Genomic DNA, 57,671 nt, shown 5'->3' on the forward strand with positions numbered 1-57,671 from the left:
AAGAGCTTTCGAGAATTAAAGGGTTAAGGATGTCCGGTGAAACGGAAGAGCGCTTTGGACAATGGCGGGAAGAGTGGGATAATATTGTAACGATCCAACTTCCGGATATGGAAGAAAAGCTGTTTGATATTGAAGAGTTGGCTAACAAGTACAGATTTTTTAAAGCAAAGCAATATGTTAGATTTGTAGATACTGAACTTGATGCTGTCCAGCAGCAAATGAAAGAAATGGTTCAGGAAGTAGATCAATTAATACATAGTGAAGAGCAAAACCGTAAAGATATAGATGGAGTGAAGGACCTATTTCACGAAACAAAGAAGAAATTGTGGGTACAAAAAGGAACCTTGGGTCAAGCGGCATCAACTTTTGACCAAAAGTTGAAAGAAATCCAACTAATGTTTGAAAGCTTTGACGAGGAAACAGAAAAAGGTAATTATTTTCAAGCGCGTGAACTACTTTTGAAAATGTCTGAGCTTTTAAAGGAATACCAAGATGTGATGATGGAAGTCCCTCAATATCTAGTAAGAATAGAGAAAGAAATTCCCAAGCAATTAGAGGACTTGGAAAAAGGTTTTACCGAGATGGAGAAGGAAGGTTACTCCCTTCATCATTTTTCATATCAACTACAAGTAAAAGAGATGAAACGGCGATTGATTGTTCTTTTACCTTTAGTGGAGAGTTTAAATCTTGAAGAAGTAAAAGAGCCGATAGAAACTACAGATAGTGAAATAAACGATATCTACGAAAAACTTGAACACGAGGTGTTATCTAAAAACTTTGTTGAAAAAGAATTACAAGTATTAAGAGAACATCTTTCAAAGCTACCACAATCCTATCAATCACTAAGCGCTGAAATAGAAACATTGAAATTAAACTATCAATTAACAGAAGATGATGACAAACAGCAAATTAAAATAGAGAAAAATATTAAAGAACTTTTTAATCAACTCTCTGTAATTGAAGATGCTATGGAGGAAAAGAAACAGTCCTTCACAACATTGAGAAGTATGACACAGGATTTTAAGATTGAACTTGATAATGTCGAAAGTGAAGTGAAAGAAATGCATGATAACTTTCAACACTTGCGAAGTGATGAACGAAAAGCAGAAGAAACAATTCGTCAAATGCAAACGGATTTGACTCAAGGGCAGAAACGATTGAAGCAAAGTAATATTCCTGGAGTTCCAGAGTTACTGCTGATGCAATTGGATGAAGCGGAAGAAATATTAAATAAAGCATTAGAGAGTTTAGACCAGATTCCAATTTCCATTCAGAATGTTAATAAACATGTGGAAGAAGCTAAAAAACATATTGATTCATGTCTAGAAAACTTAGATCAGACCATTAAGAAAGCAAAGAAGGCTGAACTTGTCATTCAGTATGGGAACAGATATCGCAGTGAGTATGATCACGTCAATATTAAGCTATTACAGGCGGAAGACCGCTTTCGGCATTATTTGTACGAGGAGTCGCTTGAATTTGCTTTAGAAGGTGTGGAATTAGTCGATCCGAAGGTTTTAGAGAAAGTCAAAGAACTGGAAAAGCTACAGGTGTCTTATTATTAGGTGGGCTTTTATGAAAAAAGGATACATGAAACGAGTAACTCTAATCATAAACGTTCTGAGAAACAACTTGCTTTTACTCCAAATACTTCAGAAATAAATATCAAAGACTCGGAAAAATGGCTGACCGAAGCTATACCTATTAATGAAAGAGGAATTTTACCAGGAGATTTTAACGATTTGATTTCTAACGGTGTCATATCCGTAGATGTTATACTAGACGCATTAGAAGAAGAAAGAAAGAAAGAAAGAAAGAGTGAAGGACAAAAGCCGGTACATTGAGGAAGTTCTCAATATACCGGCTTTTTGCAAGGTTAAAAAGGATAAGTTGACATCTACCTTTACGCCTGGTAAATCAAGGGGCGGCGAAAGCTCATGCCGTATTTAATAAAAGACGGCTAGGCCGTTTTCTTACAGACTTAGTTTATTTTCTTAGATGGCGCTGGTTGAAAGATTCCGGAGTAAATAAAACCAATAGCTGCACCTAGAATAGCAGGTAGAATCCAAGCCAATCCCTGTTCTGTAAAGGGAAAAAAGGATAAAAAATTTATCTTGTCCTCTGTCATTACTCCACCGGCAATCAGACCATCCGAAATGCTGATAATTGCTGTTCCGAAAACTGCTCCTGCATAAACCTCTTTTCTGCCATGAAAAAAAGTATCTAATAGTGTTAGGATAATTAATACAATAGCGATGGGATAAATGATTATTAATATAGGCAGAGAAAATTGAATAAGTTGTGTCAGTCCCATATTAGCCATAATTAGACTAAAGAGGGCAACGCAACCTGTTGAGACGACATATGGAATGGAAGGTATGGTTTTAGAGATATACTCTCCGAATGCTGAGATTAATCCTACAGCAGTAGTTAAACAAGCAATCGTAATAATTAAGGATAAGAGAACTAACCCAGTAGAACCAAGTAACGACCGTGAAATACTGGTTAGAGCAAGCCCTCCATTTTCTTGGTAACCGAGGATCGAGACACTTGTCGAACCAAGATAAGCTAAAGAAATATAAACGAAAACTAGACCAACCCCAGCGATAAGGGCTACTTGCACGGAATGGTGAATTAACCTTTTTCTATCTGATAATCCACGTTCTTTCATACGGGTGATGACAATTGTACCGAAGACTAGTGCACCAATTGCATCCATGGTAAAATACCCTTCTTGAAAGCCGGTGAAAAAAGCAACATTCATATATTCATTAATAGGATCTAGTGCAAATCCAATCGGTGAAACAATTCCTGCTACAGTTAACGTCAGTAAAGTTATCACTAAAATGGGAGTCAAGACTTTACCGATTCGTGGTACAAGCTTTGAGGGATTCAAACTCAGCCAATAGCTTATCCCTAAAAAAGTAATAGTGAAAATAAACAGGGGGAAAGTTGTCATCCCCTCATCTAAATAAGGTAATATTCCAATTTCAAAGGCAACAGAGCCTGTTCTGGGAATACCAAAAAGAGGTCCGATAGCTAAATAGACGATAAAAGGGAAAATAAGTCCAAATATTTTGCCGACTCGGCCAGAGATTTGTTGCAAGTCACCACCCGATTTTGCAATTGCAATGATAGCAAGGATGGGAAGGCCAACGCCCGTAACAAGAAAACCAGCGACCGCCGACCAAACCGAAGTGCCTGCTTCTTGTCCCAATAATGGTGGGAAAATCAAATTGCCAGCACCCAGGAAAAGTGCAAACATCATTAACCCAATGATCATGGTGTCTTTATATGTGTAAGGTTGAGTTTTAATCATGTCATGTACCTCCAGTAAAAATTCAAGATTGTAGTGAGTTAAATAATAACAAGGGAAATTTTATCACAAATAGAAGTAGGTAGAACAAATAATTTCTTCTTCGTTTTAAAAAGTTTTAAAATGTTGAAATATTCGTTGTTCATTATGCTTAAAGTATGCTATGATACTTTGTTGAGCAGAAGCAAACCGGAAAAACAAAAGGAGTCCACCAAATGATATATTTTGATAACAGTGCAACGACTCGGCCGTATCCAGAAGTTGTAGACACTTTTTCTACTGTAGCACGTACTTATTTTGCCAATCCCTCTTCTCTTCATCCATTAGGAAAAGAGGTTGAACAATTACTCCATTCAGCGCGACAAAAGGTCGCAGAGAGCCTTGAAGTAGAGCCTCAGGAAATAGTCTTTACTTCTGGAGGAACAGAAGGAAATAATATCTCAATAAAGGGTATCGCCTCACAATATCGTGATAGAGGAAATCATATTATCACTTCTACAATTGAGCATTCAGCTACGTATGATGCATGCAAAAAATTAGAAAAAGAAGGATTTCGCGTTACGTATTTGTTGCCAAATGAACATGGGGTAATTTTAAAGTCACAAGTGGAGGAAGCTATTACTGATCATACGATTCTAGTCTCACTGATACATGTCAATAACGAAATTGGGTCGATTCAACCTATCGAAGAAATTGGTCAGTTATTAAAGACATATCCGCGAATAAATTTTCATGTAGATAACGTGCAAGGAATTGCAAAGGTTACGCTCCCTTTAAAAGGTACCGTTGATTTATGCACAATGTCAGCTCATAAATTTCATGGCCTAAATGGCAATGGAATTTTATATGTTCGCAAAGGTTTGAAGATAGACTCGCTCTTTACTGGTGGGAGTCAAGAACAAGGCATTAGACCAGGAACAGAAAATGTTGCTGGGGTAGTGGCTATGACGAAAGCATTAAGACTGGCGCTGGACCAACAAAAAACAAAAATTTTTATGATAGAGGAAATTTCCCGTTGGATAGAACAGGAGTGTGAAAAAATAGAAGGAGTTTTTGTTAACTCCCCTAAAAAAAGGGCGCCGCATATTTTAAATATCTCCGTTCCTCATCTAAAACCAGAAGTGATTGTGCAAGCCTTGGCGGAAAAAGAAGTGTATATTTCCACTAAATCTGCCTGTTCTTCCAAGAAAAATGAGCCTAGTCGAGTGTTAATTTCGAGTGGTTATAACAAAGAGCGTTCTTCATCAGCAATTAGATTGTCTTTCTCTTTTGAAAATACGATGGAAGAAGCAATTGAATTTATGGATATTTTCAAAGAAGTTGTGATTTCGATGAAAAAGGTTGTGAAAAAATAATGAATTATGAACATATTTTAATTCGATACGCTGAGCTTTCCTTAAAGGGAAAGAATCGAAAGAAATTCGAATCGAAATTAGAACAAAACATTAAACAAGCATTGATTACCTTTCCGAACGTAAAAACAAATCGGTCTTTTGGAAGAATGTTTGTAGAATTGCATGGAGAAGATGAAAAAGCTGTATCGGAAAAACTGAAAGGTGTTTTTGGCGTTTATTCATTTAGTCCAGCACTAAAGTTATCGTTGACTGAAACGAATATTGTTGATGGAGCACTTTGGGCAATGAAGGATGCACTTCCATCTGGGAGTGGTTCTTTTAAAGTGACAGTGAGACGTGTAAATAAAGATTTCCCAATCGGATCTCAGGACATGAATAAGGTTGTAGGAGGATATGTTTTACGTAATATGCAAGATCTTACCGTAGATGTTCATCAGCCTGAAGTAGAACTAAAAGTGGAAATTAGACAAGAGGCAGCATACGTTACCTGTAAATCTGTTCGTGGGGCTGGAGGATTACCTGTAGGCACAAGCGGAAAAGTTATGCTAATGTTGTCTGGAGGGATCGATAGCCCGGTGGCGGGGTATTTGGCCCTCAAACGAGGAGTCACTATTGAAGCGATTCATTTTCATAGTCCACCGTATACAAATGATCGAGCCCGGCAAAAGGTGGAAGACATTGCAAAAGTATTAACGCAATATGGTGGGGATATCAAGCTCCATATTGTACCGTTTACTGATATTCAGACGAAAATTCATAAGCAGATTCCAGATAACTATGAAATGACAGTAACGAGAAGATTTATGTTACGAATTGCGGCTGTACTTGCTGAAGAAAGAAAAGCAAAAGGGATCGTGAATGGAGAAAGTTTGGGTCAGGTTGCCAGTCAAACTTTAGAGAGCATGTATACAATCAATGAGGTAACCAATTTGCCGATTTTACGCCCATTAATTACGATGGATAAACTAGAAGTAATTGATTATGCCAAGGCTATTGGTACCTATGATTTATCCATTCTCCCTTATGAAGACTGTTGTACGATATTTCTTCCTGCCGAATCGAAAACGAGACCGACTAGAGAAAAGTCAGAACGGTATGAACACTGGCTTGCAATTGATGACATGGTCCAACAAGCAATTGATGGAATAACAACTGTTGATCTTAAATTAGGAGAAGCTTCACAGCCGGATTTTGAGCAGTTGTTTTAGTGGAATTTTAATAACATTCAATCCATCACAAATCAGTTAAATGATTATCCTATTTTTGGAGAAATCCCCATAGTTTTTCTTGAATCACTTTTCACCTTGTAGCGCATTCTATGTGTACAAGGGAGGTGAGAGAACATGGCGAACAATAATAGTTCCAATCAACTAGTAGTCCCTGGTGTCCAACAAGCTTTAGATCAAATGAAATATGAAATCGCTCAGGAATTCGGCGTTAACCTTGGAGGGGATGCAACTTCCCGTGCAAACGGTTCTGTGGGTGGAGAAATCACAAAAAGGTTAGTTCAAATGGCTGAACAACAAATGGGTGGATCTCGCTAAAATTAATTTTATAAAACTTGGCTAAGGGTATCCTAAAGGGATGCCCTTTCTTTTGATTTTTCTTCCATTTTTCTGTATGATGATTCATAGGAGTGAACTAAATATTGCAAGACAGATTGAAAGGAAGACGCACCTATGGGAACATTATGGCATGGTGGTAAGATTCGTACACTAATAAACGAAACGGATGTCGAAGAAGCAGTTTATGTTAGAAATGGGAAGGTGATAAATGTTGGAGACTACGATGTTTTAAGGCGTGACTTCCAAGAAACTATTTCCGAGGAAATAAACCTTCAAGGGGCTACGATGTATCCTGGTTTTGTTGATAGTCATTTACATATGATAGGACATGGTGAAAAGTTACTGAAATTGGATGTATCAGAAGTATCTAGCATTCAGGAATTAAAAAGCGTATTAGGTTCCGCACTTGAATCAGTCAGCGAGGGAGAATGGTTGTTAGCTGAAGGCTTTAATGAAAACCTTTATCAGGAACATACAGTGCCGGATCGTTATATACTCGATGAGGTTTCAATAAATCATCCTATTATGATTACAAGAGTGTGTCGACACGCTCTTGTAACTAATTCCTTAGGTCTTCAGCTTGCGGAGGTAAATGGACAAACGATTGATCCGCCTGGTGGACTCATTGAGCGAGACGACAAGGGTATACCCACAGGTTATATGCATGATCAGGCTCAAGAACTAATAAAGATTTTAATTCCTGAAGAAGGTTTTAATTATATAGAAAAGGCTCTAAGAACATCTTTGAACGATTTATTTCGTAATGGGTATACAGGTGGACACTCGGAAGATTTAAACTATTACGGAGATGCAAGACAGACGTTGGAAACTTTTTATCGAGTGATCGATGGCGAAAAAACTAAATTCCGTGCGAATTTGTTAGTCCACCATGAAGTGGCAGATGAAATTATTGAACTAACAGACGATCGACCTTCTCACCCATATGTAGAATTAGGTTCTATTAAGATTTTTACGGACGGTGCTTTAGGTGGGAGAACTGCATTGCTGAGTGAAGCCTATAGTGATGATCCTTCTACAAATGGAATGGCGATTCATACAAAAGAGGGATTAGAGCTCATTGTAAAACATGCCAGAGAACTAAAGATGCCAGTGGCAATTCATACAATTGGGGATTTATCATTGGAGTATGCGATCGATGCTTTGGAAAAATATCCGGTTTTACCTGGGAAAAGAGATCGATTAATTCATTTGCAAGTAACAAGAAAAGAACTTTTAACTCGTCTCCAAGAGCTACCAGTCGTTCTTGATATTCAACCGCGATTTGTGGCATCGGATTTCCCTTGGGTAGAGGAGAGGTTAGGTCAGAAAAGATTAGAGGATGCGTTTGCATGGAAAACATTACTCAATCATCATTTAATTTGTGCCGGTGGATCTGATGCTCCGATAGAACCAATAAATCCTTTATTAGGATTACACGCTGCAGTAACTAGGCGAAAACCATATGAAAATCATAAAGGATATAGTGAAAAAGAGAAGTTGTCATTGTTTGAAGCACTGCAATTGTTTACGAAAGGAAGTGCTCAAGCAATTGGTAGGGAAAAAGAAAGGGGAATTATAGCCCCTGGATACACAGCTGATTTCACGGTACTCACGAAAGATTTATTTGAGTTGAGTCCTGATGAATGGCTGAACGTGACAGTAGAGAAAACGATAGTGGATAATAGTGTGATGTATGAGAAATAGGTGTCTCAATAGATCAAAAAAATCTTTGAGACGCCGGAGTGTTTTGAATCGTTACTTTATTTAATTAAAGATCGCTTTGAGAGGGCTTCTCAAAGCGGAGGGCAGCGCGAATGATCGCATCCTATATTTATGAAGAAACTAGCTGACTTTTTTACTTGGTTTGCTGTATTATAGAAAGCTTCTTTTTAATTTATGGAAAAATAAATTGTCTTTCATACGTAATGTTTTGATTGGTGTTTCAGATACTTTTATGCGAATTTCTTTTGAATGTTGAATGCTTAGTGCTTCATTGTCAGCTCCGATAATCGGGTGATCGTTGCCATCTTGGATTATTTTCAATACTAATTCACGCTCATGACTTAGAATAAGTGGTGAACCTAATGTCCTGTATTGATTATTGTTCAGGGAAGCAATCTCGGTTAGTTGCATTGATTTCAGCTTAGGATCGACGATTGCGCCACGAAGAGATTTATTATAAGCAGTACTACCGGTAGGGGTAGACACTACCAATCCATCACCGCGGAAAGTTTCTAAATATATCCCATCAATAAATACATCGAGTGCAAATGTCTTGATAATTTGAGAACGAATGGACAACTCATTTAAGCAACGGAAGGTTTGCCTTCCATCAACGGTGACTTCTAAAGTTGGATATTTAAGTACTTCAATCATATCTGATTGCAGACCTAATTCAATTTTTTCCAAATCATCCGTGCTAAAGTCTGTGTAAAAACCTAGTTTCCCATCATTTACGCCAATGTAGAGACAATCATCACGGAAGTTAGTTTTACGGATTGATTGAAGGAAGGTTCCATCACCACCAAAACTAATAATTATATTTGCATCTTTTGGATCCTCCACCAAGTGAAATCCGTACTTGCGACCGATATCACGGATAACTTCAACTTTTGATTCAAGTTCTTGAGTAGGTGTGTAATATAAATAAGCATTTTTACGTTCTGGCATAGTTTTAAACTCTCCTTTTCAGTAAATATGTTTATCTTATCATAAATGAAAGCGGATAATAAAGCTTGCAAAACAGTTTTGCGGCGGGAAATTACATAATGCTGCAAAGCTTTTATAAAGAGATAAGAAAGTATTTAACAAAAGACGCTACGCGTTTTTCTTAAGTAAGTAGAATAATGGAGTTTGCTTTAAACATCAAGGATTACAACGAAACGAAAAAAGAGGTTAGTGGAATAGAGGAGGATTTAAAATGTACGGAAAAAGATGGATCGCATTAGGAGTGGCAGCGGCATTATTTTTAGTATCGATCGCTGCAGGTATAATAGGTAATGGATCTGAGGAAAATGAAATGGCATCAGGAGTCGGTAGTTTCTTGGGTGTAAGCGGAGAAAAGTTTCATGAAAATATATTAGAAGAAGGTGATGGTACAGGGAAAATTGCTGTTATTCATTTAAGTGGTGTCATTCAAAGTGAACCATCTGGTGGGCTGTTAGCAGCCGGCTACGATCATCAGTTGTTATTGGAGCAATTTGACCATGCTGCTGAAGACTCTGATGTACATGGTATTATTTTACGTGTAAATACACCCGGTGGTGGAGTTGTTGAAAGCGATGAAATTCATGATAAAGTACTGGAAGTCCAAGAGGAGTTTGGAAAACCTGTCTATGTATCCATGGCTGGAACGGCTGCAAGTGGTGGTTATTACGTTGCCGCCCCTGCAGAAAAGATAATGGCAAATGCACAAACTCTCACTGGATCGTTAGGGGTTATCATGCAATCGATAAATTATGGGGAATTGGCGGAAGAGTGGGGAGTAAAAACGGAAGTGATCAAAAGTGGGGAATTTAAAGATATTATGTCTTCCACTCGTGATATGACGGATGCCGAACGTGATATTCTTCAAGCACTTGTTGATGAGGCTTATGAGCAATTTGTAGATGTGATTGAAAATGGGAGAGACCTTGACAGAGATGAAGTCTATGAATTAGCGGATGGGCGTGTTTACACGGGATCTCAAGCGTTGGATCTAGGCTTAATTGACGGAGTTGGTCATTTAGATGACACGATTGAAGAGTTAATAGCAGATATTGGGCGCGGTCAGTTAAGTGTTGTAGAGTACGAGGCAGACCTTGGATTTCCTTCCTTTCTAGGGGTGGCGATTCAAGAAATGATTTCGAATCAACAGCTATCAGAGGTTAAAGGGTTTCTTCAACAAAACCAAGGACCTCAATTAAAATTCTTATATACAGATTGAGGTGAAGGAACATGAGTAAAGAAGAAAGTAATGAAGTAAGAGGGACGAACAGAAACGACCAAGAAGTGGGATTGACAACAAGTGATACTCTTTCAGAAGATACTGGTGTACTCAACACAATTGAAATACCAATAGCTGGATTTTGGATCCGTGCTTGGGCTTATCTTTTTGATCTTTTAGTTGTTGTTAGTTTAAATGGAATTGTAATCGCCCCTTTTTATTTACTTGGTGATGTCGCTGAATTCTCGATAGGTACTTTCACTATTGTTGGAATTGTTAGCACGCTCATCAGTTTTGGATATTTTACAGTAATGACAAAATTGCTCGGTCAAACTTTAGGCAAAATGGTATTTGGTTTAAAAGTTTATTCTTACGATCATCTAGAAATGACTTGGTTAGACGTCGTTTTTCGAGAAGTTGTAGGAAGATATATTCATCAGTCATTACTAGTTACAAATGTTCTTTACCTAATCGTAGCTTTCTCTCCAGAGAAAAGAGGCCTTCATGACAGGGTTGGAAGAACGTTTGTGGGGATGGAATCTCGAAAGACTAAATCAATTATCCAAAAGAAAAGTGAAAAAAATAATGAATTAAAACCTGACATGGCATAATGTCAGGTTTTTTTTTCGTGTTTTGGTCATAATAAGTTGGAAGATGTTGGACCGTGAAGGAGGAAAACCATGTATGTAACTTTAACCGTACTTGGGATTGTATTTTTGCTACTGATTCTTGTATGTATTATGAAGCTTACTATTGAAACAAAGATAAAGACTGAGAATAAAGACTTTGATGGCGAAATAAGGTTTTTTCTTTATTTCAGATGGCTAGGTTACAAGATGAAAATACCCGCAATCGATTTAGACAAGGAAAGCCCCTCTATTGTTTTTAAAGAATCAGACGAAGCATTAGAAGAGGATGGACAAGATAAGAAAAAGAAGTTTTCAATTTTTGAGTTGATTTATGATTTAGAGTTACTTAGTGAGTTTTTACGAAATACGGTTGGCTTTTATAAGATTTTGCAAAAGTTTTTAAAAAAGATTTCAATAACGAACCTAAGTTGGGATACTAAATTTGGTTTAGAAGAAGCGGATAAAACCGGTGCAGCTTGTGGAGTAGTATGGTCTTTGAAAGGGGGGATACTAGGCATACTGGCGAAATATATGAAGCTAAAGTCTTCTCCGAACATGCAAGTGCAACCGCTTTTTAATCAGTTGTATTTGTCATCTTCATTTCAATGCATGGTTTCCTTTAGGATGGGTTATGCTATTCTTACGGTTATAAAGGTACTTTTGCACAGAAGAAAGGTTAAAGGTAAACGAAAGGTTAAATTTAAACATTCGAAAGGGAGGAACATACATGTCTGAGCATCCAATTCAAGGATTAATGAAAACAGCAATGGAAAATCTTAAGGATATGGTGGACGTCAATACAATTATTGGAGATCCGGTAGAAACGCCGGATGGAAGTGTTATCCTGCCAGTATCTAAAGTTGGCTTTGGTTTTGCAGCTGGTGGTAGTGAATTTGTGATACAAGACCATACTGCGGGATCCGAAACCGAACATAAACATCCATTTGGCGGAGGTAGTGGTGGTGGTGTTTCTATTACTCCAATCGCATTTTTAGTCGTAAGCGGAAAAGGTGTTAAAATGATTCATTTAAATCACCAAGCCCATTTCTATGAAAAATTAATGGAATTTACACCACAAGTAATTGATAAAATTCAACAGATGGTGCAACCTTCTTCATCTTCATCTGGTCAGCAATCTGGAATGAGTGCTCCACCGCCACCACCTCCAACAACTCCACCTGAAGAACCATATGGCGGTTAATACAGTTTCTGAATCGTAGCTCTGTTTACGTGCTGGGTATTTGTGGTATTCTTACTATGTGATAAGAAATTATTATAGGAGGAGATCTACAAATGGCAGCAGTAACATTTAAAGAGAAACCAGTAACACTTACAGGAAAGCAACTTTCTGTAGGCGATAAAGCTCCAGAATTCACAGTACTTGCTACAGATCTTTCAGAGGTGAAATTATCTGATTCCAAAGGGAAAGTACGCCTTATCAGTGTTGTCCCATCTATTGATACAGGAGTGTGTGAAGCACAAACCCGTAAATTCAATGAAGAGGCAGCAGAGCTTGGAAACGTAGAAGTATTAACGATAAGTGTTGACTTACCATTCGCACAAAGAAGATGGTGTGCAGCTGAAGGAATTGAAAATGTGCAAACATTGTCAGATCACCGCGATCTAGATTTCGGTAAGAAGTTTGGTGTTGCTATCGAAGAACTTCGTCTTCTTTCTCGTTCTATTTTTGTGGTAGATAGTTCAGATACTGTGACTTATGTGGAATATGTTCCCGAAGTGACAAACCATGTTAATTATGATGCTGCCCTTGCAGCCGCTAAACAAGCTAAATAAAACTCCGAAAAGCACCTTCTCCCACAGATGGTGCTTTTCTTATGGTAAAAAATGGGGGGTCTGACCCCATAAAGTATAAAATCACACGATTGTCATCCTATGTTTTGCCAATTAGTATTTGATTCGGTACAATACTTAGATATGCAACGGAACAGATAAAAAGGAAGTGACAATAGTGGAAGCAACTACCAATACAGAAAAAATATATAATGTCCTTGATGAAGGGGCAGAATTACTAAAGAAGGAATTAGATTTGTTGTACATTGATGCACTTGGCCATATGGGTGAAAATATGTTCCAAGGTCAATCTGTGCAAAAGCTTTCAGATAGTAACAGTAAAGAAATGGAATTGCTTTTAAAAAGTTTACCCAATAGCCAGGATGTGGCTCCTGAAGAGTACCGACGGGCTGTTCAACTAGCTGCTTTAAAAGGGATGAAAGAGGCAACTCAGCCTCATCATGCGATGACTCCGGATGCTGTTGGACTGTTCATTGGCTACTTAGTCAATAAATTATTGAGCTATGACACAGAGGCAATTAAACCAGTATTAATGGACCCGGCTGTTGGTTCTGGTAATCTTATGACTTCGGTAATGAACCAGGTTGAAAAGCAAACACACTTCATCGGAGCTGAGCCTGATGAGACACTGCTACGGATTGCTTACGTAAACGCAAATTTACAAAAGCATTCTGTTGATTTGTTTCATCATGATAGTGTTGATGCGGATACTGTCAAGGATGTAGATTTAATTGTTTCCGATTTACCACTTGGTTATTACCCTAATGACCAGGTAGCCAGTAAATTTGAAACAGTTGCAGATAAAGGACATTCTTACGTTCATCATTTATTAATTGAACAAGCTATGACACGCGTAAAAAAAGGTGGTTTTTTAGTATTCATCGTCCCTAATCAGATTTTTCAAACGGACCAATCTAAAAAGCTTCATTCGTTCATTAAAAAAGAAGCTGTCATTTACTCCTTTATGCAATTACCAGATACGATGTTCAAAAGCAAAGAGGCAGGTAAAAGTATTTTAATACTGAGAAAAAATAAACAAGGAATGGCCGAACCGAAACAAGCACTCTTGGTTGAACTACCCTCATTTTCGAAGGAAGCAGCACTTGCCGATATGATGAAAAGAATTTCTGCTTGGCTGGATGATCATCTTAAAATTGAAAAGAATCATTCATAAAAATTTCACATTTCATTTATCTGTACTATGTACTACTCAAATAAAATGCTGTTTAGGTACAGCTCGATGTTAAGAGACTCCTTGGTAATTGACCATAGCAGTATTTTATGTTCCATATTGTGTTATAGTTCTGTTTTTCATAATGGGTGAAACAGAGGTTGCAATCTATCTTTTTGCATGGTTTAATTGTCTATGGTGTACGTATAATTATAAATAATTAATTAGGGAAAATACTACGTGTTACATGTAATTTAGAATAAAGGAGCGAAATCCATGACAAAAATAATTGCGATTAATGCTGGAAGCTCATCATTAAAGTTTCAATTGCTGGAAATGCCTAGTGAAGAAATTATTACAAAAGGTCTTGTAGAACGAATCGGACTTGATGATGCTGTATTTATGATAGAGGTAAACGGGGATAAGCGAGAGCAAACGTTAGAAATCAAGGATCATTCAAAAGCAGTAGAGATTTTATTGGACAAGCTAATTAGCTATAAAATTATCGGTTCCCTTGACGAAATCGGTGGAATTGGTCATCGAGTAGTGCATGGGGGAGAAAAGTTTAATCATTCGGTTCTAATCACTGAGGAAGTTATTAAAGGCATTGAAGATGTTTCAGAGCTAGCACCACTGCATAATCCCGCCAATCTTGTAGGGATACGAGCATTCAAAAAAATATTGCCTAATATACCGTCAGTGGCTGTCTTTGATACAGCATTTCACCAGACGATGCCAGAAGGATCATACTTATACAGCCTTCCTTATGAGTATTACGAGAAATATGGGATTCGTAAATATGGTTTCCACGGGACTTCTCACAAATATGTCTCAGAAAGAGCGGCTGATATGCTCGGCAGACCACTGGAAAACTTACGACTGATCTCTTGTCACCTAGGTAATGGAGCAAGTATTGCAGCAATTGAGGGCGGTAAATCTATTGATACATCCATGGGATTCACCCCACTTGCTGGTGTTACTATGGGAACACGTTCTGGTAATATCGATCCGGCGCTGATTCCGTATATTATGGAAAAAGCAAATCTATCAGCGGAAGAAGTGATGGATGTTCTTAACAAAAAAAGTGGAATGCTGGCTTTGTCTGGTTTTTCGAGCGATCTTCGAGATATCGAGCTTCGCGCAATTGAAGGAGACGATCGTGCAACATTAGCTCTAGAAGTGTTTACGTCCCGTATTCACAAATATATTGGCTCATATGCTGCAAGAATGCACGGGTTGGATGCTGTTATTTTCACAGCTGGAATTGGTGAGAATAGCGAAACGATTCGAGCTAAAGTTATGGAAGGTCTAGAGTTTATGGGCATTTATTGGGATCCGAAATTAAATAAAATCAGAGGGAAAGAGGCATTTTTAAATTATCCTCACTCTCCAGTTAAGGTAATGGTTATTCCGACGAATGAGGAAGTTATGATCGCTAGAGATACAATGGAATTAAGCTAGTCATTACTAGATGAATAAACATTAAAAAGGCACTAAAAAGTTATTTAAACTTTTTAGTGTCTTTTCCCATTCCGGTATTAGAAGTGTGAGACCTGTACTTCATCTCCAGTTCGATACCATATCCATAAGTCATTAATAATAGAAGCCAATTCTGCAATATCGCTGTTTAATTCGCAACTGCGGGTAAAATTAGATTCACGATATAGTTGATCTTGTAAATCATTAATCTGCATTTCGATATCTTTTATACGATCTGGAATATTACCGCGATACTGCTCCCACTTTGCCAAGATATCTCCTTGTGCAGTAATATCAAGATCTTCCCATTTTTTGTTTAAGTCCGGAAGATTTATACCGAGGCGAGTGTTAAAGGTGAATTCTACATTCATACTTGACCTCCAACTATTGAGAATCAGTTCTAACTATTAGAACATCGCATTTAGCATGGCGTGTAATATGCTCGGATACGCTGCCTATCAGGAATCGTTCCACTGCATTTAAGCCTGTCGCTCCTGTGACAATTAGGTCGACTTCATATTTAGATGCTACATCTTTAGCAATCTTTACTTTAGGAGAACCATAGTCAAGCACAATAGTAACATCAGTTACACCATTAGATATCGCTTCTTTTTTAAAGTCTTCGAGCATGTCTTTTGCATATTTTTCGGCTTCTGAGAGAACTGTTTGGTCATAATGTTCGATGGAAGCGAAAGATCTGGTATCAACAATGTGAGTTAGAAACAGTTTTGCATGATGATCTTTTGCCAACAATGAAGCTTTCTTAAAAGCACGCTTAGCTTCTGAAGAACCGTCCACAGCGACTAAAATTTTATTGTATTTTACTGACATAGAAATACCTCCTTCTATAATCGTAAAGATGAACTAGTACATCTTAATTATAACAAATCTTGAGTAAAACAACGAATATAGAAAAGACTTATTCATTAATAGTTGACGTTTTTATAGAAGGGCATTTATATTTTTGAGTCTATTTATTTTTCCTTTACATATTTAAATCAGTATAATATAAAAGAGAAGTCAGATGAAAAATAATAACTTTGAAAATTTTCTGCAGAAATGAGGTTGAACGAATGCGTCATGCATTAATCACCGCAGGAACGAAAGGTCTTGGAAAAAAAGTAACAGAAGAGTTTTTACTGAATGGGTATTCTGTAACAGTGAATTACCGAAATGATAATGGAACAATCGAAAAACTAAAGCAGGAATGGAAAGAGTATAGTGACTACGTCCAATTTGTAAAGGGTGATGTGACAAAAAAAGAAGATTTAAAGAGACTTGTCACCGAAGCTTTTCAACGATTTGAAAGAATAGATGTGTTAATACTTAATGCAGGTCCTTATATTTTTGAAAGAAAAAAACTTGTTGATTATAACGACGAAGAATGGGAACAAATGATGAATGGGAATCTTAATTCAGCTTTTCATTTATTGAAAGCTGTGATACCTATTATGAGAAAACAACAGTTTGGAAGAATCATTACCTATGGTTTTCAGGAAGCAGGTAATGCACCGGGATGGCTTTACAGGTCTGGTTTTGCTGCTTCAAAAGTTGGATTAGTTTCTTTAACGAAAACGATTTCTATTGAAGAGGCTGAAAATGGCATTACAGCAAACATGGTTTCTCCGGGAAAGATTTCAGGGGAGATGAAAGAAGCTACAATTGAACAATCTACTGCTGTTTTGGATGAAGAAACACCAGTGGGAAGGTCTGGTACAGGCGAAGATATTGCAAGAGCTGTTTTATTTTTATGTGATCCAAAATCAGGGATGATTACAGGAACAATCATGGAAGTTACTGGAGGAGTTGACGTTCTTCATCAATTCAGATAATCTACGAATGGTTATCCATCTATTTCCACATACTATTCCAGAGGTGTTGTAAAATGTGGATGAAGGTTATTCTTCTTATCTTTTTGAGTATGGGATTGAGTTCCGTTGTTTACGCGGATTATCCTTGGCTCCAAGATGAAACGTTAAAAGTGACAATTGTGACGGACGATATATTGTATGAATGGGAATATGAAAACCCTGATCAATTTGAGTACGAAGAAGGAAATACGATTTACCGAGGCGATAAGGCCAAAAAGTCATTCGAAGAAATTCTTCAATATATAGATTTGTCTGAACCAGAGTTAAAGGAACGATTGATTCAACAACTTTCGGACAGGTATGCTGGCTTGAATCGAATTACGGTAAAGAAAAAAGATATGAACCAATGTCTCCAAACATGGTTGTGGGATAAAAAACAAATATAACAGCTGACTGTAAGAGTTAAATAGAGGTTTCTATCATGTATAAAGAAGGGGACAGGAAAAGTTTAAGTTAACTTTTCCTGTCCCCTTCTTTTGGTTCGAAGATAACAATTTATAAATTGGCAGCCACCTTCACACCGTACGTATCAAGGGAAACCCACCTCCTTTCGAGTAGCACCTACACGCAGTTCGTAGGTGCTACTCGTAGCGGCGGAAGCTGACGCTGTATTTAATAAAAGACGGCTATGCCGTTTTTCTTAAATTCTACAATGGAACAATGGTTAAATCTTTTGGGAATTGGGTCAGTATTTCAAAACCATCCTCAGTAATGATAATATCATCTTCAATTCTCACGCCTGCTTGATTAGGGATGTATATACCTGGTTCAATGGTGAATACCATCCCTGATTTTAGTGAATCTGTATTCTGATCACTTAAAGAAGGAAATTCATGAACTTCAATTCCAAGTCCATGTCCGATTCGATGGGGGAAATAGTCTCCATATCCCTGTTTTGAAATAAAGGACCGTGCTTCTGAATCTAACTTGGAAATAGGATTGCCGGGTGCACAAGCTAGCAGCGATCTTCTTTGTGCTTCCAGTACTGTATTATAAATTTCTTCATCCTCTTTTTTTATGTGGTCAAAAAACACCGTTCGGGTAATGTCTGAGGCATAACCTTTCCACATTACGCCGAGATCGAATAAAACTGCATCCCCTTTTTTTAGTTGGCGGTCTCCTGGATTTCCGTGAGGATCTCCAGCATTCTCCCCGAATAAAACCATGGTAGAGAATGACATTTCTCTAATCCCGATTCGTTTAAGAGAATATTCAACAGCTGCTAGTACTTCCATTTCCGTAACACCTTCACGAAGAGCATTAATACCGGCCAATACCCCTTCGTCGGCAAAGTGTGCAGCTTCTTTAAGGATAGCTATCTCTTTGGAGTCTTTGACTAATCTAAGCGCATGCAGAAGGGAATCAGCTTCCTGGAATTTCACATCTTCGATAACTGACTCCAAGGCATTCATACGTGCCCATGACATGCTCGTTTCAATAGCAAATTGAGTTGGTTGAAGGTTTTGATCAATGAAGTATTCTAAAATTTTCTGCCAGGGATTTTCTGTATCACTGTAGCTGATAATATCTCCATCGGTGAAGACTGTTTTAACTTGATTTACTTCCATGTTAGGACAAATCATTATTGGTGAACTGGTCTGAAATATAATGACTGCTACAAGTCTTTCATGGGGATTTGTATCGAATTGGGTAAGGTAAAATACATTAGCTCTCGTTTGGACCATCAAAGCGTCAATCTTTTTATGTTTCATTTTATCTTTCAATTCTAGGATGCGTGTATTCATTTCTTTTCCTCCTAAGGCAGTACGATAATTAATTTTATGATAGCATAAACGAATAAATCGGATGCATAATTTAAAACGAGATAGGGTATTTAAATTAAATATAGCTTACTTATTAGAAAAAAGGAGAGAAATCTTATATGAAAATATCTTATCACGGTCATTCTGTCGTAAAAATTGAGACAAACGGAACAAATATTTATATTGATCCTTTTATAAATGGAAATGGTCAAACCGATCTTGTAGCAGATGATACAAAAGCAGATATTATTTTGTTAACGCATGGTCATAATGATCATGTTGGAGATACTGTAGAGATTGCCAAACGAAACGACGCACTAGTAGTGGCGCCTTTTGAACTAGCTACATATCTAGGTTGGCAAGGAGTGAATACTCATCCAATGCACATAGGCGGAGCACATGAGTTTGGTTTTGGTACAGTGAAGTATACCTTGGCTTTTCATGGATCATCTTATACAGAAGAAGAAAACCAAAAAATTGTTTATACAGGAATGCCAGGAGGAATTCTGTTTACTGCTGAAGGAAAAACGATTTATCATGCGGGGGACACGGCCCTTTTCTCTGACATGAAATTAATTGGTGAAATGAATGATATTGATGTTGCTTTTCTTCCAATTGGGGACAACTTCACTATGGGACCTGATGATGCACTGAAAGCTGCTGAGTGGACTGGTGCAAAAAAGGTTGTACCGATACACTATAATACATTTCCGGTTATTGAACAGGATCCTAAAGCTTTCACTGACAAGGTTAAACCAGGTGAGGGTTTACTACTCAACGCTGGTGATGAAATAAATATTTAGTAGGGGATAAAGAATAATGATTGAAAGGTATTTTACTATTGCTGACACTGATGCACTGAACATGGTTTGAGTGGAATGTTGATGTAATACTTTAGTATTGCACTAACAGGCAGTGCTTAGTTTAACAAGATCAAATAGAAAACAGAACACTTGTAATCCAAGTGTTCTGTTTTCTATTTGATCTATTATTTAATGCGAAACAACTGTGTTTTGTATGTTTATTTGACCTGTTCCTTTCCATTTTGTCCACGGTATCGGGACTACTAATTCAGGAACACGACCCTTTATTATTCAATGGATTGAAAATTAGTTAATATATATATGAAGTTATCAAGATTCGCGTTGATCTAAGTATTCTAATACTTCCTGGTCATATTTTTGACTTAAATACACTCCATCCAGTCTTTCGGAAGACTTAGCCAGATGTTTTTCAAATAATGTCGGCATAAGTTCTTTCCAAATGACTGTCCGAGTGACATAGTCGCGATCAAATCCCTTCATAAACTCATCAATTGACAGATCCAATCCTTCAGACATGCCAATAATCGATGGGGGGATATTTTGCTGATATACTTCTAAATTATACGAGGCCTGAGACGCGACGGCATCTTCATTTACAGAAATCGAATATTCCTCAAAAGCATATTCTTTCCAAGCATTTTCATATTCAGCTCTTTCTTGAGCTCTCTGAAATATTTCCTCATTTGAATAACTTTCATTGTATTCATGATTTTGAATGTAGTAGCGAATAAACCACTTCCTTTGTAACTCTTCGTGTAAAAGCGGCTTTTGTACTCGTAACACATGCAAGGCTTCTATAGTTAATGCTTTGTAATCCTCACTAGTTAAGCTTATTTGCTGTTCACCAAAAATAGCTTCAACTGGCTCATTTTCATAGATAGTATCAGTTTGTATATCATTTTGGTCACTGCAGGATATTAACAACAGGATTGATCCTATTGCACTAGCTAAGATGGGATGGATTCGGACCATACACGAACCTCCATTTCAATCAGATAAATTCTAGGTATTTAATTATTTAGTAACAGAGTAGAAATACACATGTCAGCTTGAGATTTATTGAACACTTAGTACACTTCAAACCTTCGAACGGTAATAACAAAGCAATAAATTCACTAAAATAGATATAAAAGATAATAGTTTTTTAAAGACCTCAATGCAGTTTTTCTTAATTATACCTCTTTATTTCCCTATATACCCTAATACGAAAAAATTGTAAGCATTATTTAATAAAAATGTTCTGTTAACAGGTAAAATCTTGATGTGGAGATGAATGAAGATTATACTTGTAGTAGTACAGAGCTGAAAAAGTGGGTAAACAGTTTAATATAGGAGGGATTAAACCAATAATGACAAAGCATGAACAAATACTACAGCACATTCGTTCCTTAGAGGTAGGGAATAAAATATCCGTGCGGCATATTGCAAAAGAGTTAAATGTCAGTGAAGGAACTGCTTATAGAGCTATCAAAGATGCCGAAAATCAGGGCTTGGTCAGTACCATTGAAAGAGTTGGTACTATCCGCATAGAAAAGAAACAGAAAGAAAACATTGAGAAACTAACATATGCAGAAATTGTAAATGTTGTTGAAGGTTCTGTTTTAGGTGGGCGAGATGGTTTATATAAGACTTTAAATAAATTTGTAATTGGAGCTATGAAGGCCGAACAGATGATGAGATATGTTGAAGCGGGTAACCTATTAATCGTGGGTAACCGGGAACAAGTGCATAAACTTGCATTAGAAGAAGGATCTGCTGTATTAATCACAGGTGGTTTTGATACAAATGAAGAGGTTAAGCAAATAGCGGACAGACTAAACCTTCCGATTATTTCAACTTCATACGATACATTTACGGTAGCTACAATGATCAATCGAGCAATTTATGACCAGTTAATTAAAAAGGAAATAATTTCTGTGGAAGATATATTAATCCCAATAGAGAATACAAATTTTTTAACTCTTTCCCATACAGTAGAAAAATGGCATGAGTTAAATAACAAAACAGGACATAGCCGTTATCCGATTGTGGGAGAAGATTTAAAACTTCATGGTATTGTGACTGCCAAGGATGTAATGGGAATAACACCATTTGTCGAAGTGGAAAAAATTATGACGAAGCAACCTATTACCGTTACAAGCGGTACCTCTGTAGCTTCTGCTGCTCATATGATGATATGGGAAGGGATTGAATTATTACCCGTAATCACTAAGAGTAAGAAACTTATTGGTGTTATTAGCCGGCAAGATGTTTTAAAAGCCTTGCAAATGATTCAACGTCAGCCTCAAGTTGGCGACACAATTGAGGATCTGGTGACACGACATTTTGAAGATGTTTCTACACCAAATGAATATGCATTTCAGCTTGAAGTGACCCCGCAAATGACAAATCATTTAGGGACAATTTCTTATGGAGTAATGACAACAATTGTCACAGAGGCCGGGAGCAGAGTTTTACGGAAGCATAAAAAAGGGGAACTAGTTGTAGAAAATATAACGTTATTTTTCATTAAGCCTGTTCAAATAGATTCGGTGATGTATATTCGACCGCAAGTATTAGAGGTAGGACGCAAATTCGGGAAAGTAGATGTGGAACTATTCCATGAAAATCAGATGGTTGGAAAAGCGATGTTGATGGCTCAATTGATTGATAGATAAGTGTAAAAATACGAGGAAGAAATAAGGTTAAACCTTATTTCTTCCTCGACAATTAAACAAACATTACCTAGTTACTTCTTTGAGTTGCAGCTTTTTCCATCGTTTCAGCTTCTTTTTTTGCGTGAGGTGCAATTTCTTTGTGTTGCTTTAATCCGAAATATAGATTAGCAATTCCGTAAACGAAGAAAAGTAAAGCAATAACAGCAGCCACCGATGATAACAGGTTTAAATAGCTGTTAATTGCGAAGGATATAAAGAAAATACCTACTGTAATACTCCCTTTTGTTCCATACCATCGTTTAGCCATTGGTCCAGTAGAACGTACTTGTTGCACCTTGAAGTATACGAAAAATAGTAAAGAACTGATTATAAGAAACATGAGAAGGAAAGTCATCGTTAATTACTCCTTTAAATTTAAGTGAGTGATATATAAGCCTCTCTATTGTAAAGTAGCATGAAGAGAGAGGCAACAGCAATTTAAAAGTACTTTCCAAGGAGGAGAAAAAGTGAAAAAACAAATCATTGAAAAAATAAAGCAGTGGGATACGATAATTATACATCGTCACGCTCGCCCCGATCCTGATGCAATAGGTTCTCAGGCTGGTTTAAAAGCATTAATTAATTTGTACTTTCCTGATAAAAGTGTCAAATTAGCCGGTGAGGAAGAAGCGTCATTATCATTTCTTTCCCCAATGGATACTATTTCTGATGAGGGATTTTCTAATTCTCTTGTCATTGTGTGTGATACCGCGAATGTGGATAGGATAGATGATGAAAGATATAAGAATGGACAAGAAGTAATTAAAATTGATCATCATCCAAATGTAGATGAATATGGGTCTGTTTCATGGGTAGATACTTCAGCAAGTTCCACAAGCGAAATGATTTTTGAACTTTTCTTGGAATTGGAAAAAGAAGCGGTTAAATGGTGTGACAACATGGCAAGGCTTCTGTATGCCGGTATCGTGGGCGACACAGGAAGATTTCGATTCCCGAACACTACGCAAAAGACATTTCTTTATGCCAGCAGGCTCATACAAGGTGCATTTGCACCAGGAGATATTTTTGACCGTCTTTATGAGAAGTCACTGCCATTACTTCGATTAGAAGGATATGTATTATCAGAAATAACAGTATTGCCTTCAGGTGCCGGTTACATAACCCTACCTAAGGAAAAATTGGTCCAATTCGGTGTTACTTCAAAAGAAGCTTCGATGATTGTAAATAGTTTTTCCGCGTTAAAAGGAATCAAAGCTTGGGTATTTTTTGTAGAGGAATCTGATACCATTCGGGTTCGTTTAAGATCAAAAGGTCCTCATATTCATGAACTAGCGGCGAGGTTTAATGGTGGTGGCCATCCACTTGCATCAGGAGCATCGGCAAATTCCTGGGATGAAACAAAAGAAATCTTGGCTCAATTAGATAAATTATGTCAGGATTATAAGTAAAAGGTAAAAGGAATTAAAGGAACTTCGGGGGTGATGAGTGAATTTATACATCACCCCTAAATTCTTAAGCTTTCTTTTTTGGTGTGATCCAAGAACCTACGTCTGTGGTTTCTTCTATAAAATCAATGTCATGTAAAACAAGCTCTTTTTTAATTTTATTCAGTACTTCTTGGGACTCCGCAAAGGCAGTATATCCTAATCGGATTGATTTAATCTTATCCTCAGCAATTTTACTACGACTAATTACTTTCATATTCGTACCCCCTTCATTCTCTGATACTTATAGTATACCGAAGAGAACTTTGAGGTGTATCATTCTTCATGATTGTTTGATAAATTGACATAAATGAAAGAAGTGACCTTTTGATTGCTTCATTCTTACTCTGCTAAAACAATCTCGACATGTATTTCTACCGTTGTGTATAAAAGTAATTGCCGTACTTTAAGCTTGTATCGTTTATCATTCACAATAAATGTTTTATTCTCGACGGATTTAATAATAAAATCATGTGAAGCAAAAACGGTCTCAATATTGCGTGACCTAACCTCTTCAAGTTCACTTTCTAGAGACCCTCGTAATTCGTGTAACGTTAACTCGCTTAACTTCACCTCTTCTTGATTGATAAAATTTATATGAATATCTTGAACGGTTAGTAATTGTTCGTTGTCTCTATTTTGTTCATCCTGGTCTTCTCTAAGGATTTCTATCGTTTTTTCGTTTTTTTCAATTTCAGTCGACTGATTTCCAATTTGCAAGATTAATTTCTCGTGAACAGTGCCAAAATGAAAGAGGAAAAAAAGCCAACCGAAAATTAGCCCTAGAAAAAAACCAGCAAAAAAACGTTGCCAGCTAATTTCACGATGAAAAGGGGGGATTCTCATTTGACACCTTCCTGTGTAATCCATTGAATGAGTACAGTGCCGCTGTGTGCTCCTGATAATGCAGCAAAAATAACGACAATCGTTCGGAAAATATCGGCATGAGTACCTTCGAATATTCCTCGTTCTAATGAAGAAATAGCTTCAAATGTCCCTCCAATTGCAGCTACAAGTGCCCAAATCTTTAAACTTGAGGCTAAATCATACATAATAGACAATGGCGGTTTTCCTATAAGGTAGGCTCCAATTCCACCTAATATTGTCCCGCCAATGATCACACCAAAGGCGACAAAAAAATCAATAATTAACGTAGCTAGAAAGTCTTTATCCATCAGGAGTCCTCCTTGTAAATCAGGCTCTGTTTCATATATATGGACAAAGCCTCTGAGGTATTCCTGTATATTTAAGGATGAATCAAACATGTGTTTGCGTTATAATGAAAGTGAATCATTTGAAAATTAAGGGGGGATACCCATGTCATTTGTTCATCTACATGTTCACAGTGAGTTCAGTTTGCTTCAAAGTGCCGCCAAAATAGCCGATATCGTAAGCCTTGCAGCGGAACTAAACTTTCCAGCCGTGGCATTAACAGATATTAATGCGATGCATGGCGTCATTCCATTTTATAAAGCATGTAAAGAAAAAGGAATTAAACCCATTATCGGTGTGGAGCTTCATTACAATGAAAAGGAACTTTCTGGTCGGGAAGGGCCAAAATACAGTTTATTATTTCTAGCAAAATCAAATAAAGGATATAGGTCTCTATTAACACTTACTACACTTGCTCAAACGAGAGAAAATAAGCAATATCCATACATTACATATAGTGATTTAGAAAAACATGCAGTTGATATAATCATTATCAGCCCTTTTGAAACAGGCGAAATGCAGTTCTTATTGCAAAATGGTCAAAAAGCAGAAGCAAACCAGGTTCTTGACAATCTTAGAAAGATTGTTGTTGAACAAGATGTTTATGTAGAAATTCAAAATCACTGGCGTCGTGAAGAAAGAGAACGACTTCTTGCTATTCGTGAGTGGCAGCTAGAAAGGACTATCCCAATAGTTGCTTCTAATCACGTGCACTTCCTGAAGAAAGAACAAAAAGATGCGCATCGAGTTCTGAATGCGATAAGGCTAGGAGAGAAGTTAGACACGTTACCTGCGGGCGTAACCTCAGAAGAATATACCTTCAAGAGCCAGCAGGAAATGAAAGAGCTTCTCCCTTCATGGGAGAACGCCATAAATGAGACTGAGAAAATCTCAGAGCGCTGTGAAGTTACGATAGCTTTAGGAGAACCGGTTTTACCCGAGTTTCCAGTGCCTCAAGGGTTTACTTCCCACACCTTTTTAAAACATCTATGTGACTTAGGTGTGAAGGAACGCTTTCAAGATCCACAAGAAAATGTATGGCAGCGGTTAGCATACGAATTGGAAGTTATATCAACAATGAATTATGAAGATTACTTTCTTATTGTTGCTGATTTCATGAAATACGCTCATGATAATCATATTTTAACAGGACCTGGAAGAGGTTCGGCAGCTGGTTCAATAGTCGCTTATGTTCTTAAAATTACGAATGTTGATCCGTTAGAACATGATCTTCTTTTTGAAAGATTCTTAAACCCGGAACGTGTATCCATGCCAGATATTGATATTGATTTTTCGGATACTCAAAGGGATGAAGTGATTCAATATGTAGCTGGGAAATACGGCAAGACTCATGTATCACAAATTGTGACGTTTGGAACACTTGCTGCAAAAGCTGCATTGAGAGATTCTGCTCGAGTATTAGACTTGCAGCAAAATAAAATTGATCGTGTAGCGAAGTTAATACCGAGTAAATCGCATATCACACTTCGCCAAGCTATTGCCGAGACACCTGCTCTAAAAGATATGATAGCAGGAGATGAAGAACTGATAACATTATTTCGGATAGCCGAAAATATAGAAGGCCTGCCGCGTCATACATCCATACATGCGGCGGGAGTTGTTATGAGTAAAGAGCCTTTAACGAACGTTGTCCCTTTACAACAGGGAAACGATGGCCTCTATTTAACTCAGTATCCAATGGGCGATTTAGAGGAAATTGGGTTATTGAAGATGGACTTTCTGGGTTTAAGAAATTTAAGCTTCATCGAACGAATCATTCAATTAGTGTTTTCAAATAAAGGGATGAAGATTGAATTAGATCATCTTCCCTGGAATGATAAAAAAACGTTTGATCTATTAAGTGAAGGAGATACGAGCGGAATTTTTCAATTGGAGTCAGCTGGTATGAAACGTGTATTAAAAGGATTAAAACCAAGTGAGTTTGAAGATATCGTTGCTGTCAATGCTTTGTACCGTCCAGGTCCGATGGAAAATATTCCGCTTTACATCGCACGAAAACATGGCGAAAAATCAGTTAGTTATCCCCATGAAGATTTAAAGGGAATTTTAAAATCCACATACGGAGTAGTTATTTATCAAGAACAAATTATGAAAATAGCTTCTCTCATGGCTGGGTTCACATTAGCTGAAGCGGATGTGTTAAGAAGAGCTGTCGGGAAAAAGAAAAAAGAAATATTAGAGGAAACACGTGAACAGTTTGTTCGTGGTGCTAGTAAAAAGAACTACTCGTTGGAGGAAGCAGAGAAAGTTTATGATTTAATTGTTCGATTCGCCGATTATGGTTTCAACCGGAGTCACGCCGTAGCGTATAGTATGATTTCATATCAGCTGGCTTATTTAAAAGCGAATCATTCTCAAGAGTTTTTAAGTAGTTTAATGGACATGTCTATTCATAATCAGGAGAAGCTTTCTGAATACATCTCAGAAGCTAGAAGAAAAAATATAACAGTCATGGGACCTTCCATTCTTCACAGCGGAGCTTTGTTTGAAGTGAAACAAGGGGCTATTTTTATTGGTTTAGCTGCCTTGAAAAATTTAGGACTTCAAGCTATAAAAAATATCATTGAGGAAAGAAGAAACGGACCATTCAAAAACTTGTTTGACCTGTGCTCACGTGTCTCCGGTAAAACCCTTTCCCGTAAAGCATTGGAGTCACTTGTATTTGCAGGAGCGCTGGATGATTTTGGCGTCGAAAGAGCAAGCCAGTTAGCATCTTTAGACGATGCGATGGAATTTGGTGAAAAGGAAAGAGAAAAGCAGTTGCAAAGACAGGATCTTCTCTTTTACGAGGAGGATAGTAATCCAACCTATACGGAAGTTTCTCCTTTGTCTAATAAAGATCATCTTCGTTATGAGAAAGAAGTTTTAGGATTTTATGCTTCAGGACATCCTGTGCAGGACGCCGAAAAATTATTGCACAATTACGACCGATTGAAAATACTACAAATAAAAGAAAAAGATATATGGAAAGATAGAGAATCAGTCAGACTTGCAGGTCTTGTAGAAAATATACGAGTCATCCAAACTAAAAAGAAGGAACAGATGGCTTTTGTTCGTTTATCTGATGAGACTGGAGAAATAGAAATGACTGTTTTCCCGAAAGCTTTTCGTGAATTTGATACAAAGTTGCAAAAAGAAGAATTAGTGTTCATAGAAGGGAAAATTCAGGAGCATCAAGGGGAACGAAAGGTTTTAGTTGATAAATGCACGACTGTAGAAGCGTTACAGAAAAGGGATTCGGAACGAAAAAAACCTGTTTTATTTTTAAATATTACACTTATTCATGAACGAGACGGCACGTTGGAAAAGTTAAAAGAACTGCTTCAGGATACACCTGGAAGTGTTCCTGTAATTCTGAAATATGAATCAAATGGGCAAGCAATACGATTATCAGAAATGTGGAATACTTCTTCAAAACAAGAATTTATATATAAAATTCAAGCAGTTTTAGGACAGAAAAATGTCTTTTTGAAAAATCCATAGATGTAACAGGACTATTAATTTGGTATAATAGGTTTGGTCAAGGGTGGTCAGACCACTATAATTTCATGGAAAAGGGAGAGTGGCACTAGTGACGACTTTGAGAGAAGAAGCATTACATATGCACAGAAAACATAAAGGGAAGATTGAAACAAAATCTAAAGTAGCGGTTCGAAACGCAGAGGACTTATCTTTAGCCTATTCACCAGGAGTTGCAGAACCGTGCAAAGAGATATTTGAGGATCCTCAAATGGTCTATGAATATACAGTTAAAGGAAACATGGTAGCTGTCGTTTCAGATGGAACGGCTGTTTTAGGTTTAGGGAATATAGGACCAGAAGCCGCAATGCCAGTAATGGAAGGTAAAGCAGTGCTTTTTAAATCTTTTGCTGGAGTGGATGCATTTCCTATCTGCTTAAATACAAATGATGTCGACAAAATTGTTGAAACTGTGAAACTAATGGAGCCGACATTTGGAGGAATTAATTTAGAAGATATTGCTGCGCCAAGATGTTTTGAGATCGAAGAACGTTTAAAAAAGGAAATGAATATACCTGTTTTTCATGATGATCAACACGGAACTGCAATTGTTACTGCAGCGGGATTATTAAATGCTTTAAAGATATCCGGGAAATCGTTATCAGAAGTAAAGGTTGTTATTAATGGAGCAGGAGCTGCAGGCATTGCAATTATGAAACTTCTCAAAAGTATGGGCTGCAAACAATTTATTCTTTGCGATTCAAAGGGAGCTATTTATGAAGGGCGTCCTTACGGAATGAATAATTTAAAGCATGAATTATCATTGTTGACGAATTTTGAGAAGCTTGAAGGTTCTTTGGAAGAAGTTATTAAAGAAACAGATGTTTTTGTTGGGGTTTCAGTTGCAGGAGCTTTAACAAAATCAATGGTGGAGTCTATGAATGATAATCCAATCATTTTTGCAATGGCTAATCCAGTTCCAGAGATTATGCCGGATCTTGCTAAAGAAGCAGGAGCAAGTGTTATAGGAACAGGTCGCTCCGATTTTCCGAATCAGGTGAACAATGTCCTGGCTTTTCCGGGAATCTTCCGAGGTGCTTTGGATGTGCGGGCTACTCATATTAACGAAGAAATGAAAGTTGCAGCAGTTAAAGCAATTGCTGAATTAGTAAGTGAAGAGGAACTAAATTCAGATTATGTCATCCCGGCACCATTTGATCCAAGAGTTGCTCCGGCTGTTGCTAAAAGCGTTGCACTAGCTGCCATGGAAACAGGAGTTGCACGAAAAAAAGTTGATCCGGAAGCTGTAGCTAGAAAGACGCGTGAGCTAACAATTATTGAGGACTAGTATACCTGAGTAACTGAAATAGCGCATAGGTTTATATTGGAGGATCAGAAATTATCATGAGTCACAGTGGGAAGATCTATCTAAATATTTTGAAAGAAATTGACCAAATTATTACCCATGATAAGTTGACAAGTGGTGATAAGCTTCCTTCAGAAAGAGATTTAGCAGAACGTCTTAAAGTAGGCAGATCTTCCGTACGCGAGGCATTAAGAGCGTTAGAATTATTGGACCTTATTGAGACACGAAAAGGCGAAGGTACCTTTATTCAACAATCCGGCAGTCATCGATTGGCTGAAGTTCTAGCAAATTTTTTCTTGAAGGATAAGCAAGCAAGACGTGATGTTACAGAGACAAGAAAGCTTATTGAGGTCGAAGCTGTACGTCTTGCATGTACACGAGCTACAGAGCCGCAACTTCATAAACTTAAATCATATATCGAGGCTTCACACGCCACCTGGTCAGGTGGTGAAATTCCGGTAGAAGAAGACTATTTGTTTCACAAAACATTAGTAGAATGCAGTCATAATAATCTTATTTTAAATATTTGGAAACCGTTAGTAGAATACAGTAAGATCGCATTAAAAGAATCTCTCTCAAGACAAGGAAGACCTGAGGATTCCATGAAAGAACACTTCATTATTTATGAATCAGTTGCTCTGGGAGACGAAGAGAAGGCTGTCTCGGCTTTGAAAAATCACTTGGAAAACAGCAGGTTTTGACAGAACTAGTGCAAAAATCCTGGAGGCTACCTTGTTTTTCAGATGAGTACAAGGTATGATTAAACGAAAATTATTCTAGCCGAATGAGATTGTTATGGGGTGAAACAGTGATAAGAGATTTATTTACGAAAAAGAAAAAATACGCAACAATTCCTTCTGAACAAGCGAAACAAGAAGTACCAGAAGGTTTAATGACGAAGTGCCCACAGTGTAAGTCCATTATATATTTCAAAGAATTGAAGAAAACTCTGCTAGTTTGTGATCATTGTGAATATCACCACCGTTTATCTTCAACCGAACGTATCGAAATGACATTGGATGAAGGTAGTTTTCAAGAGTTTGATAAAAACATGGTTGCAAAGGACCCACTGAATTTCCCGGATTATAAAGAGAAATCAGCATTGGATCGAAAAAATACGGGGTTAAATGAGGCCGTAGTAACTGGTAGTGGTACAATTTCCGGTATGGAAGTAATTATCGGAGTGATGGATCCAAGATTCCGAATGGGGAGTATGGGTTCCGTTGTCGGAGAAAAGATGTGCAGGGCGATCAAGATTGCCGCAGATGAGCGAAAACCGTTTATCATGTTTGCAGCTTCAGGTGGAGCCAGGATGCAAGAAGGTGTATTCAGTTTAATGCAGATGGCTAAAACTAGCACTGCTCTGAATCTTCTGCATGAAAAAGGGATTCTATTTATTAGTATAATGACGCATCCTACAACCGGTGGAGTATCAGCAAGCTTTGCTTCACTCGGTGACATAAATCTTGCTGAACCGAAAGCATTGATTGGCTTTGCCGGACGTCGTATTATTGAACAAACAATTCGACAGAAGCTTCCAGATGATTTTCAAACATCTGAATTTTTGTTAGATCACGGACAGTTAGATCAAGTGGTACCGAGAAAAAATATGAAGTCAACATTAACCAATATTTTAGAAATTCACCAAACTTCGTAAAGTCATAAAGGAAGGAGGATTAGAATGTCTGAACAATTGCCATTTGAGAAACCTATTATTGAGCTGAGAAATAAAATTTCCGAACTGAAAACATTCACAAGGGAAAAAGATATTGATCTTTCTGATGAAATTAAAAAATTGGAAGTGAGACTCGAGCAACTGGAAGAAGATATCTATGGAAATATGACAGCCTGGGATCGGGTTCAACTTGCTCGACATAGTAAGCGACCAACTACATTGGACTATATTGAACATCTATTTACTAACTTCATGGAGCTTCATGGAGACCGGTTTTACGGCGACGATGCAGCTATTGTTGGTGGAATTGCAAAGTTTGAGGGGGAACCAGTAACTGTTATCGGTCATCAACGAGGCAAAGGAACAAAAGACAATTTAAAAAGAAATTTTGGAATGCCCCATCCTGAAGGTTTTCGAAAAGCATTAAGACTCATGAAGCAGGCAGAAAAATTTAATCGTCCGGTAATTTGTTTTATAGATACAAAAGGGGCATACCCTGGAAAATCTGCGGAGGAACGAGGGCAAAGTGAGGCTATCGCGAAAAACCTAATTGAAATGGCAGGACTTCGTGTTCCTATCGTTTGTATAGTCATTGGGGAAGGCGGAAGTGGCGGAGCATTAGCGCTAGGCGTTGGAGATAGAATATGCATGTTGGAAAATTCGACCTATTCTGTTATATCGCCTGAGGGTGCTGCTGCATTACTTTGGAAAGACGCGGGACAAGCTAAAAGGGCTGCAGAGACAATGAAAATAACTGCTCCTGATTTGAAAGAATTGGAATTAATTGATGAAATGATTCCTGAAATACGTGGTGGGGCTCATCGTAATTTAGAAGCTCAGTCAGGTTATATTCGACAAACGTTGAAAAGTGCTTTGTTAGAATTAAATAAAATAGACAGAAATGACCTTGTGGAAAAAAGATATGAAAAATTTAATAAAATAGGCGAATTCGACGATGAAAACGGTCTCATTGCTAAAGAATAGGCATTCAGCTTTCTCTTATTTGAGGAAGCCTTTTTACATACGTCCCGTTTCTATTGTTTTTAATAAATGAAAATGGTATTTTTAACACATATTAAAAATTAGGTAGCTAAAAAATTGAGGTGACTGGAAAGAATGAAACGAATTGGTGTTTTAACAAGTGGTGGGGATTCACCAGGTATGAATGCAGCTATTCGAGCAGTTGTTAGAAAAGCGATCTACCATGATCTTGAAGTATATGGCATTTATTATGGTTATGCTGGACTAATCAATGGAGATATAAAAAAACTTGAGCTTGGATCGGTGGGAGATATCATTCACCGTGGAGGCACAATGCTTTACACAGCTCGTTGCGAAGAATTTAAAACGATTGAAGGTCAAAAAAAGGGTATTGAGCAACTTAAGAAATTTGGAATTGAAGCACTTGTAGTTATTGGAGGAGATGGTTCTTTCCGAGGTGCTGAGAAACTTGTAGAACATGGTTATCCAACAATTGGCGTTCCCGGAACGATTGATAATGATATTCCTGGTTCTGATTTTACAATTGGGTTTGATACAGCTCTTAATACAGTCATTGACGCTGTTGATAAGATTCGGGACACTGCCACTTCACATGAACGTACATATGTTATTGAGGTAATGGGTCGTCATGCAGGTGATTTAGCCCTATGGTCAGGATTGGCTGATGGTGCGGAAACCATAATGATTCCTGAAGTCGAAGATAATATGGATGATATTATTAAGCGTTTAAAAAGAGGCCATGACAGAGGTAAGAAGCACAGTATTATTATGGTCGCGGAGGGAGTTGGCTCTGGAGTTGACATCGGTAAAGAAATTCAGAGTAAAACCGACTTAGAAACTAGAGTGACAGTTTTAGGCCATATTCAAAGAGGTGGCTCTCCTACAGCGCAAGACAGAGTCTTAGCAAGTAGATTAGGGGCGAAGGCTGTGGAATTATTGTTAGAAGGACAAGAAGGCAAAATGGTAGGAATTGAAAATAATAAACTTGTTTCACATAATATCGATGAAGCGCTAGCCAGAGGTCATAAGATTGATGAAGAAATGTATAGGCTGTCAAAAGAACTGTCTATTTAATTTGAATTGAAATTTTACTTCTGTGCGATTTCATTGCTAGGACATTATGTTGTCCTAGCTTTCGTGTGAGAAAAATGACAGACTCAGAAAATAAACAGATAAAGAGTTAGAATTTAAAGGAGGAATTACAATGAGAAAGACAAAGATTGTATGTACAATCGGACCAGCAAGTGAGTCACCAGAAAAATTAACAGATCTTATCGCTGCGGGAATGAACGTAGCACGCCTTAACTTTTCACATGGCGACTTCGAAGAGCATGGTGCGCGTATTAAAAATATCCGTGAGGTAGCAGAAAAAACAGGCCATAACGTAGCCATTCTTTTGGATACGAAAGGTCCGGAGATTCGAACGCAAACTCTAGAAGGCGGAGTAGCTGAGTTAATTAAAGGCAGCACTGTGAAAGTATCAATGACTGAAATTCTAGGTAATAAAGATCAATTTTCAGTTTCTTATCCGAACTTAATTAATGACGTTCATGTAGGTTCAACAATCCTTTTAGATGATGGTTTAATTGAACTTAAAGTGATAGAAATTGGTGAAGGTGAGTTAATTACCGAAGTTATTAACAGTGGTGTTCTTAAAAATAAAAAAGGCGTGAATGTACCTAATGTCAGTGTAAACCTTCCAGGTATTACTGAGAAAGATGCAAGTGACATTGTGTTTGGTATTGAACAAGATGTAGATTTTATTGCTGCATCTTTTGTAAGACGAGCTTCTGATGTATTAGAAATACGTGAATTACTTGAAAAACACCACGCACACCACATTCAAATTATTCCGAAGATAGAAAACCAAGAAGGTGTCGATAATATCGATGAAATTCTTGAGGTATCTGACGGATTAATGGTTGCGCGTGGAGATCTAGGTGTTGAAATTCCTCCTGAAGATGTACCTTTAGTGCAAAAAGAACTTATTAAAAAATGTAATAGATTAGGGAAGCCGGTCATAACTGCTACGCAAATGCTTGATTCCATGCAGCGTAACCCGCGTCCAACCCGTGCAGAGGCAAGTGATGTAGCGAATGCTATTTTTGATGGCACTGACGCAATTATGCTCTCTGGAGAAACAGCAGCAGGGATTTATCCAGTAGAATCTGTTATTACGATGAGAAATATCGCCGTAAAGACAGAAACAGCGTTGGAGCATGAAGACATTCTTAAGAGAATATCAAAAGAAAGTGAGCATACTGTCACAGAAGCTATCAGTCAATCTGTTTCCCATACTGCATTAAATTTGCATGCAGCAGCTATATTGACAGCAACGCAAAGTGGACATACAGCAAAAATGATCTCTAAGTATCGACCGGAATCACCTATTATTGCTGTTACTCATAGTGCGCGCGTTTGTCGTTCTCTAGCTCTAGTTTGGGGAGTTTTTCCTCAGGTCGGTAAAACAGTGGAATCTACAGATGAAATGCTACAACTTTCAGTCGATGGAGCGCTTAAAAGTGGTCTCGTGAAAAATGGTGATTTAGTAGTAATTACAGCTGGTGTTCCAATTGGAGAAAAGGGTACTACAAACCTCTTAAAAGTACATGTTATTGGAGAAGTAGTAGCTAGAGGTCAAGGTATTGGAAGAAGATCGGCTACAGGCAACGTGGTTGTTGCAAATACCGCGGAAGAAGCAATTGCTAAAACACAAAAAGGGGACATCATTATTACGAAAAGTACGGATCGTGACATGATGATTGCCTTCGAAAAGGCATCTGCAGTTATCACAGAACAAGGTGGACTAACCTCTCATGCAGCAGTTGTCGGTTTAAATCTTGGAGTACCTGTTATTGTAGGTGTTGAAAATGCTACTCAAATGTTTACTGACGGTGATGAAATAACGGTAGATGGAACTCACGGAAAGATTTACAAAGGGCATGCAAGTATTTTATAATATATAATAAGGATGTCATCAAAGGTCACAGAGATCTTTGGTGACATTTTTTTAGAAGGTAAGAAAGTATAAGATGACAGCTATCTTTTAAGTAACAGCCATTATCAAAGGTATATTCTTTAAAAGTTACTTGAAATTGAAAGGAAGAAAACAATGGGTAAAATATTTTTGTTACTTTTAATCGTAGTTCCTGCTTTGGAAATTTTTGTATTAATACTTTCAGGGAATGTGATCGGTATTCCAATGACGATTATTTTAATCATCCTTACCGGAATTCTTGGTGCTACGTTAGCTAAGAAAGAAGGTTTGAATGCTATTAGGACAGCTCAAATGCAGGCTTCTCAAGGTCAGATGCCTAGCGGAGTCTTGTTAGATGGTATTTGTATTCTAGTTGGAGGAGTTGTTTTATTAACTCCAGGCTTTATCACAGATGCAATCGGTTTTTTTCTATTAATTCCACAAACAAGGGCTGTTTTCAAGGGCTTCTTGCTAAAATTCATACAAAGAGCAATGAAATCAGGAAATGTTGTTTTTGTTTCTAACAATCCCTGGAATAGAAAACGCTAAAAAAGCCTCAAGTTAGTAACTTGAGGCTTTTTTAATTGAGAATATATATAAGTGTTAAGTTAGATAATACTGCCATGTTTCTCTAAGATAATAGTCACTAAGGACGAATAAAATAATATATTTCTTGTAAAACGTTTGCTCTAATAAATGATTGAATAATCATTAACAGAAATGGACCGAACAGAACCCCGATAAAACCCAGAAATTGATAACAAGCAAACATCGTAAATAAAAGGAGTAGTGTAGGCATTCCCATATGATGGGCGATCAATTTTGGCTCGGACACTTGCCTCTGGACAACGACTACTCCGTAAAGAATAGACAGACCAATCGCCATGCTCCAACTACCATTGAAAAAAGAAAAAATAATCCAAGGTATAAATATAATCCCTGTCCCTACATAAGGAACAATATCAACCAGGGCAAGCAGAAGGGCGGTTGTATAAGCATATTCAACTTTTAAAATTAACAAACCTACTAACACGATCAAACCAGTAATGATAACTAGAGTGGCTTGTGCTAATAAATAGCTTCCCATTGCCTTTTTCCATTCGTGAAAAACATTATTTGTAAGGTGATTCACTTTTAGAGGAAGGTACTTATCAATAAAATACATCAGACGAGGCCAGTCTTTCGTTATAAAGAAAGACGCAAGTAAAGAAAATAAGATCATAGCAAAAGCATGAGGAAGAGAAATAAAAAAATTCCGCAGTTTAGCTAGTACGTATTGTATCAACTCCCCAATTTGATTTCCTGCATTACTAAACAGCTGATCAAGGGATAAATCTATCGTTGCTCTAGTATCTGTTGCCAATCCTGCAGAAAATTTTGTTAAATCGGTAACGAAGGGCAGAATAACATTATCTATCCAAAGATGTATCACTTCTGTACTCTCTTCTATATGGGGGGGTAATATTTTCATCAAATGGGATAACCCTTGTACAAATTCAGCGATTATAAAAGTGGTCAGAGCTAGAAAAATTAAGATAAAAATACTAATAATGATCAAAGTAGCACTCGTACGATTCCAGTTCCAGTTATTCTCTAAATAGTTTACGAAAGGGAGAAACAGTAATGAAAAAGCAATAGCAATTAAAAATGGGTAAAAATAGATAATGGAGATAAGAATAATTAAAACAGTTCCTATCATTGTTCCCAGTAGTATATATACACGTCCCCATTCAATAGGTCTTCGTGAAGAACTCATTATTTGTTGTCTCCTTTAAAAAGATTTATACGTAACTAGCGTGAATAACGCGTATTCTTTTGATATGGTATTTTATGCTTGGTAAATAAAGATATGAAACAAGCTTTATTAAAATTAAGGAAATGCAAGATAATGTGTTTGTTTAGTGATATATGATAAAATATCGGAGTAAGTAGGAATAGAAAGGAAGAATTTGATGAGCCAGCCCACTATATTTATGTTGATTCTTTTAGCGATCGGATTGTTTGCTAAAAATCAATCACTTATCATAGCAGTGACATTTTTATTAGTTGTAAAATTTAGTGGTCTTGGTGATAAAATTCTGCCCATCGCTCAACAAAAAGGGATTAATATAGGAGTTACGATTATTACGATTGCAGTGCTGGTTCCAATAGTGACCGGGGAAATTGGATTCAGGGAGCTACAGGATGCTATGAAATCGTATTATGCTTGGATTGCGCTTGCCTCTGGAATACTAGTCGCAGTCATTGCTGCAAATGGCATTGAGTTGTTAAAATCAGACCCTCATATTACGGTCGCGTTAGTATTTGGAACAATACTGGCAGTTGCTGTCTTTAATGGTGTTGCCGTTGGACCGTTAATAGGTGCTGGTATTGCTTACCTAGCAATGAGAATTGCAGATTTTTTTTCTTCTTTTGGAGGTTGAAGAGCAACGGATTAATGTGAATGTATAAACAAATTAAAATAATAGTATAAGTCTGCATCTTTAATTGTTTTGAAAGTTTACGTTCACAAAAGTTTCATAAATGGTATAATAGATAGGAATAAGGTCAAATACATAGAAGATGAAGAATGTTTGAATTTCATTTCTAACAATTTACGTAACCGCTATCAATTATCTTTCGCTTAGTTTTCTTCGGTAATAGAAGAAAATGTTTACACAAAAGTATTTTAGGATAATGAATTTTAAAGGTGACTGGCGTGAATGATATTCTACCGTTCAAAATGCAGTATTGATTCATTTTTCTTTAGACCTTAGTAACCGGCTTAAAATGAGAAAAAATTATATTTCATGTAAAGGAGAGATAGTATGAGTACGACTAAAGGATTAGAAGGTGTAGTTGCTACTACGTCGAGTGTGAGTTCTATAATTGACGGAGTTTTGACTTACAATGGGTATAACATTGACGATTTAGCGGATCACGCTAGTTTTGAAGAAGTAGTTTTCCTTCTTTGGAATAAAAAACTTCCTAATAAAGAGGAATTAGACGCTTTCCAAAAAGAATTAGCAGCAGCTTCAAAAGTTCCGGACGCTGTATTAGCGCAAATGAAAACTTATCCGATTGATCAAGTACATCCGATGGCAGCTTTAAGAACAGCTGTATCTAACTTAGGATTATTTGATGAGGATGCGGATAACCAGGACAAAGATGCTAATCTTAAAAAAGCAGTCAAACTTCAAGCACAAATTCCAACAATCGTAACAGCTTTCTCAAGAATTAGAAAAGGCAAAGAACCTGTAGCACCAAAAAAAGAGTTAAGTTTTGCAGCTAATTTCCTTTATATGCTTAATGGAGTAGAACCTGATGATATTTCAGTAAAAGCTTTCAATAAAGCATTAGTTCTACATGCCGATCATGAGTTGAACGCTTCAACGTTTACTGCGAGAGTGTGTGTGGCTACATTATCTGATATGTACTCTGGAATTACCGCTGCAATTGGTGCCCTTAAAGGCCCTCTTCATGGTGGAGCAAATGAACAAGTAATGGCAATGCTCTCTGAAATCGGTGATGTTTCTAATGCAGAATCCTATATTAAAGATGCTTTAGAGCGTAAAGTAAAGATTATGGGATTTGGTCACAGAGTATATAAAGATGGAGATCCACGAGCGAAACACTTAAAAGAAATGTCTCGTCAACTTACTGAAATCACTGGAGAATCCAAGTGGTATGATATGAGTGTGAAAATTGATGAAGTTGTAACAAATGAAAAGGGACTTCTCCCCAATGTTGATTTCTATTCGGCATCCGTTTATCATAGCCTCGGTATTGAGCACGATATTTTCACACCGATTTTTGCAGTAAGTCGCATGTCCGGTTGGATCGCTCATATTTTAGAGCAGTTTGATAATAACCGTTTGATTCGTCCACGCGCTGAGTACACAGGACCAGATAAACAAAAGTGGATTCCAATGGAAAACAGATAAGATATGTTATAATTGGGTGGGAAGGGAAGAGCTATTCCTTTTCCTCTCAATAATTTAATTACATATAATTAATAGGAGGTATTTTTTTATGTCAGGACAAAAAATTACAGTAAACAATGGTGTTGTAGATGTACCAAATGAACCAATTATCCCTTATATCGAAGGTGATGGAATTGGCGCAGATATCTGGAAATCTGCATCTCGTGTAATTGAAGCAGCAGTTGAACAAGCTTATAACGGAGAGAAAAAGATCCATTGGAAAGAAGTTCTTGCTGGTGAAAAAGCACACAATAAAACAGGTGAATGGTTACCTGAAGAAACTTTAGATACAATTCGTGAATATATTATCGCGATCAAAGGGCCTTTGACTACGCCAATTGGTGGAGGATTCCGCTCGTTAAACGTAGCACTTCGTCAAGAACTTGATTTATATTCGTGCGTTCGTCCTGTTCGTTGGTTTGAAGGAGTACCTTCTCCAGTTAAACGACCACAAGATACGGATATGGTAATCTTCCGTGAAAACTCTGAAGATATCTATGCTGGAATTGAATTCCAAAAAGGTACAGATGAAGTGAAAAAACTTATTGATTTCTTACAAAATGAAATGGGAGCTACTAAAATTCGTTTCCCGGAAACTTCAGGAATTGGAATTAAGCCTGTTTCCGAAGAAGGAACTCATCGTCTTGTGAGAGCTGCTATTCAGTATGCAATTGATGAAGGCCGAAAGAGTGTAACGATTGTTCATAAAGGAAACATTATGAAATTTACAGAAGGTGCTTTTAAAACTTGGGCTTATGAATTAGCTGAAAAAGAATTCGGTGACAAAGTATTCACATGGGCTGAATATGATCGTATCGTTGAGGAAAAAGGGAAAGATACAGCAAATGAAGCACAGTCTGAAGCAGAAGCTGAAGGCAAAATTATCATTAAAGATTCTATTGCTGATATCTTCCTTCAACAAATCTTAACTCGTCCAAAAGAGTTTGATGTTGTAGCAACGATGAACCTTAACGGAGATTATGTTTCCGATGCACTAGCTGCTCAAGTAGGTGGAATCGGTATCGCTCCTGGAGCGAACATTAACTACGATACTGGTCATGCGATTTTTGAAGCTACTCATGGTACTGCACCGAAATATGCTGGACAAGATAAAGTAAATCCTTCTTCATTGCTTTTGTCGGGTGTACTGATGCTTCGTCACCTTGGTTGGGGAGAAGCTGCTGATAAAATTGAGAACTCTATGGATAAAACAATTGCAAGTAAAACTGTTACGTATGATTTCGCTCGATTAATGGATGGGGCAACAGAAGTTAAGTGCTCTGAATTTGGAGATGCTCTAATTAAAAACTTGTAAGAGTGTTAATGAAAAATAAATAAATTTTGCTTATCTACAAGCTGGATTTTATAGATAAGCAATGATAAATCCGGTGTGTGAAAGAGCTTCTGCAGTAATAGATAATTATCTGTTACTGGAGGAGCTACTCATGCATTGATGTGAGATTTTATGGTTATAACCTGTTTAAAGACTTCTTTCATAATAAACGTAATAAGAAGAGGAGTGCGATAGAGATGACAATTAAACGTAGAAAAATAACTGTTGTTGGTGGCGGTTTCACTGGGACGACTACGGCATTAATGGCTGCTCAAAAAGAACTGGGAGATATTGTTCTAGTGGATATTCCACAAAGCGAGGATCCAACGAAAGGGAAAGCTTTAGACATGCTCGAAGCTAGCCCTGTCCAAGGATTTGATTCTAATATCGTTGGTACTTCTGATTATAAAGACACTGCTGATTCTGATATCGTTGTTATTACAGCCGGAATCCCTAGAAAACCCGGGATGAGTCGTGATGACCTCGTTAGTACGAATGCAGGTATTATGAAGAGCGTTACAAAGGAAATTGTAAAATACTCACCGGATTGTTTCATTATCGTTCTTACAAATCCTGTTGACGCAATGACGTACACAGTATTCAAAGAATCAGGGTTCCCTAAAAATCGTGTTATCGGACAATCTGGGGTATTAGATACGGCCCGATTCAATACTTTTGTTGCACAAGAACTTAATGTTTCTGTGGAAGATGTAACTGGTTTCGTTTTAGGTGGTCATGGTGATGATATGGTACCTATGTTACGATACAGTTTTGCTGGAGGTATTCCTTTAGAAAACTTAATTTCCAAAGAGCGTTTAGATGCTATTGTAGAACGTACTCGTAAAGGTGGAGGAGAAATAGTTAATCTTCTGGGTAATGGAAGTGCCTATTACGCTCCTGCAGCATCTATTGTACAAATGGTAGAGGCAATCCTGAAAGATAAGAAACGTATTCTCCCTACTATTGCCTATCTAGAAGGTGAATATGGTTATCAAGATCTTTATCTAGGTGTTCCGACTGTCATTGGTGGAGATGGTATTGAGAAGATATTCGAAATCGATTTAAACAAGGATGAAAAAGCTTCTCTTGATAAGTCTGTAGATTCTGTTAAAGAAGTAATGAAACTTGTGAAATAAGTTTTCCTTTAAGAAATCCGATAATATATCGGATTTTTTTTATGAGATAAGCTAGTGTAGGTTTAGACCGGCCGAGAAGATTATAGATAAAAAAATTTTAGGATTAAATGTAGCTGATCAAGTAGTAAAAAGAGGTAAATAGGAGGAATGGCTTCATCACAAAGATGGGGCTTTTTTTTAGCAACTAGCACCTACACGCAATACATAGGTGCTACTCGTGGTGGCGAAAGATCACGCTGTACATCATAAAAGGCGCTACGCGTTTTTATGATTCAAACCATTCAACTTTAAAAATATGACTTACATTGCATACAATTAAGAATGAAAAAATTGGGAATTATTCAAAAGAAATCTTTGTGAAAGGTGCTATTTGTAGTAAGATAAAAAAGACAGTGTCACTAAAAATGTGATAAATAGCTTTGATGAATTATCAGAGAAAGCAATCTGGGGGGAACGGAAATGGCACAAAAACTACTAATTGTAGATGATGAAGAATCCATTTTGACATTACTTCAATTTAATCTTGAGCAAGCAGGTTTTCAAGTTACTACGGCCATGGATGGGAAGTTGGGACTTGAAAAAGCGATGCAGAATGCTTACGATTTAATTATTTTAGATCTTATGCTTCCAGAAATCGATGGACTAGAAGTGTGCAAAGAGTTAAGGCAAAACAAAATAATGACACCTATACTTATGCTAACTGCAAAAGACGATGAGTTTGATAAAGTTCTTGGACTCGAGCTAGGAGCAGATGATTATTTAACAAAACCATTCAGTCCAAGAGAAGTAGTTGCTAGAGTGAGAGCGATATTAAGACGTTCAGGGAAGCAGTCCTCCACAAATGAAACGGAAGTCAAATCCCTTAAATTGACCATAGGTGATGTAAATATATTTCCCGAAAATTACGAGGTATATTTAAAAGATGAGCCGTTAGAACTTACTCCTAAGGAATTTGAGTTGCTTGTTTATTTAGTGAATAACATGGGAAGAGTTCTCACGCGAGACCAGCTATTAAATGCTGTGTGGAATTATGAATTTGTCGGCGATACTAGAATTGTCGATGTTCATATTAGTCACTTACGGGAAAAAATAGAACCAAATACGAAAAAGCCGGTTTATATAAAAACGATTAGAGGATTAGGCTATAAATTAGAGGATCCGCCAAAACATGAGTAGTTATAAATATAGACTTATTTTACCACTTTCGTTGATTATCCTAATTGTACTTGCAAGCTTAGGTGCTATATTAGGCCCACTATTTAAAGATTTTTACTTAGAAGGTATGAACGACCGAATTGCAAAAGAATCATTAGTCATCGCTTATCACATAGAAGACATTGAGTTGAATGAGACAGAAGTTTTACAAAATACAGTCATTGAGTTAGCGGAACGATTAGATATTCGTATCACGATCATAGATGCGGAAGGCGAAGCATTGGCGGAAAGTACAGGTAATCTCGAAGATCAAGACAATAGACTATCGAGACCGGAAATACAAGAAGTGATCAAAAACGGTGCTGCAGGACGATCTGTGAGGGTTAGTAATACGGTTAATGAAGAGTTGCTTTATTATGCTATTCCCTTAGAGGATAATGGAGAAGTAAAGGGTTATCTTCGTTTAAGTTTAGCTATGGATGAACTAAATTCGGTGTATCAAAGTATTTGGACGCTCCTAATAGTTTCATTTTTTCTTGCATTTGTCATTATTGTTCTTTTAACAACCAAGATTACAAATCAGATGGTAAAACCAGTGGAAGAAGCAAGAAGAGTTTCTAATGAACTTGCAAAAGGGAATTTTCAAGCAAGAACGTTTGATGTTTCTGATTACCGAACAGGGGAGTTAAACCGATCTATAAATGTTCTTGCAGAGAATCTTCAACAAATAACAAATACGTATGAAATCCAACAAGAAAGATTGGAAACGTTAATTGAGAACATGGGTAGTGGGCTCATTTTGATTAACACAAAAGGAGACATTACTCTCGTCAACCGATCTTGCAAAGATATATTTGATGAGAATACAGATCAGTGGAAAAATAATCTCTATTATAAAGTAATTAAACATAAATACGTTAACAAGTTCATTCAGGAAATATTTTTATCGGAAAAAAGAACTCGTCGGCAAATAAAAATTCCTGTTGGCATATATTTCCGCCATGTTGATGTTCATGGGGCCCCGATAATTGGACATGATGAAAAGCTAAAGGGTATTGTGTTGGTTTTCCATGACGTTACGGAGTTAAAAAAGTTAGAACAGGCTAGAAAGGATTTTGTTGCTAACGTTTCGCATGAACTAAAAACTCCAGTAACATCGCTAAAAGGTTTTACGGAAACCTTGCTGGATGGTGCTATGAATGATGAAAAGCTGCGTAAAAAATTCTTAACAATCATAGCCAATGAATCAGAAAGATTAGAAGGATTAATCTCAGATTTACTGGAGTTATCAAAAATAGAAGGAGATCATTTTCAACTTAATTGGCAGAAAGTTAATATTGAGTCATTAGTTGCTGATGTTCTTTTGATTCTAAATGATAAAGCCATCGTTAAAAAAATGAGAATTGAAACAAAAATACTAGGGGATACTTGGGTAGAAGCTGATCCTCATCGTTTGAAGCAAGTACTTATTAACCTGATTGTTAACGCGATAGCTTATACACCTGAAGAAGGTGTCATCACAATCCGAGTAAAGGAACAGGCTGAAACGGTACTAATGGAAGTAGAAGATACTGGAATTGGAATTAATAAAAAAGAGATCCCACGAATATTCGAGCGTTTTTATCGAGTAGAGCGAGCTAGAAGCAGAAATTCCGGTGGGACAGGACTAGGTCTTGCCATTGTTAAACATTTAGCTGAAGCTCATGGTGCAAAGCTTTCCGTAGACAGTGATATAGGCAGAGGAACCGTTTTTCGTTTGGTCATTTTAAAAGAAAAAAAAGAATCAAAAAGTATGTGATTGATAGGAATGGACGTTAATAAAATCTTTACACGTGCACGATGTTATCTTAAACATTTCAACCTATACTAAAGGAGTCATTAGTTTCACACCCCTTTGACAGGAACAAAAGCTCTCCAAGAGTTTTTGTTCTTTTTTCATTAAATATTAGAAGGCAGTCTTCTTTACGCCACTCATGTCAACGAAAACTGACCCTTCCTTTTGAGAAACCTGGACGTAATTCATAGGTGCTACTCGAGGGACTGAAAGATCACACTAGCTTTTGTTCTTCTAGAAGCTTTCGTGATAAAATAGCATTACGGAATAGGAACAGAAAAGGGGTTAAAAAATGAAAAAATTAATTTTAATTGATGGAAACAGTATTGCATATCGAGCTTTTTTCGCGTTACCGTTATTGAATAACAATAAAGGTGTCTATACAAATGCTATTTACGGTTTTACGACGATGCTGTTGAAAATATTGGAAGACGAACAACCGACTCATATGCTGGTGGCATTTGATGCGGGAAAAACGACGTTCCGTCACTCGACGTTTAAAGAGTATAAAGGGACGAGACAGAAAACTCCGCCCGAACTTTCTGAACAGTTACCAGTAATGAGAGATTTGCTTAAAGCTTTTAATATCCAGCACTTTGAAGTTGTTAATTATGAAGCAGATGATATTATTGGAACACTCTCTACTCAAACTGCAAAAGACCCAGATTGGGATGTGAAGATTTACACTGGTGATAAAGATTTACTGCAACTCGTTACAGATAAAGTGCATGTTTCCTTAACTAAAAAAGGCATCACGAATGTAGATACATACGATTTATCTTTAGTCGATGAAAAATATGGAATCACACCTAACCAAATTATTGATATGAAAGGGTTAATGGGTGATAGTTCCGATAATATTCCCGGTGTACCGGGAGTTGGAGAAAAAACAGCTCTTAAGCTCTTGAAACAGTATAAGACAGTTGAAGGTGTATATGAATCACTTGACGAAATTTCCGGAAAAAAACTAAAAGAAAACTTAACTGAAAACAAGGAACAAGCTTTTATGAGTAAAGAGCTTGCAACGATCATGATTGATGCTCCTGTTGATGTGAAGCTAGATGCGTTGGAACTGGGAGAAAGAAATCAAGAAAAATTAATAGAGCTATTTAAAGAGTTAGAATTTGCCTCTTTATTAGATCGTATCGGTTCTGGTGAAGCAGTTGCTCAAGAAGAGATAGAGGATATGGATATTCAATTAGTGGAAGAAGTAACAGATGACATGTTAATCAGTCCATCTGCTCTCGTTATTGAAGCACTAGGAGAGAACTATCATCAAGCTGAAATTATTGGGCTATCTGTTGTGAATGAAAATGGAGCGTTTTATTTCCCAGCGGAGGTTGCGATGGAAAGTGACGTATTCAAAAATTGGGCAGCGGATCCTGACAAAGAAAAATATATCTTTAATGCAAAACGAGGAGTGGCGTTATTAGGCTGGCAAGACATTCGACTAGATGGGGTTGTCTTTGACGTGCAAATAGCCTCTTATTTGATTGACCCTTCAGCAAGCTCTCATGAAATGGCTGATATAGCGAATCGAAAACAAAGCCTTAAAGTACAAACTGATGAAGTAATCTATGGAAAAGGAAAGAAACGACAAGTACCGGTAAATGAGATATTGGCTCAGCACATCGGAAGAAAAGCCGCGGCAGTGCTTGATTTGAAACATGACTTGATAAAAGAACTTCAGGAAAATGAGCAGCAGGAATTGTTTGAGCAATTAGAGATGCCACTATCCATTATTTTAGGACACATGGAGATGAATGGTGTAACTATCGATAAAGAAGAACTGGAAAACATGGGTGAAGTGCTTGTTGGGAAATTGGATAAAATGGAATCAGAAATTCATCAGCTTGCAGGCGTGGAATTTAATATCAACTCACCGAAACAACTTGGAGAAATTCTTTTCGATAAGCTTCAATTGCCCGTGGTTAAGAAAACGAAAACAGGATATTCCACATCTGCTGAGGTATTAGAGCAGTTGAAGGACCAGCATGAAATGATTCCTCTTATCCTTCACTACCGGCAGTTAGGAAAACTAAACTCAACGTATATAGAAGGATTGTTAAAAGTAGTTCACCAGAAAACAGGAAAAATTCACACGATTTTTAATCAGTCACTAACACAAACAGGCAGACTAAGTTCTACTGAACCAAATCTGCAGAATATTCCGATTCGCTTGGAAGAGGGGAGAAAAATACGTCATGCTTTTGTGGCTGAAGAGAAAGGCTCCTATATTTTGGCGGCAGACTATTCTCAAATTGAGCTAAGAGTACTGGCTCATATATCGAAAGATGAAAACCTTGTTCAAGCCTTTAGTGAGGGTATCGACATTCATACAAAAACAGCGATGGACGTTTTTGAGGTTAGTGCTGAAGATGTTACAAGTAATATGAGACGAACAGCAAAGGCTGTGAACTTTGGTATTGTTTATGGAATTAGTGATTATGGACTTTCACAAAACCTTGGTATTACTCGTAAAAAAGCAAAGGTGTTTATTGAGCGTTACTTTGAAAGCTATCCTGGAGTGAAAGATTATATGGAGAACGTTGTGGAAGAAGCTCGAGAAAAAGGGTTTGTAACAACGATGCTTAATCGCAGACGATATTTGCCTGAACTTACGAGCCGTAATTTCAATCTGCGAAGTTTTGCAGAAAGAACAGCGATGAACACGCCTATACAAGGAAGTGCAGCGGATATTATCAAAAAAGCGATGGTAGATATGGCAGAAAGATTAGAAAAAGAGCAAATGGATTCGACCTTACTATTACAAGTGCACGATGAACTTATTTTTGAAGTTCCAGAAAAAGAAATAGAAAAAATGAACAAGATTGTTTTAGATGTTATGGAAAACGCTGTAAAGCTGAATGTTCCACTAGTAGCAGATGTCTCGTATGGTGCAACATGGTATGATGCAAAATAAGAAAAATAACCTTTGTTTTGTTCAAAACGTAAAAACCCTTGAATGGAACTTAGAAGCTATTAGAGAAGGTGACAGAAATGCCTGAATTACCAGAAGTAGAAACAGTGAAACGGACGTTAGCTGAATTAGTAATAGATGAAACCATTGAATCAGTTGAAGTAGGCTGGCCAAAGATGATTAAACATCCCGATGATGTTCAGGAATTTAAGATAATGTTAGCAGGACAGACGATTAGATCCATTGCAAGAAGAGGAAAGTTTCTACTCATATACTTGGATGATTATACATTGGTTTCTCATTTGAGGATGGAAGGGAAATATGGAGTGTATCCATGTGAGGAAGAAGTAGCGCCACATACTCATGTGCGTTTTCGCTTTAAGAGTGGAAAGGAATTAAGATACGGAGATGTCAGGAAATTTGGAACGATGCACTTGTTTCCGATTGGAACTGAATTAGAGAGACTGCCATTGTCCCAGCTAGGACCAGAACCATTGACGAGTGAATTTTCCAAGGAAGACTTATTTGCTAAACTGCACCGCACGAACCGGGCAGTAAAATCAGCACTGTTGGATCAGACAATTTTAGTAGGACTAGGCAATATTTATGTTGATGAAGCACTCTTTCAAGCAAGAATCCATCCTGAGAAACCAGCTAGTAATGTAACCATTACAGAATGTGAACGTTTATACATTGCGATTAGAGGCACCCTTCAGGCAGCTGTTGATATGGGAGGTTCTTCAATAAAGTCTTATGTCAACGGACAAGGTCAAATGGGAATGTTTCAGCAAAGCCTTCATGTTTACGGACGTAAGGGAGAACCGTGTCATGATTGCGATACTTCGATCATAAGGACTGTGGTTGGAGGCAGAGGTACGCATACGTGTCCAATCTGCCAGCCGAGTTAATTTTAAGCAAAACGTGCTTGTAGCTAATTAGAGTAAAATCTAGTTCCTTTATAAATTCATTTACGCCCAAGTACATTGGATGGGCTCCTGCCATATACTAACGTAGCTTAGTACTTAGTATGCGAAAGGAGTTCTTACCATGGTTGAATGGTTGCCCATTTTAATATTAGCATTTGCAGTTAGTTTAGATAGCTTCGGGGTAGGCGTAACATACGGATTGAGAAAGATGAAACTACCGTTTATCTCCATACTATCTATAATGGGATGTTCCGCAGCATCTGTGTTATTAGCAATGTGGGTCGGAGTAAGTGTTGGTGGCTATTTGTCTGTAGCAGCTGCGGAAAGACTTGGAGGGTTTCTTTTAATAGGAATTGGGATGTTTGCAATGTTCCAAGTTTTTCGACATCATTCGGTCACTAAGAAAAAAGGTATTAGTGAAGAGAAGATGGTCGTGAATGTTGAATTAAAACAGTTGGGTATTGTTATTCGTATTTTACGTAAACCTATGGAAGCAGATTTAGATGATTCGGGCTCCATTACCGGGGCTGAAGCTGTTCTTTTAGGGATCGCTCTATCATTGGATGCTTTTGGTGCAGGGTTAGGTGCGGCTTTGCTTGGTGTGTCTCCACTCATACTAGCTGTAAGTGTAGCGTTCATGTGCGGGTTATTCTTAACGTTAGGGAAACTAAGTGGCGAAAAACTAATGGCATCTTCCAACATAAATGGACTTACCTTTTTACCAGGCCTTTTACTTATCATTCTTGGGCTTTGGAAAATTTAGACCTAGTTAAAAACTAAGGAGGAAAGGCATTATGATAATTGGGTTAACGGGTGGAATTGCGACCGGTAAAAGTACCGTATCAAACCTCTTCAAAAAAGAAGGAATCCCGGTTATTGACGCGGATTTAGTAGCCCGGGAAGTAGTTACTCCCGGAAAAGAAGCCTATGAGGAGATTGTTTTAGCATTTGGACAGGAAATCTTAAAAGAAGATAAAACGATTGACCGTGCAAAACTAGGTGAAATCGTTTTTAAAAACGATGATATGAGAAAAAAGTTAAACGAGATCGTCCATCCTTCTGTTCGAGCCAACATGAAAGATCAAGCGGAACAATTAGAGCGAAAGGGATATCCTATTATTATTTTAGATATCCCTTTGCTTATTGAAAGTAACCTGTTTTATTTAACAGATAAAGTGGTGCTTGTGTTTGTTCCGGAAGAAATCCAACGGACAAGATTGGAAGAGCGAAACAATTACACGGAAGAAGAGGCTAACTACCGAATACGATCTCAAATTCCAATAACGGAAAAAAAGAAAGATGAACGTATATCATATATTATTGATAATTCAGGAAGTTTTTCTGAAACAGAGCTTCAAGTGAAGAAACTTTTACATAAGTTGCAGAAAGGAGAGGGCTAATTTGCTTTCTCCTTTTTTCATTATTTAGGCTACTAGTTTGAAAAAATATCGTTCACGGTTTTTTCTGAAACAAACAATTATTTTAAAACAAAGCAATTATATAGAAAAGAATAAATTAAAACAAACAAAATGGCAGATTTTTAATAATATATGTTATACTATAAAGCAGTAATTAGGTTATTAGTATAACACATATGATTCGGAGGGATGCTTAATGATTCGTGTTGCTATTAATGGATTTGGAAGAATAGGTCGTATGGTTTTTCGGAAGTGCTCTGAAGAAAGTGGGATTGAGGTTGTAGCAATAAATGCTCTATATCCTGCAGAAACGTTGGTGCATTTAATTAAATATGATACGGTGCATGGTCCGTTTAAGAAGAATATCGAGAGAGATGGAGAGCACCTTTTACTAAATGGCTGCCGTATCAATCTCAGCCAAAACAGAGATCCAAGAGAATTACCATGGAGAGAGTTAGACATAGATATTGTAATTGAAGCGACGGGGATGTTTACGACGAAAAAAGATGCTGCTATGCATATTGAAGCAGGGGCTAAGAAAATCATCATAACCGCACCTAGTAAAGATGAAGATCTGACAATTGTTTTTGGAGTGAATCATCAAGACTACTTGCCTTATCGGCATCATATAGTATCTAATGCTTCTTGTACGACAAACTGCCTTGCACCTGTAGTAAGCGTGTTAAATGATGCTTTTGAAATTGAGTCTGGAATGATGACAACTATTCATTCCTATACAAATGATCAACGGAATATTGACAATCCACACAAGGATCTAAGAAGAGCTCGGGCATGTGGTCAGTCGATCATCCCTACAACTACTGGAGCTGCAAAAGCAATTGGTAAGGTTCTCCCTGCAATGGCAGGGAAACTTCATGGTATGGCCTTACGAGTACCGACTCCAAATGTATCGTTAGTTGACTTAGTGGTAAACGTTAACAAAAAGACATCTGCACAAGAGGTGAACGAAGTCTTGAGAGCAGCAGCTGAAGATTCAATGAAAGGTATTATGTCTTTTACAGATGAGCCACTAGTTTCTACAGATTTTAATGGAAATGAGCATTCCTCCATTGTTGATGGTCTTAGCACGATAATGCATGATAAAACTCTAAAAGTTCTGGCATGGTATGATAATGAATGGGGATACTCGTGTAGAATTGTTGATTTAACAAAATATATTGGGAATAGCCTCCAATTAAAATCTAAAAATTACGTTTCTTAACGCCTTTAATCGTTACAAAAGGATCTGTTTTCTCCTTTTCTGTAAAAAAATCATTTGCAAAAGACCTTCAAACAAAGTATAATTTCATCCGTGAACTTCGTTTTTAAAGTAACAGAAGGGATCTGGATTACTTAAAGGGTTAGGACCTCTCTGGACTAACTTTCCCCCAGTAATATTGATTCCTGCATGTATTTGAAGGCATGATTTTTTAATATGGAAAAGGGGGATTTATAATGGAAACAATGGGCCGTCACATTATCGCAGAATTATGGGGTTGTGACATAGACAAATTAAATAACATTGAGTATATCGAAAGATTATTCGTTGATGCAGCTTTAGAAGCGGGCGCCGAGGTAAGGGAAGTGGCATTTCATAAATTTGCTCCTTATGGAGTAAGTGGAGTTGTCATTATTAGTGAATCACATTTAACAATTCACAGTTTTCCGGAGCACGGGTACGCTAGTATAGATGTATATACGTGTGGAGATCGAATAGATCCAAATATAGCTTCCGAATACATTTCCAAAGCTTTAAGTGCAAAAACAACCGAAGTTGTAGAGGTGCCAAGAGGCATGGGCCCAATTCGAGTTGGAGAAAGCAAAGTAGTGCAAGCTTATTCTTAATTAAAAACGGCGCTTTGTTCGTAAATGGACAAGGCGTTGTTTTTTTGTTTAAAGGTAAGAAATTCTAAATAAAAGACGCTACGCGTTTTTCACATTCTATATAAATATCCTAGTTTTCGACACAATCTGGAAAAATAGTATCTCATTCATAATAACTACCATGACAATGTATACATTTTCAATTGAAGATTTCTTTATTTCTTGCTATGCTTAAGGTGATAAGGTGGGATGATAAATGGGTTTTAAAGACACAATAAATAAGATTTTCAGTTCGGGTACGGAAACAAAAGAAAACCATTTTGATGAAACACTGAAAACACACTATTATAAAACGACAAAGGATAAAGTTATAAAAGAATTAGAGGTAATGTTTGGTGCCAAGCAAGGCTATGAAGTTGCTTCTATTTCAGAGGAACATGGGGAAGTCATCGTTCGTATCAAAAAAGGCAAAAAAGCATTTATGGTTGTCACAGTGATCATGGTTCGACCTTTCAGGACCGCCATTGATTTTTCAGTATCTACGGATACCATCATATTTACTGATTTTGGTTACAGTGGTAAATTGATTCGGGAATTATATAAGGAACTTGATTCAAGGTTGCCTTTCGTTGGGACAAGTCTAGGAGACAAATTAACCAAGGAGTAAGACAGTGATAGAAACGAGGTGTGTGCCACATGAAATGTCCTAGTTGCCAACACAATGGAACAAGGGTTTTAGACTCAAGACCAAGTGATGAGAGCCGTTCGATTCGACGCCGGAGAGAGTGTGAGGACTGTGGCTATCGTTTTACTACATTCGAAAGAGTGGAACAAACACCTTTAATTGTCGTGAAAAAAGATGGAAACAGAGAAGAATACAATCGCGAAAAGCTATTAAGGGGTTTGATTCGTGCTTGTGAAAAACGTCCGGTTCCTTTGGAGAAACTGGAAATTATTGCTGAAGATGTTGAAAGAGATCTTCGTAATCAAGGATATTCTGAAGTTAGCAGTCATCAGATTGGCGAAAAAGTAATGGAGTTTTTAGTAGTTATTGATGATGTGGCTTATGTCAGGTTCGCCTCCGTTTACCGTCAGTTTAAAGACATAAACGTATTTGTTGATGAATTAAAAGATCTTATTGACCGTGAAAATAAGAAATAGATTCATTAGAATGGAGCATAAAAGCTCCATTTTTCGCTACTTTAACATAATTTATCATGAACAGAGCCTTTAAAAGGATTAGGTGAAATAACAATGCATTGGAAAGAGGTATTGCCTTCAAATCGTTATGTTGCTTTTATGAGAGATAGTATACACACATGGGATCATGATGTATTAACGTTACTTTACCAGCCACTAATTGGTTCTGTAGCTTATAGCTTGTATATGACTCTTTCTTTAGACGTGCAAAAACAGGCTGATAAAAAAATCGAAAGAACTCATAAGTCTTTAATGACCTTTACAGGACAGCACTTGGACCTTCTTTTTTCAGAACGAAAGAAATTAGAAGCGTTAGGATTATTAACCGTTTTCCGGAAGAAAGAAGAAGAAGAATATGTTTATTATTATTATATTCATTCACCTATGAATCCGGCAGCGTTTTTTCATGATGACCTCTTAAGTGTTTTTCTTTATAATAAAATTGGCAGTAAAGAACAATATCGTGAATTGCGGGCGTATTTTCAAATAAATGATGTAGTGACAGAAGGGTTAGAAAACGTGACGCAAGGTTTTAATCAAGTTTTCACCTCGATCCACCCATCAGAAATAAGAAGTGGATCTTCGGAAATGAGTGATAATCTTTTCTCTGAGGTGCCACTATTAGGACAGAATAGTGAAAAACCCTCTTATTCTATGTCAGAGGAAGAATTTGATTTTCAACAATTACTAGCATATTTGCCTACTTTTGTTCCAAAGGAAGAAGTAGAGAAAGAAACCAGTCAACGGTTAATCTATCAATTAGCCTTTATGTATAAATTAGAGCCCAGGGATATGGCGAATATGGTTCAAGATGCGATGTTGCATACAGATCAATTAGATGTGGAACAGTTGCGGGAACAGGCGAAGCGCAGGTATCGTATGAACGAAAAGGATGAACCGCCAAGGTTAGGGTTAAGGAAACAAAGTGACACGGAAAAAAGCTTCACGGGACCTCCTAAAACGCAGGAAGAGCATACTATCCTCTATTTTGAATCAACGGCGCCGATCGAATATTTAGAAGAATTAAATGATGGAGCGAAGATCTACGAAGGTGACATGGATATTATTGAAAAGCTGATCTTTGAATATAAGCTATCTCCAGGTGTTGTTAACGTATTGCTAGATTATATTTTCAGGGTGAATGATCAAAAACTATCTAAAGCTCTTGCCTTCAAGATAGCTAATCATTGGAAACGAAAAAAGATTCGTACAGTGAAGGAAGCAATGGAACTGGCTAAAAAAGAAAATCAAAAAAGCAAAGAGTTTAAAAAGAATCCTCAACCTGCTTATGCTAATAAAACAGCCTATGCGGGAGCGGTAAAACAAGAACCTCTTCCGAAATGGATGAAAGACGAAGAAGGTTGGCAAAAGAACCAAGGTTCAGATGAAGACTTGGAAAAGGCAAAGCAGGAAGCCGCGAAATTTCGTGAAATGTTAAAAAAGAAGAAGCAGCAAAAGGGGGAATCGTAAATGGATTCCATTGAGCAGTCAATAAAACAGTTTTCAGGTGGCCGTTTTGAAAAACGATTTGAACAACTGAAGAAGAATACGTTGCAAAACCATCGTATTAAATTATTTCTCGATAAAAATCCGGAAATGACTAATGAAAATATAGAAAAAGGAATCAACGAACTTTATCAATTTACTCAACAGTGGAACAACTGTGATCAATGTCCCGGACTAGAGGCCTGTCCAAACTTAATTCAAGGATTTCAACCAGATTTGAATGTTTACCGCGGGGAAATTCAAAATCAATATAAACCTTGTTCATTGAAGAAAAAAGATGAGGAGCGAAAGAGACAAGCTTCTTTTGTGCAAAGTCTTTACCTACCGAAAGAAATGACGCAAGTAAGCTTCGATGATTTTCATGAAGACAATTCATCGAGGACAAACGCTTTTACAAAGGCGATGGCTTTTTGTGCATCAGTCAATCCTGGGGAAGACGGTCAAGGCCTTTATATTCACGGGCCATTTGGTGTGGGAAAAACATTTCTTGTCGGAGCAATCGCTAATTATTTAGCCGACGAAGAAGTAACAACGATGATTGTGTATACGCCGGACTTTTTTCGTGAACTGAAAAATGGGATTTCTGATGGTTCATATCAAGGGAAAATGGATATGGTCAAAAGAGCACCTGTTCTAATTATGGATGATATTGGTGCGGAAACCATGTCAAACTGGATCCGAGATGATATTTTAGGGGCTATATTACAGTTCCGGATGATGGAAAAACTCCCGACAATCTTTACGTCAAACTTTGATTTAAGTGAATTAGAGATACATCTCTCTTCCACGCAAAGAGGTGGTGTTGAAAAAGTTGATCAATTAAAGGCGAGGCGTATTTTAGAACGCGTAAAACATTTAAATGAAGTAATTGATATGAAAGGCGAAAACAAGCGGAATCAACGATAAATCCGAGCTAAGTGAAAGGCAAATCGATCAGTTTTGCCTTGAATGAGATTAAAATTACAACTTCTAAGAGGGCAAAATTAAAGCAAAAATACCCAGTTTTATGTTACGATAAAACAATAGTGTACAGTTTTGAGAATGGAGGAATAAAATGAGTGTTGATCAAATTCTCGATCGAGCCCGACAGGGAAAACGTATTTCTGTCGAAGATGCAGTAGAACTTTATGATAGTGATGAGGTAGAAAAAATAGGTGAAGTTGCCAATGAAATGATGTTAAAGTGGCATCCGGAGCCGGTTACAACGTTTGTCATTGGACGGAACGTTAACTATACGAATTTATGTGATACTTATTGTCGCTTTTGTGCCTTTTACCGTCCTCCTGGTTCAAAAGAAGGATATGTTCTAGATAATGAAGAAATATTTAAAAAAATTCAGGAAACAAAAGATGTGAATGGAACGGAAATTCTCATGCAAGGTGGGACAAATCCAAATCTTTCATTTAGTTATTATACAGACCTTCTTCGAGAAATAAAAAAGAGGTTTGACATTACAATGCATTCGTTCTCACCAGCTGAAATCAGAAAAATGGCTGATGTATCCGGTTTATCACTTGAAGAGGTGTTGACGGAACTTCACGATGCAGGCCTTGATTCGGTTCCAGGTGGAGGTGCAGAAATACTTGATAACCGCACAAGACGTCGGATTAGTCGTTTAAAAGGTACTTGGGAAGAATGGATTGAAACGATGAAGCTTGTAAAAAAAGTCGGCATGCACGGGACTGCAACAATGGTCATTGGATTCGGTGAAACGTCTGAAGAAAGAGCCTTACACCTTCAACGTGTCCGGGATGCACAAGATGAGACTGATTGCTTCCTAGCATTTATTTCTTGGACGTTCCAGTCAGAGAATACAAACATGAAAGGTGAAAAAGTTACCTCTCGTGAATACTTAAAGAATTTAGCTATATCCCGAATTTTCTTAGATAATGTTGCTAATTTCCAATCGTCTTGGGTAACTATGGGTCCTGAAACAGGAAAAACATCCCTTTCTTATGGATGTAATGATTTTGGTAGCACGATGATGGAAGAAAATGTTGTTTCCGCTGCCGGGGCAACACATAAAGTTGACACTAATTTGATTCTTCGATTAATCCGTGAAGCTGGCAAAGTTCCTGCACAGCGAGATACAAAGTATAATACTCTCCATGTATTCGAAGAGGATGAAAAAGTTGAGAAAGATTTTGTTATGCAAAATTAGAACATATTTTATACTTAAAACACAAACACAACCTCATCTCCACGGGGGTTGTGTTTTTTTTATGGTGCAAAAGGTTGTTACTTTCACTAGAATCGGCTGCTCTATTTTATTTTAAAACTTTCAATTCATAATTAATCCCAAGAACCATATACATATAATAGATATTACTAAAGAGTTGAACTGCATCAAGAAAAACACCCGGACGATCAACTCTTAATGTGTGATTTGACTGGGAGGGGCTGCTGTTGTTAACGATTGATTTCCAAGATTCACATATAGGTGAATCTTTTTACGAACAACTTCGACATTCGTTATCTATTTTAGGGGGAAAAGGCAAAAGCGAGACGATCGTAGATTACCAGTATAATCGAAAAAACGGTACTGCAGCTCTTATACTATCAGGACTTCAGGACTTACACCTAGATAAGAAACATCATATTATTGCAATATTAACAAATGTAACTGTCGCTACTTATTTCTCGAAGTGGCTCGAAGAATGTTTACGTGAATCATTTTATTACGAAGACAAGGAAGAGATTCAATCTATTGTAGAAACTGCTAAACTGATTTTTTTCCCTGGGCTTGAAACAAAAATGATTTTACTTCCTTTTACCTTTTATCAATGGCAACAAGAAATTTATAAGCAGATATCACCTTTTATTGAGGAAGATATTTCTTTCTCATTTGATTCCTTGATAGCATTTAGATTATTAAATGCTAAAGAGAAATTATT

General features: G+C 37.3%; 55 protein-coding genes (2 of these 55 cut by a window edge). 44 read left to right on the plus strand and 11 right to left on the minus strand.

Features of this window, described 5'->3' with window-relative positions; genetic code table 11:
* Positions 1 to 1,565, plus strand: partial view of a septation ring formation regulator EzrA gene (gene ezrA, locus CEF18_RS01515; RefSeq protein WP_183041085.1) — the 3' portion only. It extends 142 nt beyond the left edge of the window; 1,565 of the gene's 1,707 nt are visible here — the last part of the coding sequence; the start codon falls outside the window, past its left edge; it ends in the stop codon at positions 1,563 to 1,565.
* Positions 1,566 to 1,844, plus strand: a complete 279-nt coding sequence (locus tag CEF18_RS01520; RefSeq protein WP_110934842.1) for a hypothetical protein — start codon at positions 1,566 to 1,568, stop codon at positions 1,842 to 1,844.
* A gap of 137 nt (positions 1,845 to 1,981) precedes the next feature.
* Here CEF18_RS01520 and brnQ read toward each other — a convergent pair whose 3' ends face one another.
* Positions 1,982 to 3,319, minus strand: coding sequence for a branched-chain amino acid transport system II carrier protein (gene brnQ / locus CEF18_RS01525; RefSeq protein WP_110934843.1), 1,338 nt, complete (start codon positions 3,317 to 3,319; stop codon positions 1,982 to 1,984).
* A gap of 212 nt (positions 3,320 to 3,531) precedes the next feature.
* Here brnQ and CEF18_RS01530 point away from each other — a divergent pair, with 212 nt between their 5' ends.
* The 4 genes from CEF18_RS01530 to CEF18_RS01545 all read left to right on the plus strand — a co-directional run bounded on the left by CEF18_RS01530 (position 3,532) and on the right by CEF18_RS01545 (position 7,940).
* Entirely contained in the window at positions 3,532 to 4,671 is a 1,140-nt protein-coding gene (locus CEF18_RS01530; RefSeq protein ID WP_110934844.1) for a cysteine desulfurase family protein, read from the plus strand.
* Positions 4,671 to 5,879, plus strand: a complete 1,209-nt coding sequence (gene thiI, locus CEF18_RS01535; RefSeq protein WP_110934845.1) for a tRNA uracil 4-sulfurtransferase ThiI — start codon at positions 4,671 to 4,673, stop codon at positions 5,877 to 5,879. Before CEF18_RS01530 ends, thiI begins: the two co-directional genes overlap by 1 nt.
* Positions 5,880 to 6,014: 135 nt before the next feature.
* The gene (locus CEF18_RS01540; RefSeq protein WP_110934846.1) at positions 6,015 to 6,215 is read left to right on the plus strand and encodes an alpha/beta-type small acid-soluble spore protein; all 201 of its coding nucleotides are present in this window, start codon (positions 6,015 to 6,017) and stop codon (positions 6,213 to 6,215) included.
* 135 nt (positions 6,216 to 6,350) lie between these two features.
* A complete protein-coding gene (locus CEF18_RS01545) occupies positions 6,351 to 7,940 on the plus strand; it encodes an amidohydrolase (protein WP_110934847.1) in 1,590 nt (529 codons plus the stop codon).
* A 168-nt stretch (positions 7,941 to 8,108) separates the two neighbouring features.
* On the opposite strand, the gene CEF18_RS01550 is transcribed toward CEF18_RS01545, so the two are convergent.
* Positions 8,109 to 8,906 carry an NAD kinase gene (locus tag CEF18_RS01550; RefSeq protein WP_110934848.1) on the minus strand — a complete coding sequence of 266 codons (798 nt, stop codon included), beginning with the start codon at positions 8,904 to 8,906 and terminating at the stop codon, positions 8,109 to 8,111.
* A 250-nt stretch (positions 8,907 to 9,156) separates the two neighbouring features.
* Between CEF18_RS01550 and sppA the strand changes: the two genes are divergently transcribed.
* The 7 genes from sppA to CEF18_RS01585 all read left to right on the plus strand — a co-directional run bounded on the left by sppA (position 9,157) and on the right by CEF18_RS01585 (position 15,234).
* The gene (gene sppA, locus CEF18_RS01555; RefSeq protein WP_110934849.1) at positions 9,157 to 10,161 is read left to right on the plus strand and encodes a signal peptide peptidase SppA; all 1,005 of its coding nucleotides are present in this window, start codon (positions 9,157 to 9,159) and stop codon (positions 10,159 to 10,161) included.
* Positions 10,162 to 10,172: 11 nt separating this feature from the next.
* A complete protein-coding gene (locus CEF18_RS01560; RefSeq protein WP_110934850.1) occupies positions 10,173 to 10,772 on the plus strand; it encodes an RDD family protein in 600 nt (199 codons plus the stop codon).
* A gap of 69 nt (positions 10,773 to 10,841) precedes the next feature.
* Positions 10,842 to 11,525 carry a DUF2953 domain-containing protein gene (locus tag CEF18_RS01565; RefSeq protein WP_110934851.1) on the plus strand — a complete coding sequence of 228 codons (684 nt, stop codon included), beginning with the start codon at positions 10,842 to 10,844 and terminating at the stop codon, positions 11,523 to 11,525.
* Positions 11,518 to 11,991: a GerW family sporulation protein gene (gene ytfJ, locus CEF18_RS01570; RefSeq protein WP_110934852.1), complete on the plus strand. Its 474-nt coding sequence runs from the start codon at positions 11,518 to 11,520 to the stop codon at positions 11,989 to 11,991. The genes CEF18_RS01565 and ytfJ overlap by 8 nt, the downstream gene beginning before the upstream one ends.
* Positions 11,992 to 12,083: 92 nt before the next feature.
* On the plus strand, positions 12,084 to 12,584 hold the full coding sequence (gene tpx / locus CEF18_RS01575) for a thiol peroxidase (protein ID WP_110934853.1): 501 nt from the start codon (positions 12,084 to 12,086) through the stop codon (positions 12,582 to 12,584).
* Positions 12,585 to 12,759: 175 nt separating this feature from the next.
* Positions 12,760 to 13,776 carry a class I SAM-dependent methyltransferase gene (locus tag CEF18_RS01580; protein ID WP_110934854.1) on the plus strand — a complete coding sequence of 339 codons (1,017 nt, stop codon included), beginning with the start codon at positions 12,760 to 12,762 and terminating at the stop codon, positions 13,774 to 13,776.
* A 273-nt stretch (positions 13,777 to 14,049) separates the two neighbouring features.
* The gene (locus CEF18_RS01585) at positions 14,050 to 15,234 is read left to right on the plus strand and encodes an acetate kinase (RefSeq protein WP_110934855.1); all 1,185 of its coding nucleotides are present in this window, start codon (positions 14,050 to 14,052) and stop codon (positions 15,232 to 15,234) included.
* A 77-nt stretch (positions 15,235 to 15,311) separates the two neighbouring features.
* Here CEF18_RS01585 and CEF18_RS01590 read toward each other — a convergent pair whose 3' ends face one another.
* Both CEF18_RS01590 and CEF18_RS01595 read right to left on the minus strand, forming a co-directional pair.
* Complete coding sequence (locus tag CEF18_RS01590) at positions 15,312 to 15,623, minus strand: hypothetical protein (protein ID WP_110934856.1); 312 nt, start codon at positions 15,621 to 15,623, stop codon at positions 15,312 to 15,314.
* 13 nt (positions 15,624 to 15,636) lie between these two features.
* Positions 15,637 to 16,083, minus strand: coding sequence for a universal stress protein (locus CEF18_RS01595; protein WP_110934857.1), 447 nt, complete (start codon positions 16,081 to 16,083; stop codon positions 15,637 to 15,639).
* 242 nt (positions 16,084 to 16,325) lie between these two features.
* On the opposite strand from CEF18_RS01595, the gene CEF18_RS01600 reads away from it, so the two are divergent.
* Together CEF18_RS01600 and CEF18_RS01605 are read left to right on the plus strand one after the other, a co-directional pair.
* Positions 16,326 to 17,084, plus strand: a complete 759-nt coding sequence (locus tag CEF18_RS01600; RefSeq protein WP_110934858.1) for an SDR family oxidoreductase — start codon at positions 16,326 to 16,328, stop codon at positions 17,082 to 17,084.
* 53 nt (positions 17,085 to 17,137) lie between these two features.
* On the plus strand, positions 17,138 to 17,509 hold the full coding sequence (locus tag CEF18_RS01605) for a hypothetical protein (RefSeq protein ID WP_110934859.1): 372 nt from the start codon (positions 17,138 to 17,140) through the stop codon (positions 17,507 to 17,509).
* Positions 17,510 to 17,770: 261 nt separating this feature from the next.
* Here CEF18_RS01605 and CEF18_RS01610 read toward each other — a convergent pair whose 3' ends face one another.
* On the minus strand, positions 17,771 to 18,868 hold the full coding sequence (locus CEF18_RS01610; RefSeq protein ID WP_110934860.1) for a M24 family metallopeptidase: 1,098 nt from the start codon (positions 18,866 to 18,868) through the stop codon (positions 17,771 to 17,773).
* Between the two features lie 137 nt (positions 18,869 to 19,005).
* Between CEF18_RS01610 and CEF18_RS01615 the strand changes: the two genes are divergently transcribed.
* Positions 19,006 to 19,689 (plus strand): metal-dependent hydrolase, encoded by a 684-nt coding sequence (locus CEF18_RS01615; protein WP_110934861.1) that lies wholly within the window; start codon positions 19,006 to 19,008, stop codon positions 19,687 to 19,689.
* Positions 19,690 to 20,019: 330 nt separating this feature from the next.
* Here CEF18_RS01615 and CEF18_RS01620 read toward each other — a convergent pair whose 3' ends face one another.
* Positions 20,020 to 20,682 (minus strand): hypothetical protein, encoded by a 663-nt coding sequence (locus CEF18_RS01620; RefSeq protein ID WP_110934862.1) that lies wholly within the window; start codon positions 20,680 to 20,682, stop codon positions 20,020 to 20,022.
* 377 nt (positions 20,683 to 21,059) lie between these two features.
* Between CEF18_RS01620 and CEF18_RS01625 the strand changes: the two genes are divergently transcribed.
* Positions 21,060 to 22,367: a DRTGG domain-containing protein gene (locus tag CEF18_RS01625; protein ID WP_110934863.1), complete on the plus strand. Its 1,308-nt coding sequence runs from the start codon at positions 21,060 to 21,062 to the stop codon at positions 22,365 to 22,367.
* A 67-nt stretch (positions 22,368 to 22,434) separates the two neighbouring features.
* On the opposite strand, the gene CEF18_RS01630 is transcribed toward CEF18_RS01625, so the two are convergent.
* A complete protein-coding gene (locus CEF18_RS01630; RefSeq protein ID WP_110934864.1) occupies positions 22,435 to 22,761 on the minus strand; it encodes a YtpI family protein in 327 nt (108 codons plus the stop codon).
* Between the two features lie 112 nt (positions 22,762 to 22,873).
* On the opposite strand from CEF18_RS01630, the gene CEF18_RS01635 reads away from it, so the two are divergent.
* Entirely contained in the window at positions 22,874 to 23,815 is a 942-nt protein-coding gene (locus CEF18_RS01635) for a DHH family phosphoesterase (protein ID WP_110934865.1), read from the plus strand.
* Between the two features lie 64 nt (positions 23,816 to 23,879).
* On the opposite strand, the gene CEF18_RS01640 is transcribed toward CEF18_RS01635, so the two are convergent.
* The 3 genes from CEF18_RS01640 to CEF18_RS01650 form a co-directional block, all read right to left on the minus strand.
* Positions 23,880 to 24,068, minus strand: a complete 189-nt coding sequence (locus CEF18_RS01640; protein ID WP_110934866.1) for a hypothetical protein — start codon at positions 24,066 to 24,068, stop codon at positions 23,880 to 23,882.
* Between the two features lie 125 nt (positions 24,069 to 24,193).
* Positions 24,194 to 24,697, minus strand: a complete 504-nt coding sequence (gene ytrI / locus CEF18_RS01645; RefSeq protein ID WP_110934867.1) for a sporulation membrane protein YtrI — start codon at positions 24,695 to 24,697, stop codon at positions 24,194 to 24,196.
* Entirely contained in the window at positions 24,694 to 25,026 is a 333-nt protein-coding gene (locus CEF18_RS01650) for a sporulation membrane protein YtrH (RefSeq protein WP_110934868.1), read from the minus strand. The genes ytrI and CEF18_RS01650 overlap by 4 nt, the downstream gene beginning before the upstream one ends.
* 142 nt (positions 25,027 to 25,168) lie before the next feature.
* Here CEF18_RS01650 and dnaE point away from each other — a divergent pair, with 142 nt between their 5' ends.
* The 8 genes from dnaE (at position 25,169) to CEF18_RS01690 (ending at position 36,112) form a co-directional block, all read left to right on the plus strand.
* Positions 25,169 to 28,567: a DNA polymerase III subunit alpha gene (gene dnaE / locus CEF18_RS01655; protein ID WP_110934869.1), complete on the plus strand. Its 3,399-nt coding sequence runs from the start codon at positions 25,169 to 25,171 to the stop codon at positions 28,565 to 28,567.
* Positions 28,568 to 28,655: 88 nt separating this feature from the next.
* Entirely contained in the window at positions 28,656 to 29,891 is a 1,236-nt protein-coding gene (locus tag CEF18_RS01660; protein ID WP_110934870.1) for an NADP-dependent malic enzyme, read from the plus strand.
* A 56-nt stretch (positions 29,892 to 29,947) separates the two neighbouring features.
* A complete protein-coding gene (locus CEF18_RS01665) occupies positions 29,948 to 30,610 on the plus strand; it encodes a FadR/GntR family transcriptional regulator (RefSeq protein WP_110934871.1) in 663 nt (220 codons plus the stop codon).
* Between the two features lie 107 nt (positions 30,611 to 30,717).
* Complete coding sequence (gene accD, locus CEF18_RS01670; RefSeq protein WP_110934872.1) at positions 30,718 to 31,566, plus strand: acetyl-CoA carboxylase, carboxyltransferase subunit beta; 849 nt, start codon at positions 30,718 to 30,720, stop codon at positions 31,564 to 31,566.
* Positions 31,567 to 31,590: 24 nt separating this feature from the next.
* Complete coding sequence (gene accA / locus CEF18_RS01675) at positions 31,591 to 32,568, plus strand: acetyl-CoA carboxylase carboxyl transferase subunit alpha (RefSeq protein ID WP_110934873.1); 978 nt, start codon at positions 31,591 to 31,593, stop codon at positions 32,566 to 32,568.
* A 132-nt stretch (positions 32,569 to 32,700) separates the two neighbouring features.
* Complete coding sequence (gene pfkA / locus CEF18_RS01680) at positions 32,701 to 33,660, plus strand: 6-phosphofructokinase (RefSeq protein ID WP_110934874.1); 960 nt, start codon at positions 32,701 to 32,703, stop codon at positions 33,658 to 33,660.
* Between the two features lie 130 nt (positions 33,661 to 33,790).
* Positions 33,791 to 35,545 carry a pyruvate kinase gene (gene pyk / locus CEF18_RS01685; protein WP_110934875.1) on the plus strand — a complete coding sequence of 585 codons (1,755 nt, stop codon included), beginning with the start codon at positions 33,791 to 33,793 and terminating at the stop codon, positions 35,543 to 35,545.
* Between the two features lie 153 nt (positions 35,546 to 35,698).
* Positions 35,699 to 36,112: an FxsA family protein gene (locus CEF18_RS01690; protein WP_110934876.1), complete on the plus strand. Its 414-nt coding sequence runs from the start codon at positions 35,699 to 35,701 to the stop codon at positions 36,110 to 36,112.
* A 97-nt stretch (positions 36,113 to 36,209) separates the two neighbouring features.
* On the opposite strand, the gene ytvI is transcribed toward CEF18_RS01690, so the two are convergent.
* Positions 36,210 to 37,319: a sporulation integral membrane protein YtvI gene (ytvI, locus tag CEF18_RS01695; RefSeq protein ID WP_110934877.1), complete on the minus strand. Its 1,110-nt coding sequence runs from the start codon at positions 37,317 to 37,319 to the stop codon at positions 36,210 to 36,212.
* 196 nt (positions 37,320 to 37,515) lie between these two features.
* On the opposite strand from ytvI, the gene CEF18_RS01700 reads away from it, so the two are divergent.
* The 18 genes from CEF18_RS01700 to ytxC form a co-directional block, all read left to right on the plus strand.
* The gene (locus tag CEF18_RS01700) at positions 37,516 to 37,986 is read left to right on the plus strand and encodes a DUF441 domain-containing protein (RefSeq protein ID WP_110934878.1); all 471 of its coding nucleotides are present in this window, start codon (positions 37,516 to 37,518) and stop codon (positions 37,984 to 37,986) included.
* Between the two features lie 384 nt (positions 37,987 to 38,370).
* A complete protein-coding gene (gene citZ, locus CEF18_RS01705) occupies positions 38,371 to 39,486 on the plus strand; it encodes a citrate synthase (RefSeq protein WP_110934879.1) in 1,116 nt (371 codons plus the stop codon).
* Between the two features lie 88 nt (positions 39,487 to 39,574).
* Positions 39,575 to 40,840 (plus strand): NADP-dependent isocitrate dehydrogenase, encoded by a 1,266-nt coding sequence (icd, locus tag CEF18_RS01710; RefSeq protein WP_110934880.1) that lies wholly within the window; start codon positions 39,575 to 39,577, stop codon positions 40,838 to 40,840.
* Between the two features lie 215 nt (positions 40,841 to 41,055).
* Positions 41,056 to 41,994 (plus strand): malate dehydrogenase, encoded by a 939-nt coding sequence (gene mdh, locus CEF18_RS01715; protein WP_110934881.1) that lies wholly within the window; start codon positions 41,056 to 41,058, stop codon positions 41,992 to 41,994.
* 459 nt (positions 41,995 to 42,453) lie between these two features.
* The gene (locus tag CEF18_RS01720; RefSeq protein WP_110934882.1) at positions 42,454 to 43,170 is read left to right on the plus strand and encodes a response regulator transcription factor; all 717 of its coding nucleotides are present in this window, start codon (positions 42,454 to 42,456) and stop codon (positions 43,168 to 43,170) included.
* Positions 43,163 to 44,947, plus strand: coding sequence for a two-component system histidine kinase PnpS (gene pnpS, locus CEF18_RS01725; protein WP_110934883.1), 1,785 nt, complete (start codon positions 43,163 to 43,165; stop codon positions 44,945 to 44,947). Before CEF18_RS01720 ends, pnpS begins: the two co-directional genes overlap by 8 nt.
* A 328-nt stretch (positions 44,948 to 45,275) precedes the next feature.
* The gene (polA, locus tag CEF18_RS01730) at positions 45,276 to 47,906 is read left to right on the plus strand and encodes a DNA polymerase I (RefSeq protein ID WP_110934884.1); all 2,631 of its coding nucleotides are present in this window, start codon (positions 45,276 to 45,278) and stop codon (positions 47,904 to 47,906) included.
* 77 nt (positions 47,907 to 47,983) lie between these two features.
* The gene (gene mutM / locus CEF18_RS01735; protein WP_110934885.1) at positions 47,984 to 48,811 is read left to right on the plus strand and encodes a DNA-formamidopyrimidine glycosylase; all 828 of its coding nucleotides are present in this window, start codon (positions 47,984 to 47,986) and stop codon (positions 48,809 to 48,811) included.
* Between the two features lie 139 nt (positions 48,812 to 48,950).
* Positions 48,951 to 49,592 carry a sporulation membrane protein YtaF gene (ytaF, locus tag CEF18_RS01740; protein WP_110934886.1) on the plus strand — a complete coding sequence of 214 codons (642 nt, stop codon included), beginning with the start codon at positions 48,951 to 48,953 and terminating at the stop codon, positions 49,590 to 49,592.
* Between the two features lie 31 nt (positions 49,593 to 49,623).
* Positions 49,624 to 50,229, plus strand: coding sequence for a dephospho-CoA kinase (gene coaE, locus CEF18_RS01745; RefSeq protein WP_110934887.1), 606 nt, complete (start codon positions 49,624 to 49,626; stop codon positions 50,227 to 50,229).
* Positions 50,230 to 50,443: 214 nt separating this feature from the next.
* Positions 50,444 to 51,469, plus strand: coding sequence for a glyceraldehyde-3-phosphate dehydrogenase (locus CEF18_RS01750; protein WP_110934888.1), 1,026 nt, complete (start codon positions 50,444 to 50,446; stop codon positions 51,467 to 51,469).
* A 233-nt stretch (positions 51,470 to 51,702) separates the two neighbouring features.
* Positions 51,703 to 52,092 carry an adenosylmethionine decarboxylase gene (gene speD / locus CEF18_RS01755; RefSeq protein WP_110934889.1) on the plus strand — a complete coding sequence of 130 codons (390 nt, stop codon included), beginning with the start codon at positions 51,703 to 51,705 and terminating at the stop codon, positions 52,090 to 52,092.
* A gap of 235 nt (positions 52,093 to 52,327) precedes the next feature.
* The gene (locus CEF18_RS01760; protein ID WP_110934890.1) at positions 52,328 to 52,738 is read left to right on the plus strand and encodes a DUF1499 domain-containing protein; all 411 of its coding nucleotides are present in this window, start codon (positions 52,328 to 52,330) and stop codon (positions 52,736 to 52,738) included.
* A 29-nt stretch (positions 52,739 to 52,767) separates the two neighbouring features.
* The gene (gene nrdR, locus CEF18_RS01765; RefSeq protein WP_110934891.1) at positions 52,768 to 53,232 is read left to right on the plus strand and encodes a transcriptional regulator NrdR; all 465 of its coding nucleotides are present in this window, start codon (positions 52,768 to 52,770) and stop codon (positions 53,230 to 53,232) included.
* Between the two features lie 93 nt (positions 53,233 to 53,325).
* Positions 53,326 to 54,741: a replication initiation and membrane attachment family protein gene (locus CEF18_RS01770; RefSeq protein ID WP_110934892.1), complete on the plus strand. Its 1,416-nt coding sequence runs from the start codon at positions 53,326 to 53,328 to the stop codon at positions 54,739 to 54,741.
* A complete protein-coding gene (gene dnaI / locus CEF18_RS01775; protein ID WP_110934893.1) occupies positions 54,742 to 55,683 on the plus strand; it encodes a primosomal protein DnaI in 942 nt (313 codons plus the stop codon). It begins immediately after the preceding gene.
* Positions 55,684 to 55,831: 148 nt separating this feature from the next.
* On the plus strand, positions 55,832 to 56,938 hold the full coding sequence (mqnC, locus tag CEF18_RS01780) for a cyclic dehypoxanthinyl futalosine synthase (RefSeq protein ID WP_110934894.1): 1,107 nt from the start codon (positions 55,832 to 55,834) through the stop codon (positions 56,936 to 56,938).
* A gap of 245 nt (positions 56,939 to 57,183) precedes the next feature.
* Positions 57,184 to 57,671, plus strand: the 5' portion of a protein-coding gene (ytxC, locus tag CEF18_RS01785; protein WP_183041084.1) for a sporulation protein YtxC. The gene runs 403 nt beyond the window's last position; the window shows 488 of its 891 coding nt (coding positions 1–488); its start codon is at positions 57,184 to 57,186; the stop codon falls past the right edge of the window.

The sequence above is a fragment of the Salipaludibacillus neizhouensis genome (genome assembly GCF_002886185.1).
Taxonomy (GTDB): domain Bacteria; phylum Bacillota; class Bacilli; order Bacillales; family Salisediminibacteriaceae; genus Salipaludibacillus; species Salipaludibacillus neizhouensis.

Bases quoted from the DNA above. Each gene is read 5' to 3' on its own strand.
- brnQ (WP_110934843.1), bottom strand. From the start codon at position 3,319: ATGATTAAAACTCAACCTTACACATATAAAGACACCATGATCATTGGG.
- CEF18_RS01530 (WP_110934844.1), top strand. From the start codon at position 3,532: ATGATATATTTTGATAACAGTGCAACGACTCGGCCGTATCCAGAAGTT.
- thiI (WP_110934845.1), top strand. From the start codon at position 4,671: ATGAATTATGAACATATTTTAATTCGATACGCTGAGCTTTCCTTAAAG.
- CEF18_RS01540 (WP_110934846.1), top strand. From the start codon at position 6,015: ATGGCGAACAATAATAGTTCCAATCAACTAGTAGTCCCTGGTGTCCAA.
- CEF18_RS01545 (WP_110934847.1), top strand. From the start codon at position 6,351: ATGGGAACATTATGGCATGGTGGTAAGATTCGTACACTAATAAACGAA.
- CEF18_RS01550 (WP_110934848.1), bottom strand. From the start codon at position 8,906: ATGCCAGAACGTAAAAATGCTTATTTATATTACACACCTACTCAAGAA.
- sppA (WP_110934849.1), top strand. From the start codon at position 9,157: ATGTACGGAAAAAGATGGATCGCATTAGGAGTGGCAGCGGCATTATTT.
- CEF18_RS01560 (WP_110934850.1), top strand. From the start codon at position 10,173: ATGAGTAAAGAAGAAAGTAATGAAGTAAGAGGGACGAACAGAAACGAC.
- CEF18_RS01565 (WP_110934851.1), top strand. From the start codon at position 10,842: ATGTATGTAACTTTAACCGTACTTGGGATTGTATTTTTGCTACTGATT.
- ytfJ (WP_110934852.1), top strand. From the start codon at position 11,518: ATGTCTGAGCATCCAATTCAAGGATTAATGAAAACAGCAATGGAAAAT.
- tpx (WP_110934853.1), top strand. From the start codon at position 12,084: ATGGCAGCAGTAACATTTAAAGAGAAACCAGTAACACTTACAGGAAAG.
- CEF18_RS01585 (WP_110934855.1), top strand. From the start codon at position 14,050: ATGACAAAAATAATTGCGATTAATGCTGGAAGCTCATCATTAAAGTTT.
- CEF18_RS01590 (WP_110934856.1), bottom strand. From the start codon at position 15,623: ATGAATGTAGAATTCACCTTTAACACTCGCCTCGGTATAAATCTTCCG.
- CEF18_RS01595 (WP_110934857.1), bottom strand. From the start codon at position 16,083: ATGTCAGTAAAATACAATAAAATTTTAGTCGCTGTGGACGGTTCTTCA.
- CEF18_RS01600 (WP_110934858.1), top strand. From the start codon at position 16,326: ATGCGTCATGCATTAATCACCGCAGGAACGAAAGGTCTTGGAAAAAAA.
- CEF18_RS01605 (WP_110934859.1), top strand. From the start codon at position 17,138: ATGTGGATGAAGGTTATTCTTCTTATCTTTTTGAGTATGGGATTGAGT.
- CEF18_RS01610 (WP_110934860.1), bottom strand. From the start codon at position 18,868: ATGAATACACGCATCCTAGAATTGAAAGATAAAATGAAACATAAAAAG.
- CEF18_RS01615 (WP_110934861.1), top strand. From the start codon at position 19,006: ATGAAAATATCTTATCACGGTCATTCTGTCGTAAAAATTGAGACAAAC.
- CEF18_RS01620 (WP_110934862.1), bottom strand. From the start codon at position 20,682: ATGGTCCGAATCCATCCCATCTTAGCTAGTGCAATAGGATCAATCCTG.
- CEF18_RS01625 (WP_110934863.1), top strand. From the start codon at position 21,060: ATGACAAAGCATGAACAAATACTACAGCACATTCGTTCCTTAGAGGTA.
- CEF18_RS01630 (WP_110934864.1), bottom strand. From the start codon at position 22,761: ATGACTTTCCTTCTCATGTTTCTTATAATCAGTTCTTTACTATTTTTC.
- CEF18_RS01640 (WP_110934866.1), bottom strand. From the start codon at position 24,068: ATGAAAGTAATTAGTCGTAGTAAAATTGCTGAGGATAAGATTAAATCA.
- ytrI (WP_110934867.1), bottom strand. From the start codon at position 24,697: ATGAGAATCCCCCCTTTTCATCGTGAAATTAGCTGGCAACGTTTTTTT.
- CEF18_RS01650 (WP_110934868.1), bottom strand. From the start codon at position 25,026: ATGGATAAAGACTTTCTAGCTACGTTAATTATTGATTTTTTTGTCGCC.
- dnaE (WP_110934869.1), top strand. From the start codon at position 25,169: ATGTCATTTGTTCATCTACATGTTCACAGTGAGTTCAGTTTGCTTCAA.
- CEF18_RS01665 (WP_110934871.1), top strand. From the start codon at position 29,948: ATGAGTCACAGTGGGAAGATCTATCTAAATATTTTGAAAGAAATTGAC.
- accA (WP_110934873.1), top strand. From the start codon at position 31,591: ATGTCTGAACAATTGCCATTTGAGAAACCTATTATTGAGCTGAGAAAT.
- pfkA (WP_110934874.1), top strand. From the start codon at position 32,701: ATGAAACGAATTGGTGTTTTAACAAGTGGTGGGGATTCACCAGGTATG.
- pyk (WP_110934875.1), top strand. From the start codon at position 33,791: ATGAGAAAGACAAAGATTGTATGTACAATCGGACCAGCAAGTGAGTCA.
- CEF18_RS01690 (WP_110934876.1), top strand. From the start codon at position 35,699: ATGGGTAAAATATTTTTGTTACTTTTAATCGTAGTTCCTGCTTTGGAA.
- ytvI (WP_110934877.1), bottom strand. From the start codon at position 37,319: ATGAGTTCTTCACGAAGACCTATTGAATGGGGACGTGTATATATACTA.
- CEF18_RS01700 (WP_110934878.1), top strand. From the start codon at position 37,516: ATGAGCCAGCCCACTATATTTATGTTGATTCTTTTAGCGATCGGATTG.
- citZ (WP_110934879.1), top strand. From the start codon at position 38,371: ATGAGTACGACTAAAGGATTAGAAGGTGTAGTTGCTACTACGTCGAGT.
- icd (WP_110934880.1), top strand. From the start codon at position 39,575: ATGTCAGGACAAAAAATTACAGTAAACAATGGTGTTGTAGATGTACCA.
- mdh (WP_110934881.1), top strand. From the start codon at position 41,056: ATGACAATTAAACGTAGAAAAATAACTGTTGTTGGTGGCGGTTTCACT.
- CEF18_RS01720 (WP_110934882.1), top strand. From the start codon at position 42,454: ATGGCACAAAAACTACTAATTGTAGATGATGAAGAATCCATTTTGACA.
- pnpS (WP_110934883.1), top strand. From the start codon at position 43,163: ATGAGTAGTTATAAATATAGACTTATTTTACCACTTTCGTTGATTATC.
- polA (WP_110934884.1), top strand. From the start codon at position 45,276: ATGAAAAAATTAATTTTAATTGATGGAAACAGTATTGCATATCGAGCT.
- mutM (WP_110934885.1), top strand. From the start codon at position 47,984: ATGCCTGAATTACCAGAAGTAGAAACAGTGAAACGGACGTTAGCTGAA.
- ytaF (WP_110934886.1), top strand. From the start codon at position 48,951: ATGGTTGAATGGTTGCCCATTTTAATATTAGCATTTGCAGTTAGTTTA.
- coaE (WP_110934887.1), top strand. From the start codon at position 49,624: ATGATAATTGGGTTAACGGGTGGAATTGCGACCGGTAAAAGTACCGTA.
- CEF18_RS01750 (WP_110934888.1), top strand. From the start codon at position 50,444: ATGATTCGTGTTGCTATTAATGGATTTGGAAGAATAGGTCGTATGGTT.
- speD (WP_110934889.1), top strand. From the start codon at position 51,703: ATGGAAACAATGGGCCGTCACATTATCGCAGAATTATGGGGTTGTGAC.
- CEF18_RS01760 (WP_110934890.1), top strand. From the start codon at position 52,328: ATGGGTTTTAAAGACACAATAAATAAGATTTTCAGTTCGGGTACGGAA.
- nrdR (WP_110934891.1), top strand. From the start codon at position 52,768: ATGAAATGTCCTAGTTGCCAACACAATGGAACAAGGGTTTTAGACTCA.
- CEF18_RS01770 (WP_110934892.1), top strand. From the start codon at position 53,326: ATGCATTGGAAAGAGGTATTGCCTTCAAATCGTTATGTTGCTTTTATG.
- dnaI (WP_110934893.1), top strand. From the start codon at position 54,742: ATGGATTCCATTGAGCAGTCAATAAAACAGTTTTCAGGTGGCCGTTTT.
- mqnC (WP_110934894.1), top strand. From the start codon at position 55,832: ATGAGTGTTGATCAAATTCTCGATCGAGCCCGACAGGGAAAACGTATT.